46 protein-coding genes, 1 tRNA gene and 2 pseudogenes are annotated in these 50,521 nt (G+C 54.9%); 28 read left to right on the forward strand and 21 right to left on the reverse strand.

Annotated elements, in window-relative coordinates:
* Positions 1 to 202: 202 nt before the first annotated feature.
* Positions 203 to 709 carry a disulfide bond formation protein B gene (locus HMPREF2796_RS07700; protein WP_003822573.1) on the reverse strand — a complete coding sequence of 169 codons (507 nt, stop codon included), beginning with the start codon at positions 707 to 709 and terminating at the stop codon, positions 203 to 205.
* Between the two features lie 324 nt (positions 710 to 1,033).
* On the opposite strand from HMPREF2796_RS07700, the gene HMPREF2796_RS07705 reads away from it, so the two are divergent.
* Entirely contained in the window at positions 1,034 to 3,259 is a 2,226-nt protein-coding gene (locus HMPREF2796_RS07705) for a TonB-dependent siderophore receptor (RefSeq protein WP_070632619.1), read from the forward strand.
* Positions 3,260 to 3,358: 99 nt separating this feature from the next.
* Here HMPREF2796_RS07705 and HMPREF2796_RS07710 read toward each other — a convergent pair whose 3' ends face one another.
* Positions 3,359 to 3,604 carry a CsbD family protein gene (locus HMPREF2796_RS07710; protein WP_049258466.1) on the reverse strand — a complete coding sequence of 82 codons (246 nt, stop codon included), beginning with the start codon at positions 3,602 to 3,604 and terminating at the stop codon, positions 3,359 to 3,361.
* 125 nt (positions 3,605 to 3,729) lie between these two features.
* On the opposite strand from HMPREF2796_RS07710, the gene HMPREF2796_RS07715 reads away from it, so the two are divergent.
* The 7 genes from HMPREF2796_RS07715 to HMPREF2796_RS07745 all read left to right on the forward strand — a co-directional run bounded on the left by HMPREF2796_RS07715 (position 3,730) and on the right by HMPREF2796_RS07745 (position 10,931).
* The gene (locus HMPREF2796_RS07715; RefSeq protein WP_070632622.1) at positions 3,730 to 5,460 is read left to right on the forward strand and encodes an ABC transporter ATP-binding protein/permease; all 1,731 of its coding nucleotides are present in this window, start codon (positions 3,730 to 3,732) and stop codon (positions 5,458 to 5,460) included.
* Positions 5,461 to 5,936: 476 nt separating this feature from the next.
* On the forward strand, positions 5,937 to 6,812 hold the full coding sequence (gene dapA / locus HMPREF2796_RS07720; RefSeq protein ID WP_070632624.1) for a 4-hydroxy-tetrahydrodipicolinate synthase: 876 nt from the start codon (positions 5,937 to 5,939) through the stop codon (positions 6,810 to 6,812).
* Positions 6,813 to 6,854: 42 nt separating this feature from the next.
* Positions 6,855 to 7,982, forward strand: a complete 1,128-nt coding sequence (gene bamC, locus HMPREF2796_RS07725; protein WP_070541324.1) for an outer membrane protein assembly factor BamC — start codon at positions 6,855 to 6,857, stop codon at positions 7,980 to 7,982.
* 386 nt (positions 7,983 to 8,368) lie between these two features.
* On the forward strand, positions 8,369 to 8,641 hold the full coding sequence (locus tag HMPREF2796_RS07730) for an NGO_0222 family membrane protein (RefSeq protein WP_070632627.1): 273 nt from the start codon (positions 8,369 to 8,371) through the stop codon (positions 8,639 to 8,641).
* Entirely contained in the window at positions 8,638 to 9,231 is a 594-nt protein-coding gene (gene rdgB, locus HMPREF2796_RS07735) for an RdgB/HAM1 family non-canonical purine NTP pyrophosphatase (protein WP_070632630.1), read from the forward strand. Before HMPREF2796_RS07730 ends, rdgB begins: the two co-directional genes overlap by 4 nt.
* A 157-nt stretch (positions 9,232 to 9,388) precedes the next feature.
* Positions 9,389 to 9,904: a thermonuclease family protein gene (locus HMPREF2796_RS07740; protein WP_246826844.1), complete on the forward strand. Its 516-nt coding sequence runs from the start codon at positions 9,389 to 9,391 to the stop codon at positions 9,902 to 9,904.
* Between the two features lie 250 nt (positions 9,905 to 10,154).
* Positions 10,155 to 10,931, forward strand: coding sequence for a ferredoxin--NADP reductase (locus tag HMPREF2796_RS07745; RefSeq protein WP_064084861.1), 777 nt, complete (start codon positions 10,155 to 10,157; stop codon positions 10,929 to 10,931).
* Between the two features lie 2,580 nt (positions 10,932 to 13,511).
* On the opposite strand, the gene HMPREF2796_RS07760 is transcribed toward HMPREF2796_RS07745, so the two are convergent.
* The 4 genes from HMPREF2796_RS07760 to HMPREF2796_RS07775 form a co-directional block, all read right to left on the reverse strand.
* Positions 13,512 to 13,588: transfer RNA gene (locus HMPREF2796_RS07760), tRNA-Pro, on the reverse strand.
* A gap of 20 nt (positions 13,589 to 13,608) precedes the next feature.
* Positions 13,609 to 13,953, reverse strand: a complete 345-nt coding sequence (locus HMPREF2796_RS07765) for a hypothetical protein (RefSeq protein WP_070632641.1) — start codon at positions 13,951 to 13,953, stop codon at positions 13,609 to 13,611.
* Complete coding sequence (locus tag HMPREF2796_RS07770) at positions 13,937 to 14,239, reverse strand: integration host factor subunit alpha (RefSeq protein ID WP_003822587.1); 303 nt, start codon at positions 14,237 to 14,239, stop codon at positions 13,937 to 13,939. Before HMPREF2796_RS07770 ends, HMPREF2796_RS07765 begins: the two co-directional genes overlap by 17 nt.
* Positions 14,240 to 14,434: 195 nt before the next feature.
* Entirely contained in the window at positions 14,435 to 16,174 is a 1,740-nt protein-coding gene (locus HMPREF2796_RS07775) for a M61 family metallopeptidase (RefSeq protein ID WP_070632644.1), read from the reverse strand.
* A 262-nt stretch (positions 16,175 to 16,436) separates the two neighbouring features.
* Between HMPREF2796_RS07775 and ccoN the strand changes: the two genes are divergently transcribed.
* The 8 genes and pseudogenes from ccoN (at position 16,437) to HMPREF2796_RS11400 (ending at position 22,659) form a co-directional block, all read left to right on the forward strand.
* Positions 16,437 to 17,879 (forward strand): cytochrome-c oxidase, cbb3-type subunit I, encoded by a 1,443-nt coding sequence (gene ccoN, locus HMPREF2796_RS07780; RefSeq protein WP_070632647.1) that lies wholly within the window; start codon positions 16,437 to 16,439, stop codon positions 17,877 to 17,879.
* 39 nt (positions 17,880 to 17,918) lie between these two features.
* Complete coding sequence (ccoO, locus tag HMPREF2796_RS07785) at positions 17,919 to 18,542, forward strand: cytochrome-c oxidase, cbb3-type subunit II (RefSeq protein WP_064086770.1); 624 nt, start codon at positions 17,919 to 17,921, stop codon at positions 18,540 to 18,542.
* A 9-nt stretch (positions 18,543 to 18,551) separates the two neighbouring features.
* Positions 18,552 to 18,701, forward strand: a complete 150-nt coding sequence (locus HMPREF2796_RS11130; protein WP_003822591.1) for a hypothetical protein — start codon at positions 18,552 to 18,554, stop codon at positions 18,699 to 18,701.
* 41 nt (positions 18,702 to 18,742) lie between these two features.
* A pseudogene (ccoP, locus tag HMPREF2796_RS07790) lies at positions 18,743 to 19,753 on the forward strand (cytochrome-c oxidase, cbb3-type subunit III); the annotation flags it as partial.
* A 115-nt stretch (positions 19,754 to 19,868) separates the two neighbouring features.
* The gene (serS, locus tag HMPREF2796_RS07795; protein ID WP_070632650.1) at positions 19,869 to 21,161 is read left to right on the forward strand and encodes a serine--tRNA ligase; all 1,293 of its coding nucleotides are present in this window, start codon (positions 19,869 to 19,871) and stop codon (positions 21,159 to 21,161) included.
* Between the two features lie 71 nt (positions 21,162 to 21,232).
* Positions 21,233 to 22,066, forward strand: coding sequence for a PHP domain-containing protein (locus tag HMPREF2796_RS07800; protein WP_070632653.1), 834 nt, complete (start codon positions 21,233 to 21,235; stop codon positions 22,064 to 22,066).
* Positions 22,067 to 22,123: 57 nt separating this feature from the next.
* Complete coding sequence (locus HMPREF2796_RS07805; RefSeq protein WP_003822596.1) at positions 22,124 to 22,402, forward strand: hypothetical protein; 279 nt, start codon at positions 22,124 to 22,126, stop codon at positions 22,400 to 22,402.
* 89 nt (positions 22,403 to 22,491) lie between these two features.
* Complete coding sequence (locus HMPREF2796_RS11400) at positions 22,492 to 22,659, forward strand: hypothetical protein (protein WP_003822597.1); 168 nt, start codon at positions 22,492 to 22,494, stop codon at positions 22,657 to 22,659.
* A gap of 105 nt (positions 22,660 to 22,764) precedes the next feature.
* Here HMPREF2796_RS11400 and HMPREF2796_RS07810 read toward each other — a convergent pair whose 3' ends face one another.
* Positions 22,765 to 23,688 (reverse strand): tyrosine-type recombinase/integrase, encoded by a 924-nt coding sequence (locus HMPREF2796_RS07810; protein ID WP_070632655.1) that lies wholly within the window; start codon positions 23,686 to 23,688, stop codon positions 22,765 to 22,767.
* Positions 23,685 to 24,134 (reverse strand): acyl-CoA thioesterase, encoded by a 450-nt coding sequence (locus HMPREF2796_RS07815; protein ID WP_070632657.1) that lies wholly within the window; start codon positions 24,132 to 24,134, stop codon positions 23,685 to 23,687. Before HMPREF2796_RS07815 ends, HMPREF2796_RS07810 begins: the two co-directional genes overlap by 4 nt.
* Before the next feature lie 162 nt (positions 24,135 to 24,296).
* Between HMPREF2796_RS07815 and clpB the strand changes: the two genes are divergently transcribed.
* Together clpB and HMPREF2796_RS07825 are read left to right on the forward strand one after the other, a co-directional pair.
* Complete coding sequence (clpB, locus tag HMPREF2796_RS07820; RefSeq protein WP_070632658.1) at positions 24,297 to 26,870, forward strand: ATP-dependent chaperone ClpB; 2,574 nt, start codon at positions 24,297 to 24,299, stop codon at positions 26,868 to 26,870.
* Between the two features lie 141 nt (positions 26,871 to 27,011).
* Positions 27,012 to 27,650, forward strand: a complete 639-nt coding sequence (locus HMPREF2796_RS07825) for a tellurite resistance TerB family protein (RefSeq protein WP_070632660.1) — start codon at positions 27,012 to 27,014, stop codon at positions 27,648 to 27,650.
* A 78-nt stretch (positions 27,651 to 27,728) separates the two neighbouring features.
* Here the strand turns inward: HMPREF2796_RS07825 and HMPREF2796_RS07830 are convergent, their stop codons facing one another.
* The 5 genes from HMPREF2796_RS07830 to rluD all read right to left on the reverse strand — a co-directional run bounded on the left by HMPREF2796_RS07830 (position 27,729) and on the right by rluD (position 31,750).
* Positions 27,729 to 28,313, reverse strand: coding sequence for a Z-ring associated ZapG family protein (locus tag HMPREF2796_RS07830; RefSeq protein ID WP_070632662.1), 585 nt, complete (start codon positions 28,311 to 28,313; stop codon positions 27,729 to 27,731).
* 200 nt (positions 28,314 to 28,513) lie between these two features.
* Positions 28,514 to 28,999 carry a DUF4279 domain-containing protein gene (locus tag HMPREF2796_RS07835; protein WP_070632664.1) on the reverse strand — a complete coding sequence of 162 codons (486 nt, stop codon included), beginning with the start codon at positions 28,997 to 28,999 and terminating at the stop codon, positions 28,514 to 28,516.
* 10 nt (positions 29,000 to 29,009) lie between these two features.
* A complete protein-coding gene (locus HMPREF2796_RS07840; RefSeq protein ID WP_070632666.1) occupies positions 29,010 to 29,513 on the reverse strand; it encodes a phosphatidylglycerophosphatase A family protein in 504 nt (167 codons plus the stop codon).
* Complete coding sequence (gene thiL / locus HMPREF2796_RS07845; RefSeq protein ID WP_070632669.1) at positions 29,506 to 30,492, reverse strand: thiamine-phosphate kinase; 987 nt, start codon at positions 30,490 to 30,492, stop codon at positions 29,506 to 29,508. The genes HMPREF2796_RS07840 and thiL overlap by 8 nt, the downstream gene beginning before the upstream one ends.
* Before the next feature lie 139 nt (positions 30,493 to 30,631).
* On the reverse strand, positions 30,632 to 31,750 hold the full coding sequence (rluD, locus tag HMPREF2796_RS07850) for a 23S rRNA pseudouridine(1911/1915/1917) synthase RluD (RefSeq protein ID WP_070632670.1): 1,119 nt from the start codon (positions 31,748 to 31,750) through the stop codon (positions 30,632 to 30,634).
* On the opposite strand from rluD, the gene HMPREF2796_RS07855 reads away from it, so the two are divergent.
* The 4 genes from HMPREF2796_RS07855 (at position 31,749) to HMPREF2796_RS07870 (ending at position 34,846) form a co-directional block, all read left to right on the forward strand.
* Positions 31,749 to 32,558, forward strand: a complete 810-nt coding sequence (locus tag HMPREF2796_RS07855) for an outer membrane protein assembly factor BamD (RefSeq protein WP_070632672.1) — start codon at positions 31,749 to 31,751, stop codon at positions 32,556 to 32,558. The genes rluD and HMPREF2796_RS07855 overlap by 2 nt on opposite strands.
* A gap of 85 nt (positions 32,559 to 32,643) precedes the next feature.
* Positions 32,644 to 33,075, forward strand: a complete 432-nt coding sequence (locus tag HMPREF2796_RS07860) for a DUF4124 domain-containing protein (RefSeq protein ID WP_070632674.1) — start codon at positions 32,644 to 32,646, stop codon at positions 33,073 to 33,075.
* 149 nt (positions 33,076 to 33,224) lie between these two features.
* The gene (locus HMPREF2796_RS07865; RefSeq protein WP_070632676.1) at positions 33,225 to 34,067 is read left to right on the forward strand and encodes a J domain-containing protein; all 843 of its coding nucleotides are present in this window, start codon (positions 33,225 to 33,227) and stop codon (positions 34,065 to 34,067) included.
* A 2-nt stretch (positions 34,068 to 34,069) separates the two neighbouring features.
* A complete protein-coding gene (locus tag HMPREF2796_RS07870; RefSeq protein WP_070632678.1) occupies positions 34,070 to 34,846 on the forward strand; it encodes a ferredoxin--NADP reductase in 777 nt (258 codons plus the stop codon).
* A gap of 87 nt (positions 34,847 to 34,933) precedes the next feature.
* On the opposite strand, the pseudogene HMPREF2796_RS11540 reads toward HMPREF2796_RS07870, so the two are convergent.
* Positions 34,934 to 35,040 (reverse strand): annotated as a pseudogene (locus tag HMPREF2796_RS11540) (IS5/IS1182 family transposase); the annotation flags it as partial.
* 183 nt (positions 35,041 to 35,223) lie between these two features.
* Here HMPREF2796_RS11540 and aroG point away from each other — a divergent pair.
* From aroG to HMPREF2796_RS07885, 3 genes are all read left to right on the forward strand, one after another.
* On the forward strand, positions 35,224 to 36,276 hold the full coding sequence (gene aroG / locus HMPREF2796_RS07875) for a 3-deoxy-7-phosphoheptulonate synthase AroG (RefSeq protein WP_070632680.1): 1,053 nt from the start codon (positions 35,224 to 35,226) through the stop codon (positions 36,274 to 36,276).
* A gap of 202 nt (positions 36,277 to 36,478) precedes the next feature.
* The gene (locus tag HMPREF2796_RS07880; protein ID WP_070632682.1) at positions 36,479 to 37,036 is read left to right on the forward strand and encodes an RDD family protein; all 558 of its coding nucleotides are present in this window, start codon (positions 36,479 to 36,481) and stop codon (positions 37,034 to 37,036) included.
* 89 nt (positions 37,037 to 37,125) lie between these two features.
* Positions 37,126 to 37,698 (forward strand): RDD family protein, encoded by a 573-nt coding sequence (locus tag HMPREF2796_RS07885; RefSeq protein WP_070632683.1) that lies wholly within the window; start codon positions 37,126 to 37,128, stop codon positions 37,696 to 37,698.
* 86 nt (positions 37,699 to 37,784) lie between these two features.
* Here HMPREF2796_RS07885 and HMPREF2796_RS07890 read toward each other — a convergent pair whose 3' ends face one another.
* The 7 genes from HMPREF2796_RS07890 to mnmC all read right to left on the reverse strand — a co-directional run bounded on the left by HMPREF2796_RS07890 (position 37,785) and on the right by mnmC (position 45,440).
* Positions 37,785 to 38,639, reverse strand: coding sequence for a metal ABC transporter permease (locus tag HMPREF2796_RS07890; protein ID WP_070632685.1), 855 nt, complete (start codon positions 38,637 to 38,639; stop codon positions 37,785 to 37,787).
* Positions 38,632 to 39,507, reverse strand: coding sequence for a metal ABC transporter permease (locus tag HMPREF2796_RS07895; protein WP_023886494.1), 876 nt, complete (start codon positions 39,505 to 39,507; stop codon positions 38,632 to 38,634). Before HMPREF2796_RS07895 ends, HMPREF2796_RS07890 begins: the two co-directional genes overlap by 8 nt.
* Positions 39,501 to 40,427, reverse strand: coding sequence for an ATP-binding cassette domain-containing protein (locus HMPREF2796_RS07900; protein ID WP_049258498.1), 927 nt, complete (start codon positions 40,425 to 40,427; stop codon positions 39,501 to 39,503). Before HMPREF2796_RS07900 ends, HMPREF2796_RS07895 begins: the two co-directional genes overlap by 7 nt.
* Positions 40,427 to 41,308 carry a metal ABC transporter substrate-binding protein gene (locus HMPREF2796_RS07905; protein ID WP_070632687.1) on the reverse strand — a complete coding sequence of 294 codons (882 nt, stop codon included), beginning with the start codon at positions 41,306 to 41,308 and terminating at the stop codon, positions 40,427 to 40,429. Before HMPREF2796_RS07905 ends, HMPREF2796_RS07900 begins: the two co-directional genes overlap by 1 nt.
* Before the next feature lie 461 nt (positions 41,309 to 41,769).
* Entirely contained in the window at positions 41,770 to 43,221 is a 1,452-nt protein-coding gene (locus HMPREF2796_RS07910) for a phospholipase D-like domain-containing protein (protein WP_070632689.1), read from the reverse strand.
* Positions 43,222 to 43,291: 70 nt separating this feature from the next.
* Positions 43,292 to 43,765: an SMI1/KNR4 family protein gene (locus HMPREF2796_RS07915; protein WP_070632691.1), complete on the reverse strand. Its 474-nt coding sequence runs from the start codon at positions 43,763 to 43,765 to the stop codon at positions 43,292 to 43,294.
* A gap of 124 nt (positions 43,766 to 43,889) precedes the next feature.
* Positions 43,890 to 45,440: an FAD-dependent 5-carboxymethylaminomethyl-2-thiouridine(34) oxidoreductase MnmC1 gene (mnmC, locus tag HMPREF2796_RS07920; RefSeq protein ID WP_070632693.1), complete on the reverse strand. Its 1,551-nt coding sequence runs from the start codon at positions 45,438 to 45,440 to the stop codon at positions 43,890 to 43,892.
* A 279-nt stretch (positions 45,441 to 45,719) separates the two neighbouring features.
* Here mnmC and lon point away from each other — a divergent pair, with 279 nt between their 5' ends.
* The 3 genes from lon (at position 45,720) to HMPREF2796_RS07935 (ending at position 50,473) form a co-directional block, all read left to right on the forward strand.
* Positions 45,720 to 48,158 (forward strand): endopeptidase La, encoded by a 2,439-nt coding sequence (lon, locus tag HMPREF2796_RS07925; RefSeq protein WP_070632695.1) that lies wholly within the window; start codon positions 45,720 to 45,722, stop codon positions 48,156 to 48,158.
* A 160-nt stretch (positions 48,159 to 48,318) separates the two neighbouring features.
* The gene (locus tag HMPREF2796_RS07930; RefSeq protein ID WP_161802039.1) at positions 48,319 to 48,624 is read left to right on the forward strand and encodes an HU family DNA-binding protein; all 306 of its coding nucleotides are present in this window, start codon (positions 48,319 to 48,321) and stop codon (positions 48,622 to 48,624) included.
* A 307-nt stretch (positions 48,625 to 48,931) separates the two neighbouring features.
* On the forward strand, positions 48,932 to 50,473 hold the full coding sequence (locus HMPREF2796_RS07935; RefSeq protein ID WP_070632697.1) for a peptidylprolyl isomerase: 1,542 nt from the start codon (positions 48,932 to 48,934) through the stop codon (positions 50,471 to 50,473).
* The last annotated feature ends 48 nt before the right edge of the window (positions 50,474 to 50,521 follow it).

Genomic DNA, 50,521 nt, shown 5'->3' on the forward strand with positions numbered 1-50,521 from the left:
AGGCTACCTGAAATCTTTCAGGTAGCCTTTTTAGTATGTTTGTCACCAAGTCTTGCATAGATTGGATTGCAATGCCGGCATTCCGGCCAATAATTGGATTAGCACGCATTAAGGCTGCCTGGAATGTTCAGCCAACCTTCCATGCAATCAAGCCAAAAAATTTCAGGTAGCCCGTACGTTGAAACAGACTACCTGAAAACTTCTATTCCGCTATTTCATGATGGCGCATCACCCACCAGCCGCCCCACAGGCCGAGCAAGATAAACGCACAAGCCAGCAGTGACCACCAGGCAAACGGCACACTCAAGAAATATTCCACTGTGCCGCATTGGCCGTAGCCGCGGATAATCGGTTCATACCAATCAAACAGCGGCGCTCCCTGCAAACGGAAAGTCCATGGTGCCCCGCAGGAAGGCTGCTGCTCCAGGGGCAGGCTTTGCAGATGCAGCTGGCTGATGGCCGTCCAGCCGCCCCATAGCGCCGGAATGCTTACCAGCATTGCCGCTACCGTCCGCGCCCAACGGCGCTTCAGCGGCAACAGCATAGAGAGCAGCGAAAGCAGCCCCACGAAAATAATCGACACCCGCTGGATAATGCACATCACGCACGGATCCATGCCCCGCCCATACTGCATATACAACGACATCGCCGTACACACCGCCGCCACGGCAAAGATGCCCAACAGGATTTTTCGATAAGAACCAATCATGATCCGCTTTCATCTGGCTTGCAAAATTAAGGAATAACATTATAAACCCTCCGTCGGAGAGCGCCAAACGGCAAAGGCTACCTGAAAAATAAGCTTATCCGATACGCTGCTTTGAAGTGCACATTTTCAGGATGCTGCATCATTGTTATCCGGCAACGGCGAAGAGGGGAGTATCCGGCCAACCATCAAACTCTTTGCGTTGCATGTGGTATTTGCACACTATTGTTGTTAAAAATTATCAAATTCATTTGCATTATCTTGTAAAAGACTATAATCGCGCCTCGAAAATTTATCTATGTTTACTTTTTTTATCAAAGGGAAATCATGCAACACTCGTTCAAACCCACCCTTATCGCCGCCCTGCTGGCTGCTACCGCACCCGCATGGGCCGATAATGCTGCCGAAAATGAAGGCGGCAGCGCCGAATTGGAAAGTATCCAAATCACCGCCCGCAACCGCAGTACCCGCACTGAAAACCGAAACAGCTACACCACCTCCGCCATGCGTACCACCACGGGGCTTTCGCTGTCGCCCAAGGAAACGCCGCAGTCGGTGAGTGTGATTACCAAACGGCAGATGAGCGACCAAGGCATCACCAGCATGGAAGATGCGCTGAAAACCACGACGGGCATCAATGTTATCCGCGATACCGGCACGGCGCGCTTCCAGTCGCGTGGTTTCTTTATCGACCAGATTGAAGAAGACGGTATCAGCAGCGTGGTACCCGGCGCAGTAGCCAACCCGATGTACGATGCACAATCTGCTACTGATTTGGCGGTGTACGACCATATCGAAGTGGTGCGTGGCGCCACGGGGCTTACCCAAGCCAACGGCGAGCCGGGCGGTACGGTCAATGCCGTGCGCAAACGCCCGACCTCAGTGCGCCAAATACAAGGCGATGTTTTGTTTAACCGTTTCGGCACAGCCCGTACCACCGTTGATGTTTCCGGGCCGATGAATAAATCGCAAACCCTGCGCGGCCGAGTGGTGGGCGTGGCAAGCAGGGACAGCAGCTTCAAAGACAGCGCGGCGGGCAACACATTTACCTTATACGGCGTGATGGATGCACAGTTGGGCGAGAATACCAAGCTCACTTGGGGCGGGCTGTATCAGCGCAAAATATCTACCCCCGATGATTGGGGTATGCCAATGGGCGTGAACGGCAGCGATTCCGACCTGCCGCGCGACACCTTCCTCAGCTATGATTGGAGTCGTAACAGAGCCCGTAAAATCAATCTGTTTACTGAATTGGAGCACTATTTTTCCGATGATTGGAAACTGACCGGGACACTCAATTACAACAACAATCATTCTTTGAAACGCAACGGCGGCATTTACAGCGGCGCCACTTCTTATGCAGGCTGGACAACTGGCGGCGTTCTGCCTTCCGGCTGGCTTGGCCGGTATGACCGCAACGAAAAGCAGTTCACCATCAAAACCAATCTGAACGGCAAATACCGCCTGTTGGGGCAGGAACACGATGTGTTCTTCGGCTATACCTACAACCACAAAAGCGGCGGTGGTGAACGCCGCCAGTTCCGCCATCTTCGGTCTTACGACCCGTCTTCTTTCCGAGGCAACGAAGTGGCCGAGCCGGATTGGTATGCTGGCACTCCGTGGATGTTGTGGGACTACGACAACACCGAGCGCAGTTATTCCTTAATGGCCGGTACGCGCTTCAACCCCACCGAAAAGCTGCACATTTTGGCCGGCACGCGCTACACCAATATGACCACCAAATCTGTGGTGGACTATCACTACACCGGCGGCGCGGTTGATAATGACCCGGATAGTGTTACCGAGCGCAACCACCATCGTTTTATCCCGTATTTCGGCATCACTTACGACATCACGCCGCATCACAGCATATACGCCAGCTACACCAGCATCTTCAAGCCCAACGGCAGCAAAGACCGTTATGATCGTTATCTGCCGCCGGTATTGGGCAGTAACTACGAAATCGGCTGGAAGGGCGAATGGTATGAAGGCAAGCTGAATGCTTCCGTCGCCTTGTTCGACATCGAGCAGAAAAACCGCAGCGTGCAGGTGTACGATAATATCATGTCGCGCTGGTATAACGAGCCGGTGGGTCGTGTGCGCAGCCGCGGCGTGGATATGGAAATTTCCGGCAAGCTGACGGACGATTGGCAGCTGTTTGCAGGCTACACACTGAACAACAGCAAATATCTGGATGCCGAAAACCGCGGCGCGATTCCTGCGGGTACCAATTTCAGCAAACACACGCCGCGCCATATGTTCCGCCTCTACACCAGCTACCGCCTGCCCGGTGCGGCAAACAAATGGACGATTGGCGGCGGCGTAACGGCACAAAGCGAAACCTCCAGCCTGGCCAATGTGAAGCAGGGCGGTTATGCGCTGTTTAACGCCAATGTGCAATACAGCTTCAACGACAACCTGAAGCTTAGCCTGATTGGCAGCAACCTGACCGACCGGCGCGTGTATGAAAACCAGAAAACCCGGCAGAACGGCATCAACAACTATCTGATCGAACCGCGCAACATCATGCTGAAATTCGATTGGAAGCTGTAATCCCGCCGCGCGGGCAAAGAGAAAAGGCTACCTGAAAATTTTCAGGTAGCCTCTATTCGGCGGCGTGGGGCAGGGCGGTTTGCCGTGCCGTTTGCTCAGTTAGAACTTGCTTTTGATGTCGTTGATCAGGCCTTCGGCTTTGCCTTTGGCTTCGCTCATCAGCTCTTCAGCGGATTTTTTGCCTTTTTCCAGCACATCGGCCGCTTGTTTTTCCACGTCGGCAATGGCTTCTTTAGCTTTGCCAACGCCTTCTTGAATCAGGCCTTCGGCTTGCAGTTTGCTGCTGCCGATGGCATCGCCCACTTCTTTTTTCACTTTGCCTACGATATCGTCGAAATTGCTCATAAAAATACTCCTTGGTTGTGTGCTATTAAGGGTTGAAACTATAAACCTTTTTTGCTTTGAAAGTAAAACCGATTAACCTTGCTTTACCATCCAATATTATCCATATCCCATTTTCAGGTAGCCTCGTGAAAACCCTCCGCCGTTTCCTCCGTCTTGCCGCCCCGTTTTGGTTTGCCAAAAGCCAATGGCGCGAATGGCTGCTTTTGGCTGCCGTGGTCGGCTGTTCGCTCGCCATCGTGCGCGTTAGTGTGCTGATTACCGATTGGAACAAAACATTTTACGATGCGCTCGCCGCCTTCGACAGCGCTGCCATGCCCGCACTGGTTGGCGAATATCTGCTGTATATCACCTTGGTGACCGCCTTGGTCGCCTTCGGCAACTGGTTGCGCAAAATCCTGCTGTTCCGCTGGCGCAGCCACCTTACGCAGCAGTTTCAGCGGCAATGGCTTGGCCGCAGCCGCCACTACCGCCTGCAACTGCAACACGGCGACGGGCCGGACAATCCTGACCAGCGCATTGCCGAAGACATCTTCCTGCTCTCGGAAAAAAGCATCGATTTGTTCAAATATTTCATCATGAACGCTGCAAAACTCGGCGCATTCGTGGTGATTTTATGGCAGCTATCCGGTGTGCAAACCTTCAAAATCTTCGAGCAAAACATCACCGTGCACGGCTATCTGGTGTGGGTGGCGCTGGCCTATTCGGCAGCCTGCACGCTGCTTACTCATCTGATCGGCCGCAGGCTCCAGCCGCTCAACGTGGAACGCCAGCACCGCGAAGCCGACTACCGCACCACCCTCTTGCGCGTGCGCGACCATGCCGAGCAAATTGCCCTGTATCGCGGCGAAGCTGCCGAACAAAGCCGCCTGAACCGCCGCTTTGAAGCCGTACGCCGCAACTGGCGCGAGCTCATCGGCCGCGAACTGCGCCTGGAAACCTTTTCCGCCGCCTATCTGCGCCTCTCCATGTTTATTCCCATTATCGCCACCCTGCCCATGTATCTGGCGCATACCCTCACTTTCGGCGACATGATGAAGGCACGCAGCGCGTTTTCCAACGTGCAGGACGGCTTCGGCTGGTTTATGGATTACTACAAACGCATCATCGAATGGGCATCCGTGGTGGAACGTCTGGACGGTTTTCAGGTAGCCCTGAGCGCGCTGGACGACGTGCTGCAAAAGCAGCCCGCACATGATGGCGACGGTAAATCCGGCCAAACCGCCGCACTCAAAGCAGACAGCCTTACCCTCCGCACCGCAGACGGCCGTACCCTGTTGCAAGGCCTCTCGTTCTTCGCCCGCGCCCCCGAATGGCTGCTGCTCGAAGGCAGAAGCGGCATCGGCAAATCCACCCTGCTGCGCACGCTGGCCGGGCTGTGGCCGTATTACCAAGGCCGTTTCACCATCCAAGGCCGCAGCCTGTTTCTGCCGCAATGCCCCTACCTGCCGCACGACAGCCTGCGCAACGTGCTCGCCTACCCATACGCCGTTGTGCCCGACAACGCCGCCATCGCCCAAGTATTGAAGCAAACCGACCTGCCGCGTCTGGCCGCACTCGATCCCGATGCCGAACACGAGTGGCACAACATTCTCTCCGGCGGCGAACAGCAGCGCCTCAGCCTTGCCCGAGCCTTGCTGCATCGCCCCGACGTATTATTTCTGGATGAAGCCACCAACCAGCTGGACGATACTTCCGCCGCCGAATTGATGCGAATATTGCGACAAGCCCTGCCAGATGCCTTGTGCATCGGTATCAGCCATCAGGCACGGATTCAGGAGCTGTTTGATCGGAGGGTAGATTTGGCAGGATTTATGACAGGGGAAATGGTGGTTTGCGAGGCAGAGGGCACAGTTTGAAACAAAAGCTACCTGAAATTCCAGGTAGCCTTTCTATTGCTGTGGTTCGGCATTGTTGTAACGATATTTGGTTTTGCCGATTTCTTTTTTAAAGTCCGGAGAGCTCTACTATTACGCCTGTTGTAACCGAGTTGGAATCTTGCTTCTGGCTAGCTTTCCAGCGAATGGTTGCTGGTTTACTAAGAGCAAGAATATAGTCGGTTGCCCGAATTTTCTCTGTGATGACTGCCTATCGGAGGCTAGCTGAAAATTATTCGGCTATATTTTCAGGTAGCCTTATTGTATGCCGCAAAGGCTACCTGAAAGCAGTTAATACCTTCGTTTATTATGCTTAATTTGTTTGCTAAATCCATATTGCCGGCACTTGGGAGATAATTCCGGCAAGCAAGTTTTAATCTATGCAATATTTCGCACAAGCCGGCAAAATAGGCTACAATCGCCCCGTTTTCGACCACCCTCCAAATAAAGGTTGAGCCATGCTAACCGGTAGTCTTGTCGCCATCATCACTCCGATGCGTGAAGATGGCAGTGTCCACTACGAACAATTCCAACGCCTGATTGATTGGCATGTTGCCAACGGCACCGATGCCATTGTCGCCGTTGGTACCACCGGCGAGAGCACCACGCTCAGCGTGCCGGAAAAGATTGAAGTGATCGAGGCAGCCATCCGCTTTGCCGACGGCCGCATTCCGGTGATTGCCGGTACCGGTGTGAACAGCACCAGCGAAGCCATCGAGCTGTCTCGTGCGGTAGTTGGCTCCGGCGCGTATGCCACGCTGTCTGTGGTGCCGTACTACAACAAACCGCCGCAGGAAGGCATCTACCGCCACTTCGCTGCTATTGCCGAAGCGGCGGATATTCCGATGATTGTGTACAACGTGCCCGGCCGCACTGTGGTCAACATGAACAACGATACCGTGTTGCGCCTGGCCGAAATCCCCAACATCATCGGCATCAAAGAAGCCAGTGGCGACATTGGCCGCATGGTGGATCTGATTAACCGCGTGCCCGAAGATTTTGCCATCTATTCCGGCGATGACCCCACCGGCATGGCTGCCATGCTGTGCGGCGCACACGGTGTGATTACTGTAGCCGGTAATGTGGCGCCCAAGCTGTTTGCCGATATGTGCCGTGCCGCATTGGCCGGTAATCTGGCTGAAGCTCGTGCGCTGAACGCCAAACTGGTGCCGCTGTATCAAGAAATGTTTTGCGAGCCCAGCCCGGCCGCGCCGAAATGGGCGCTGGAAAAACTGGGCTTGTGCAGCCGTGCTGTACGCCTGCCGATGGTCAGCCTGAGCGAAACTGGTCAGGCACGAGTGAGCGCTGCATTGCAAAAACTGCAACTGATTTAATTGGATTTAATTACAAGTTTCAACCTTGAAGGACATAGCTGCATGAACGTATTCAAACTGCCCGCCGCCTTGTTGATGGCCAGCCTGGTGGCTGGTTGCGCTACTAAAACCGAAACGCCCAAGCTGGACTACCAAACTGAAAACCGCAAAGTGGTGAGCTTGGAAGTGCCGCCCGATTTAGACAACCCTTCGCAAGGCAATGTATATAACCTGCCAGCCGGCGGATCGGTGCGAGCCAGCGATGTTGCCCGCAGCCAGCAGGCTGCTGCCAATAAAGCGGGTTCGCCGGTGTTGGCTGAGGTGAAAAACATCACCATGCAGCGAGAAGGTGGTGAGCGTTGGCTGAACATTGCCAACAAAAACCCGGCCGAAGTGTGGCCACTCTTGCACGCTTTCTGGCAAGAGCAGGGCTTCGTGATTGCCCGTGAAGAGCCGGGTATCGGTCTGATGGAAACCGATTGGGCGGAAAACCGCGCCAAACTGCCGCAAGACGGCCTGCGCCGCCTGTTTGAACGCGTTGGCCTGGGCGGTGTATATTCCACCGGCGAGCGCGACAAATTTACCATCCGCCTCGAGCGCAACAGCAAAGGTGGTACCGATGTATTCTTCACCCATCGTGGCATGAAGGAAACCTACGCCGACCGCAACAAAGACACCACCATGTGGCAGCCCTCGCAGCGTGATACCGCTTTGGAAGCCGCCTTGCTTGGCCGTTTCATGCAGTATTTGGGTGCGGATGAACAGCAGATTGAACAGGCGCTGAAACAGCAGCAATCTGCCGCTCCGCGCAGTGGAGATTTAGCCACATTGGAAAACGGCCATCTGATTTTGCGTGGCGACCAAGCCCGTAATTGGCGCCGCGTCGGCCTCGCGCTTGACCGTATTGGTCTGAGTGTTACTGCCCAAAACACCCAGCGCCAAGCCTATTTGGTTCAGGTAGCTCCTGCCGAAGGCGAAGCCGTGCGTACTGAGCAACCCGGTTTCTTCGGTCGTCTGTTTGGCCGCAGCAGCAAACCTGCTGAGCCGCAGGCACGGCCCGAATTTGTAGTGACCGTACAGCCGCGGGGCAACAATGCCAGCCAATTAGTGTTGTCTAACAAAGATGGCAGCCCTTACCAAGGCGCAGATGCACAAACCTGGCTGAGCCGCCTGTATAACGAGCTACGCTAATAACACAATGAGAAAGCAGCCTTTAATGCAGATTAAAGGCTGCTTCTGTGCTTATTGGTTAAGGCAGGTAGGGAAAAGAAGCCGCTAGCAAAATGATATTTCAGGTAGCCTTATCGTGTGCAATTAGGCTACCTGAAAATATAAGAGTCAGCGGAGTTAGAGTAGGACGATCAGTTTGGTTGTGCTCCGTAACCGAAAATTAACTAAACATAGCCGAAACGTTCGTGTTGCCCGCTGTTTACCCTGTTGGTGGCATACACGCCTTAGCAGGTATCTCAAAACTTTAATATTGTTTGAATGTAAGCGATAGTTTGTATTCCCTTTTTATCTATAGAACTTCCAATATTTTAGGCACTCCTCCCTAGCTTCTTATCACTCATATCACTATGAATAAAACCAGACGCTACCTGAAACTTACCGCTCTATTCACCATCTTGTTTATTCTGTTGCTGCTTGCCGGCAATGTTTTGTTTATTCTGAAGCACTCCATTGCTGCCGTGGCTTGCTTCCTGGCCGCCTTTTTGTGTGTAGCCGGGCAGATGGCGTCGCTAGCCAAGTTTTTGCGCGAAAAGCAGCTGATTGCCGCCCAACAAATGCAGCAGGCTACTTCTCAGCTGCCGGAAAGCGAAGCTCAAGCGGTCGACAAGGAGGTTTCGTGAAAGAATTGGTATTAGCCAGCGGCAATGCTGGGAAATTGCGTGAATTCAATGCTCTGTTTGCCGATCTTGGCTGGAAGGTGCGGCCACAGTCGGATTTTGCCGTGCCCGAATGCCCGGAGCCACATGTGAGTTTTGTGGAAAACGCGCTGGCCAAGGCGCGACATGCCAGCCGACATAGCGGCCTGCCCGCGCTGGCCGACGATAGCGGCATTTGCGCCCCCGCCCTAAACGGCGCGCCGGGGGTGCTCTCCGCACGCTATGCCGGAGCGGAACCGCGTTCTGATGCAGCCAACAATGCCAAACTAAGCGCCGATTTAGCGATGCAGGCCAACCGTGCCGTGTATTACGTTTGCGTGCTGGTTTTGGTGCGCCACGCTGATGATCCGCAGCCGCTGATTGCCGAAGGTGTATGGCACGGGCAATGGCAGGAACAGGCGGCCGGGAGCAACGGCTTTGGTTACGACCCGCATTTCTACCTGCCCGATTTGCAGCAAACCGCTGCCCAGCTCGCGCCGGACACCAAAAACCAACTCAGCCACCGTGCCCAAGCTTTGCGGCAACTGGCCGCAAAAATACGTGCCGGGTTTTAACGCGATGAAATGTCAGTTATCCCTTTCGCTGGCCAAAGGCTACCTGAAAACGAACGTAGTGAGTTTCGCTAAAACAAACGCTGTGAGTTTCGCTAAAACGAAGGCAGTGAGTTTCTGTGGAGCTAAAACGAGCGAAGCAAATTCTGCCAAAATCGGTATGATTGGCTGTGCCATGCTGCTGGCCGCCTGTTCTACCTTGCCTGCCAGTGCCGAATCGGCCCGGAGCAACACCATCAACGGTGAAGTGGTGCGCGTGTGGGACGGTGATACGCTGCATCTGCAAGATGGCTCTGGCTACCGACATAAAATCCGCCTTGCCGGCATCGATGCGCCGGAACTGGAGCAAGCCCAGGGTAAAGCCTGCCGCGACCGTTTGGCCGAACGAGTGCTGCATCGGCGAGTGCAGGCCGCAATCGTAGATACCGACCGCTACGGTCGCAAAGTGGCACAAATTCGCCTGAACGGCCATGACATCAACCAGCAGCTGGTGGCTGATGGTTGTGCCTGGCACTACCGCCGCTACGCTCGCGAATGGCAGAGCGAGGCCGAATATGCCGCCTATGCCGAAGCTGAAGCTCAAGCCAAAAACCATCGGCTTGGCTTGTGGCGGCAAGCTGCTCCGCAGGCGCCTTGGCGGTTTCGTTACCAACAGCCACAACAGTATCGGCATTGAAAGGCTACCTGAAAAAGAACGTAGTGAGTTTCGCTAAAACGAACGCAGTGAGTTTCGCTAAAGCGTAAGCCTCAACGAAGCTAAAACGAGGTTGCAGCAAAGTAAAAAATGAAAGGGATGGGTTTGGCCAAAACTAGATAGTTGCTTAATTAAAATCGTTCGCAATAAAACTCCTATCCCTGCCAACACAATGCTATAATTCGCAAATTTTTCCGCCACCGTGCGGGTTCACTTTATTCAGAAAGACAATATGGCAGCCTTCAACACACAAAAAGTCCTGTCCGTACACCACTGGACCGACGCCTATTTCACCTTCACCTGCACCCGCGACGACAGCCTGCGTTTTGAAAACGGCCAATTCGTCATGGTCGGTTTGATGGTGGACGGCAAACCTCTGATGCGCGCCTACAGCGTGGCTTCAGCCAACTGGGAAGAGCATCTCGAATTTTTCAGTATTAAAGTGCCGGATGGTCCGCTTACCAGCCGCCTGCAGCACCTCAAGGTCGGCGACGAAGTGCTTATCAGCAAAAAGCCCACCGGCACCCTGATTTGTGGCGATTTAAACCCCGGCAAACACCTCTATCTGCTCTCAACCGGTACCGGTATCGCGCCGTTCTTGAGCATCACCAAAGATCCAGAAGTGTATGAGCAATTTGAAAAAGTGATTCTCGTGCATGGCGTGCGCTACAAAAAAGACCTCGCCTACTACGACCGCTTCACCCAAGAGCTGCCTAACCATGAATACCTGGGCGAAATGATTCGCGAGAAACTGATTTACTACCCCATTGTTTCCAGAGAGGAGTTCGAACACCAAGGCCGTCTTACCGATTTGATGCGGAGCGGCAAACTGTTCGAGGATATCGGCCTGCCGCCGATTAATCCGCAAGACGACCGCGCCATGTTGTGCGGCAGCCCGGCCATGCTCAAAGATACCAGCGATGTGCTCAACAGCTTCGGCTTAACCGTGTCGCCCAAAATGGGGCAGCGCGGCGATTATTTGATTGAACGCGCGTTTGTGGACCAATAAGGTTTAACTGTTTGATATGCAGAAAAAGGCTACCTGAAGTTTCAGGTAGCCTTTTTGGTGTGGAATGGCTTTGCTGCTTTGCGATGAGAGTAGGATTCAGCTATCAAACAAATCGCTCCTTTAATCGCTGTTTGCTCCCAGAAAATGCAGGGACAATATTGTTTTCTGGTACATCGGTAATATAACCATTGATTCTATCTTATTCCAATATGGAATTTAAAACAGGTAGAGTAGTGCTGTAAATTCGACGTGTGTGATTAAGTTGGCGGTGATGCGTATATGCTGGACTGGGGCGTACAGAGATAGATCAGCTCTCGTTTGATTTTTCGGCATGGTTTTGGTCCAGCAGTATTTCAAAGTAAGAGAGACTTAAATCTGGCTGCACAGCTACAACCCTGAGTACCTGGACATCTACCTCCTGGTCGAAGAAATTGAAGTCGTCGGACGCGTGTTCTGGGTCTCGGCGATGCTCTAAAAGAAAACACCTCCTGAATTGGGGGTGTTTTGTTATGGGGTTATAAGAAAGGTTCCAAGCAGGAGAAACCAGAAAATACGGCTCCGGGTTTATTGAGGCAACTGGAATCTGGTACAACCAGCGCCCACGATATGTCATCAGGTGTCGCTGGCGTTCACGGAGTTTGCGGTAAGTTCTTCATGGGGAGGGTTCTGATAACTTGCAACGCACAAGTTCCGCATCAAAACCTGCAGTATGGTGGTTGCCAAAGATTTGCAACCGCCCATTAGGCAGCAGCCTCATCTGCATAAAGGAGGGAGTCGCTATTCCTTCATAAGTTTCGACACCCCAAGCCAAAAAGGTACCGTCCGGCAATAGTTGGGAGCGTGTAATAACTGCCATCCCATAGTCCACATCATGCGTAAACCCATTAGCATCTATGGCAGCATACACGTCCTCGTGGGTCTCTTGGCAACGTGAAGTCTTACCCCAGTACCCGTGGAACTGTGGGGGAACCAACCACTCCGGTGCCGGGGTTTTAAACGTGCCAGTGTAGCTCTGGTGCTGCGACACAGAACACCGATTGTCCGGTGTGATTTTCAAAGTATCCGCCGTGGGGAAATCCACATACAAACGACAAGGGTTCCGGTTGGGCTCCTCGTCGTGCTCACTAAAGAAAGGTGAAAAAAGTATCTGAGAACTCCCGACAGGTAAGTTTGCAGGGCTCACAGCCGAATACGTCTCCGTATCTCTCCCCAATGGGTCCGTAAGTTGCAATCGGTATTCCCCACCTTGCTGTTCCCACTTAGTTAGTACAGCTCTTTGGTTATCTTTCTCGTAAGTACCTAAAGAGATGGGGGCAGCAAGAGTTAGAGTGGAAGCCAGCAGAAGGAGAAGGGTTAAAAAGCGCTTCATCTTCGGGCTCCGTCACTTAATACCCAAGTCCAAGGGTAGGCGAGCATATCTCTCGCTACTTGGCAGGTTTGTGGATTTAGGTCCATCGTGGTGCCATCGTCCAGACGCATACCATACTTCCTTGAAAAAGCAGAAAGGGTCTGTTCCAGAATTGCCTCTTCCTCGTTTTTGGAGATTACCCGGTTACAACCATTAGTTCGATAAACTTCCCTTGCCACACCACTCTCATGACTGGGGTTTTGGCAATGCTTCTCCAGCCGGAAATGGAAAACCATATTTCGCAACTGTTGGGCACATTCGCTCCTAGTACCCTCCGCCTCAACAGGAGAAACCAAAAGCAACGTAATACATAATATGAAAATATATTTCATCTCAATGTACTCCTATTGCACCCCACCAATTAAGGAGTGTCTCTCTATATCTCTAACCATACTGCAAGCCTGTGGGGAAAGAAAGAAAGGTGACTCAGCACTCATCGTCTCTGAACCGTAAAATGCGAAAAGTCTCTCGGTCTCTGACTTCATAACAGCCTCCCGCTCCGAATCATTCAAAAAATCGTCACAACTCTTTGTGTGGTAAACAGACAGTACATTAAGGCTATATGCGTCGGGTAGATGGCAACGGCGTTCAAGACCTCCAACCATAGTAAACGTCCGCAGCAAACCTTCGCAAACGTGTTTGGGGCCATCAGCTAAAGAAAATGGAGAGTAGAAGGCAGACGACGCTTCATAGATAATTAACCCCGTCAGAAATGTTAAGACGGGGTTAATTATATGCGCCGGGACGTTAATTGTTAAGCAGTTCCAGCACCTTTTTGCGGAACTCAGCATCGGAAAGAGTAGGGGGGAGCGGAGTTGGGAGAGCAATTTACGTCCCCCTACGTCTTGGTTTGCTCACTCTTCAACTTTCCTTCACGAGCTCCAGCCGCATACTTTGAGCAGTCATCAGTAGAACGTAAGAGGTTGCTCATAGTTAGTACTCGCTCTTAAGCAACCATGTGATTTCAGATATACCTATTCTACTAGCTAAAGAAATTAGGTAGCTGGTCGAGCATGGAGATGGTACAAAAATATGCTCACTTGAACGTTGAACATCTGAAAAAATTCGCTGATAACGCGTCCCACTTTGGCACCAGTGTGGCACCAGTTGAAAACCAAGCGATACAAAAGAAAAAACAGCCAGCGTAACTGACTGTTTTTGCGTATCCAAATTGGTCGGAGTGAAAGGATTCGAACCTTCGACCCCTTGCACCCCATGCAAGTGCGCTACCAGACTGCGCCACACTCCGACTTCCAAAAGAAAGCAATTCTAAGCTGTTTTTTGCGGCTTGGCAAGGGCTGCTTCGATTTTTTCTAAAACAACCTGCAAATCCTGCCGAACTTCTTCAGCGGTGGCCGCGGGGCGGTTTAGGCTGTCGTGGCCGTTTAGGTTGAAACGGTCAATGTAGGTGGGGAAGCTGCCGCTTAATTTGCGGATTTTCACCACATCTTGCCGGGTGTATTGGTTGCCGCCGTGACCGATCACTACGCCGATATCTTGCTGCCATTGGAAGAATTGTTCGGGCTGGATGTCGGCCAGATAACACAATTCTTCCAGGCTGAAATAGCGTTTAACCGGAATGGGCGGCAGGGCGCGTTCAGTTTTGTTTGCCATAGTGGTGTTCCACCATGCCTTTAAGTTTTTGGCTGGCGTGGAAGGTTACCACCCGACGGGCGGTAATCGGCACTTCTTTGCCGGTTTTGGGGTTGCGGCCGGGGCGCTGCGGTTTGTCACGCAGTTGGAAGTTGCCGAAGCCGGAAATTTTGATTTCTTCGCCGCGTTCTAAAGTGGCGCGAATTTCTTCGAAGAACAGTTCAACGATTTCTTTTGCATCGTTCTTGCTGATATTGCTGACTTTTTCTACCAGAATATCGGCTAATTCTGCTTTGGTGAGTGTCATTGGGTTTACCTCTGAGTTGCTAAGCTGCGGATTATCGCTAATTACTTTTTAGAAATCAAGCGAATGCTGGGGTATATGGCAAAATCTGTAGAGCAGGGCGGCAGATTGTGTGGCAATCTGCGCATTATGCCTATCCACGGTTGGTTTCGCTGTGAGCTTCTATAGCACGCAGGCTACCTGAAAAATGGCTATGCTTTATATTTGCAGCCAGGCTTGCAGTGCAGCCGGATTTTCGATGGTGATCCAGGCGGTATTGGCTTCGGCGGGCTGTACGGTGGCGCTAGTGTGGTGCAATACGCCGTGCCGGAAGTAGTGTAGCTCGGTTTGGCTGCCGGTTTTTTGTTGCTGCCATTGGGTGGCAAAGTTGTTGGCGGCATAGCCGTTGATGGCGACGATGCGGTCGCCGGGGGCGAGGCCGGCTTGTTCGGCGCTGCCGCCGTTGAGTACGTGGCTGAGGGTGATGTCGCTGCCGTTTTGCTGGAAGCGGGCGCCGAAGTCGTTAGCAGGCGGAACAGCTGGCAATGGGTCGCAGCCGCCGTTGTGCGATGGCGGCAGGGGCAGCCAGTGCAGGCGGAGGCCGGCGTGGGCGAGGGCGGTTTCGAGCGGCAGTGGCCGGGTGCTGCGGATGAGTTGGTTGAACAGGCTGCGCAAGTCGAGGCCGGTGATGGCTTGGGCAAGCCTTTCCCATTCGGTTTCATGCAACGGTTGTTTTCTGGTCAGCCAGTCTTGATAGAGGGCTTGCATGATGCTGTCGAGGCTGTGCCGGCTTTGTTGACGGATGTAGAGGTCGAGGCAGAGGGCGGCGAGGGCGCCTTGCTGGTAGTAGCTGGTGATGGCGTTGGGGCTGTTTTCGTTTTGTTTGTAGTATTTGTCCCAGGCGTGGAAGCTGGATTGGGCGAGGGTTTGCCGGTGGTGGCCGGGGTTGCGGTGCACTCGGGTGATGGTTTTGGCCAATATTTCGAGATAGGCGATAGGGCTGATGCGGCCGCTGCGTACGAGGAATAGGTCGTCATAATAGGAGGTGATGCCTTCGAATGCCCATAAAAGTTCGGTGTAGGCCTCTTGGTTGAGATCGGATTGGGCGAGGGCGGCGGGTTTGATGGATTTGACGTTCCAGGCGTGGAAGTATTCGTGGGAAATCAGGCCGAGCAGCTGGGTGTAGTTGTCGGAGGCTTCGGCAAGGTTGTTTTCAGGTAGCCAGCTGCGGTCGGCGAGCAGGGCGGTGGATGATGTGTGCTCGAGGCCACCGTAGACGTGGTCGCCCAGGTGCAGCAGGAAGGTGTAGTGCGCAAAGGGGGCGGGGTTGGGGAAGAATTGGAGTTGGGCGGTGCAGATAGCTTGGGTGTCGGCCAGCAGGCGTTGGCGATCGAACTCGGGGTAGTGGCCGCTGAGGATGATGCGGTGCGGAATGCCTTCGGCGGTGAATTCGAGAATTTCAAGGGTGCCGGCTTCCAGCGGGCAGTCGATGAGGTGGCGGTAGTTGTCTGCCTGGTAGAGGTGCTTATCCAATTTGGGCAGGGCGGTGGCAGTTTGCCATTGGCCGGGGAAACGGAGTTTGACTTGGTGCGGCTCTTCGCTGAGTGAGGCTACCTGAAAAAACAGGGCGGCGCCGTCGAAGAAGGCGCGTTCGCCGTCTAAATAGCAGCCGCGCACGGAAAGGTCGAAGGCATAAACGTCGTATTCGATGAGCCAGTCGCCGGGTGTATTTTCTTCGGCCTGCCAGATGTTTTTGCTCAGGGCTTGTAAGTTGGCGGCTTGGCCGTTGCAGCTGGCTTCGATGCGGACGATGTGCCGGGCAAACTCGCGGATCATATAGCTGCCGGGCACCCAGTTGGGCAGGCTGAGGCGGACAGGTTGGCTGCCGTGGTGGCTGAAGCGCAGGCAAACGCGGAAGAGATGTTGTTCGGGTAGTGGGGTAATGGTGTAGTGAGGCATTGGTTTATTTTGTTTTGATTGAAAGGGATATGGTGTTTTCAGGTAGCCTAGTTTGCGAAAAATGAAAAGATGTGTGTATTTTTGTGGTTATAGTGTGTGTTTTGCTTTAAAATATACCGCTTAAACTGCGCGCAGTCTATCGCTGTATGGTTTGCGGTGGTTTCTTTCTATATAAATTAAGAAAATCGGATGTGCCGGCCTGCATGGGTTTGGCTGAACCGGTGTTGAAGAAGAGTACAGCCATCTTTAATGGAGGTTTTTCATGGAAACACAAACCTATAACTACAAAGTAGTACGGCAGTTTGCCGTGATGACAGTGGTTTGGGGTGTGGTTGGGATGTTGGTTGGGGTAATCGTGGCGGCACAGCTCTATTTCCCACAACTGAATCTGTCTGAGGTGGGACCATGGTTCCATTTCGGTCGTTTGCGCCCGCTGCACACCAATGCCGTTATTTTTGCATTCGGCGGCTGCGGCCTAATCGCCACATCTTATTACGTGGTGCAGCGCACTTGTAATGCCCGCTTGTATGGCGGCTGGCTCCCAGCCTTTACCTTTTGGGGCTGGCAGCTGGTAATTGTGCTGGCGGCGGTTACTCTGCCAATGGGCTATACACAAGGCAAAGAATATGCCGAATTGGCTTGGCCAATTGATATTTTGATTACTCTGGTTTGGGTGGCTTATGCCATTGTGTTTTTTGGCACTCTTGCTAAACGTAAAGTAAAACATATTTATGTGGCCAACTGGTTTTATGGCGCATTCATTCTGGCTGTGGCACTGTTGCATGTTGTTAACAGCTTGGCTGTGCCTGCCGGCTGGTTTGATTTGACCTCCTATCCCATCTATGCCGGTGCGATTGATGCTATGGTGCAATGGTGGTATGGCCACAACGCCGTGGGCTTCTTCCTCACCGCCGGCTTCTTGGGCATGATGTATTACTTCGTGCCTAAACAAGCAGGTCGCCCTGTGTACTCATACCGCTTGTCTGTGGTGCACTTTTGGGCGCTGATTTTCACCTATATGTGGGCCGGCCCTCACCATCTGCACTACACTGCGCTGCCAGATTGGACGCAGTCTTTGGGTATGGTGTTGTCGCTGATTCTGTTTGTGCCCTCTTGGGGTGGCATGATCAACGGCATCATGACCCTTTCTGGAGCGTGGGATAAACTGCGTACCGATCCAATTCTTAAATTCCTCGTGGTTTCTCTTTCCTTCTATGGTATGTCTACCTTTGAAGGCCCGATGATGTCGATTAAAACCGTAAATGCCTTGAGCCACTACACCGACTGGACGGTGGGCCATGTGCACGCCGGAGCTTTGGGCTGGGTGGGTTTTGTTACCATGGGCTCGATTTACTATTTGATCCCTCGCCTGTTCGGTCAGAAGGAAATGTACAGCGCCAAAATGGTGGAAGCGCATTTCTGGATCGGCACAGTGGGTATTGTGCTGTATATCGCCTCCATGTGGATTGCCGGTGTGATGCAGGGTTTGATGTGGGGCGCGCTGAACGAAGACGGTACGCTTACCAATCCTGATTTCGTTGCCTCGGTTCGTGAAAGCATGCGCTTTTATCTGATCCGCTTATCCGGTGGTCTGTTGTATCTGGTGGGTATGGTATTGATGGCATACAACGTTTACCGCACTGCAGTAGCAGGCAAGCCGGTGGATGCTGCTATTCCTGCTCTCACACAGAACCAACAGCACTAAAGCTATAAAATCAATAGAAATCAAGAACAGGCTACCAAAATGCAACTGCAAAAACTTGCCGAAGAAAAAGTAGGCTACCTGATTGTGTTTACCTTTCTGCTGATCAGCGTTGGGTTGTTTGTTGAGGTTGTACCGTTGTTTTTCAGCCCAACCGTCACTCAGCCAATCCCCGGCGTGAAGCCTTATACTGCGCTTCAGGTGGCTGGCCGAGATATTTATATCCGTGAAGGCTGCTACAACTGCCACTCCCAAATGATCCGACCCTTCCGTGCTGAAACCGAGCGCTATGGCCATTATTCTGTGGCTGGTGAATCGGTGTACGATCACCCGTTCCAGTGGGGTTCCAAGCGCACCGGTCCTGATTTGGCTCGCGTGGGTGGCCGCTATTCCGATGAATGGCACCGCCGTCACCTGATTAATCCGCGCCAAGTAGTGGCAGATTCCAATATGCCCGCTTTCCCATGGTTGGCACGAAACCGTGTGGATGGAGAAACTGTGGCCAGCCATATGCGTGCCCTGCGCAGGGTAGGTGTGCCTTATAGCGATGAGGAAATCGCCGCTGCTCCGGCGCAGGTGGAAGGCAAATCCGAGATGGAAGCGGTCATCGCTTATCTGCAAGGCTTGGGTTTGGCACTGAAAAATACCCATGAAGTAAGAAAATAAGGCAGTTTCATGAGCGAAGTGAATCTGGTTCGGGTTATGTACACCGTCATCTGCTTCTTGTTTTTTATGGTGGTGCTTGGTATTGCCTATTATGGCAAATTCAAAGCGCACTATGATGAAGAGGGACGGCGCATCATTGATGATGATGATTCGGTATAACAATAACCAGATTCCTTAGACCGTGAACACGGAGCACAATAATGAATACATCCCACTTTACTAGCAATTTCTGGAACTACTACATCGCCGGCATCGTCGTGATCAGCTTTATTGGGCTGATATGGCTGATTTTGTCGCAAAATAAGGTTAAGCTACCGGCCAAAGGCGAAGATGTAAAAACCACTGGCCACAGTTGGGACGGCATCGAGGAATATAATAATCCGCTGCCTCGCTGGTGGTTTTATCTCTATATTCTGATTTGGCTGTTCTCCATCGGCTACCTGTATGTTTATCCTGGTTTGGGTGACTACAAAGGCTCATTTGGCTGGACCAGCAGCAACCAGTATGAGAAAGAGATGGAGACTGCCAATGCTCAGTTTGCACCTGTATATGGCAAATTTGCCGATATGCCGGTGGAGCAAGTAGCAGCAGACCCGCAGGCGCAACGCTTCGGTAAAAACCTGTTCGATACCTACTGTATCCAATGCCACGGCTCAGATGCCAAAGGTCAAACCGGTTTCCCCAACCTCACCGACAACGACTGGTTGTGGGGCGGCTCACCTGAGCAAATCCGGCAAACCATCGCCAAAGGCCGTGTTGGCATTATGGCGCCTTGGGGTCCTGCCTTGGGTGAAGAAGGCGTGAAAAATGCTGCTCATTATGTACTGTCTCTTTCCGGCGCATCACATGATGAAGAGCGTGCCAAACGTGGCGATGCCATCTTCCACGGTCCTCCCGCCAACTGCTTCGTTTGCCACGGCGATAAAGGCCAAGGTGTGCAGGGAGCCGGCCCGAACCTGACTGATAAAGTTTGGTTGTGGGGTGGCAGCGAAAGAGCCATTGTGGAAACCATTACTAACGGTCGCCACAGCCAAATGCCGGCATGGGAAGGCTTCTTGGATGATAACAAAATCCATATCTTGACTGCCTATGTGTGGGGTAAAGCCAATCCGAACGGTGCTGCCAAACCCACAGCGGCAACAGCATCCGCTCCCGCACCAGCTGCTGCTTCCTCAGCCAGTGCAGCTTCTGCCGCCTCGCAGCCTGCGGCTAAGTAAGAGAGCGTCCATTCGAAGGCTACCTGAAAAAGCCAAGGCATTTTTCAGGTAGCCTTTCCTATACACCGCGTTTACAATATAGCCAAATTCTCTTTACAGGACATAAGTCATGCTAGATATCCAACTTCTCCGTACCGATGCCGCCGCTGTAGCCGCCAAACTGGCACAACGCGGGTTTGTTTTTGATTCTGCCGCCTTCGACGCATTGGAAGCTCAGCGTAAGGCTCTGCAAATGCGTACCGAAGAGCTGCAATCCCGACGCAACAGTGTGTCCAAACAAATCGGTGCACTCAAAGGGCAGGGCAAACATGCCGAAGCCGAAGCAGCTATGGCCGAAGTAGCACAAATCAAAACCGATTTGGAACAGGCTGATACCGACTACCAAGCCGTACAGGCACAAATCGATGCCTTGCTGCTCAGTATCCCGAATTTGCCGCACGAGAGCGTGCCGGCCGGCAAAGATGAAACTGAAAACGTGGAAGTGCGCCGCGTAGGTACTCCGCGTCAATTTGATTTTGAAATCAAAGACCATGTGGATTTGGGCGAAAAGCTCGGCCTCGATTTTGAAACCGCTGCTGCGCTTTCCGGTGCCCGCTTCAGCCTGATGAAAGGCCAGGTTGCCCGCCTACACCGTGCCTTGGCGCAATTTATGCTCGACACCCACACCCAACAGCACGGCTACACCGAGTGCTACACCCCTTATATCGTCAGCGATAGCACCCTTATCGGTACTGGCCAGCTGCCCAAATTTGGTGAAGATTTGTTCCATGTTATCCGCGGTGGTGACGAGAGCAAAACCAAGCAGTACCTCATTCCCACAGCCGAAGTAACTCTGACCAACACCGTTCGTGAGCGTATCCTGCCTGCCGATGCCTTGCCTATCAAACTCACCGCCCATTCGCCCTGCTTCCGTAGCGAAGCCGGCTCGCACGGCAAAGACACGCGCGGCCTTATCCGCCAGCACCAATTTGACAAGGTAGAAATGGTGCAAATTGCTCACCCCGACCACTCCTACGCCGCACTGGAAGAAATGGTCGGCCACGCCGAGCGAATCTTGCAACTGCTCGAACTGCCTTACCGCGTTATTACTCTGTGTACTGGCGATATGGGCTTCGGTGCCGCCAAAACCTACGATTTGGAAGTGTGGGTGCCCGCGCAAAACACCTACCGCGAAATCTCCAGCTGCTCCAACTGCGAAGATTTCCAAGCCCGCCGCATGAAAGCCCGCTTCAAAGATGAAGATGGTAAAAATCGCCTGGTGCATACCTTGAACGGTTCCGGCTTGGCAGTAGGCCGTACCTTAGTGGCGGTGCTGGAAAACCACCAAAACGCCGATGGCAGCATCAGCATCCCTGCTGCCTTGCGCCCCTATTTGGGCGGCGTGGACAAACTCGTCCCCTAAGCCCAAAGGCTACCTGAAAACCTATTTTGGTTTTTCAGGTAGCCTTCATGTCATACCAATTAGCTGATTAGATGATAGATTTACACTGCCATTCCAATGTTTCAGATGGTGCTCTGCCACCACGCGAAGTGGTGAAACTGGCACACGCCAATGGTTGCACCTTGCTCGCGCTTACCGACCACGACCATACCGGCGGCCTAGCCGAAGCACGTCAGGAAGCGCAAGCCTTGGGCATTCGGCTGATAAACGGCGTGGAAATCTCCGTGAGTTGGCGCAAACGTACCATTCATATTGTCGGTCTCAATTTCGATGAAACCGATACCGTGCTACAAAACCTGTTGGCTAGGCTGCGCCGCGGTCGGTTGGAGCGTTTTCTGCGTATGGCGGAAAAGCTTGAGAAGAAAGGCCTCTCCGGTGCCTGTGAGGGTGCACTCGCGCTGGTGCCAAACCGTGAAATGGCCAGCCGCACCCATCTGGCGCAATGGCTGATGGAACAAGGCCATGTACGCAACAAACAGCAGGCTTTTAAAAAATATTTGGGTGATGGCAAGCCCGGTTATGTGAGGCATGAATGGGCTACGCTCGAAGAAGCTGTGGCTGCCATTTTGGGCGCAGGTGGCATTGCAGTTGTCGCTCACCCCATTCGCTATGGTCTCTCCGCCACCGCGCAACGTAATTTATTCACTGAATTTAAAGCGCTGGGTGGGCAGGCTATTGAGGTACACAGCAGCACGACCGACTTGAACGACCGCCTCAACTATGCCCGCCTCGCTGAGCAACATGGCTTTCTGGCCAGCGCTGGTAGCGATTTCCATCGCGTAGGCGACTTCGGCAGCGGCCGTCTCGGCGCCTGCCCGCCACTGCCCGAGCGCTGTCGGCCGGTTTGGCAAGAATTTTGCTTGTAGGACTTCATTCACGCACTAATACTTTGTGCACGGGAAAACGATATAAGGAAATGAACCATGATTAAACAGTTTGAAATCAACAACTATGTGAGAAAGCAGCTGCAAGACTACCTCACGGAGAAAAAACTCACGCTGGAGCAGGCCATGGCCGAAGAAACCAGCAACAACGAAATTGCTGCTATCGTACATGCCGGACTGCCTGGCATGGTACGCAGGATTTATTCCTTGGGCAAAATGCAAACCTTTTTTTGGGAAAAGCGCGAGCTGATCCAAGGCTTTATTGCCGACCGTCTGCAAGGCGGCGACGATAGCAAAAAGGCAAAAAAAGCCAAATAAGGTAAACTGCCGAAAAGCGTCAGGCAGTATTTCTGAGTGTGCAGAAATAACTGCCTAGATATTTGAGAACTTTTAGAGGAGTGGTGAGTATGTTTTTGGTTTTACTGGCCCTGATTTTGGCCGGCGTGGTGGCTTTCTTCTTTTTCCGCAACCGTCGTATCGAGCAAGAAATCGAGCGTCAGCGCCGCGAAGAGGAAATCGAGCGTATTCTAGAGCGCAAAAAGCAGGAAATTGAGCAGAACAGAACACTGGGCTGATTGTTTGCTGGAGTGCGACTCTGCCATTGGCTAAACTTCAGAAAAGGCTACCTGAAAATTTTCAGGTAGCCTTTCGTTATATTACACGCCGGCCGACTAGCAACACTATTTCTCTATTTTGTCTTCGTTATCCTGTCCTTGCACTGTTTCAGCTTTACCTTGTCGACGTTTGGCGCGCGGGTGGGCATCGTCGTATACGCTGGCGAGATGGTCGAAATCCAGCTTGGTGTAGTGCTGGGTAGTGGCAAGTTGGCTGTGGCCGAGCAGCTCTTGCACAGCGCGGATGTCGCGGGCGTTTTGCAGCAGATGGCTGGCGTAGCTGTGGCGCAGCATATGGGGGCTGAGGTGTCGGCTGCCATGGTGGGCGGCGAATTGCTGTAGGCGTTTCTGGATTTGGCGAGCGCCGAGGCGGCGGCCGGTGCGGCCGGTGAACAGGGCGGTTTCGTCGGGCGCGGCGGTACGGGTTTTTAGGTAGCCTGCGAGGGCACGGATGCTTTGGGCAGTAAGGGGTAGGTGGCGTTGTTTGCGGCCTTTACCGGTGACGGCTATCCAACCGCTTTGCAGGTTGAGGTCGTCCAAATTGAGGGCACAGGCTTCGGCCAAGCGCAGGCCACTGCCGTAGAGTAGCTCGAAGATGGCGAGGTCGCGGCTGTCGAGTGGGTTTTCCGGGGCTTGGTCGAGGAGTTGGTTGAGTGGCTCGGCGGGTACGGCTTTAGGCAGGCGCTCAGGAGCTTTCGGGGCTTTTAGGCCATGGGTCGGGTCGGCTTTCAGGTAGCCTGTTTGCACCAGCCAGCGGCAAAACTGCCTCCAAGCGCTGAGCCGGCGGGCGATGCTGCGGGGGTGTTGGTTTTGTTGGCCCAACTGGCGCAGGGCGGCGGTGAATAAGGGGCGGGCAAGTTTGCTTTGCGGCTGAAAATCGGCCAGCCAGGTAAGGTCACGGCGGTAGGCGGCCAGGGTGTGGGGGGAGTGGTTTTGTTGTTGCAGGCTGTGCAGCCAGGCTTCGATTTGTGCTGTCCAACCGATGCTCATTGCGCTGCTCCGTAGCTGGCAAAATGGGTGCGGAAGGTGTCGGGGGTGCGTTCGATACGCTGGGAGGCGTAGTTGAAAAACACCATGCCGCATTGCACACGGGCGATTTCGGCCTGGTCGTAGAGGCGGGTGAGTTTGGCGAAAAACGGGAAGCCGACCTTGCTAATTTCGCCTAAGGCTACCTGAACCAACAGCTCCTCGCCATGAAAGGCTTGGGTGCGATATTGCACGGCAGCATCAGCCATAATCAGGCCAGCGCCAAAGGCGTCGATTTCGGTGCAGCCGTGTGCAGCAAGAAAGCGCAGACGGGCTTCGTGGGCGATACGCAAAACGGCATCGTTGGCGAGGTGGTTGCCATAATTGAGATGACCGACTTCTACCGTGATGCGGGTTGAAAAACAGAAGTGCTCGGGCAGGTTGATTTGGATGCGTTGGGCGGCGGGCATATTGGGAGCCTGCTGATTAAAAACGGGGCTATCTTAGCATTTGTTGCCTGATGATTGAACGTATTGCAACAACATTTCATAAAATTGTTTTGCAAAGGTCTTGACAAAATCTGCTCTAAACCCATATGCCTGGCAAGAAAATAATATGTAAAGGAAAAAATTATGCGATATGACAAATTAACCGCCAAATTCCAACAAGCCCTTGCAGAAGCTCAGAGTTTGGCGTTGGCTGCGGACAGCAGCTATCTGGAAGCAGGCTTCGTGTTGAAAGCCCTGCTTGACGACCAAAACAGCGGAGCCGCCGCGCTCTTGGCTCATGCGGGCGTGAATGTGCCGCAGGTGAAACAGCGTTTGCAGCAGTATTTAAACAGCCTGCCGAAAGTGTCCGGCCAGGGCGGCGATATTCTGCCCAGCCGCGAATTGCAGGCGGTGTTGAACCTGATGGACAAAGCGGCAACCAAACGCGGCGATGCCTATATTGCCAGCGAACTTTTCCTGCTCGCTTTGGTGCAGCAGAACGATGCGACCGGCAACATCCTGAAAGAAGCCGGTGCGACCGAACAAAACATCAACGCCGCGATTGACGCGGTACGAGGAGGACAAAACGTGAACGATGCCAATGCCGAAGACCAACGCGACGCTCTGAAAAAATACACGCTCGACCTGACCCAGCGTGCCCGCGACGGCAAACTTGACCCCGTTATCGGCCGCGACGACGAAATCCGCCGCGCCATTCAGGTATTGCAACGCCGCACCAAAAACAACCCCGTGCTGATTGGCGAGCCTGGCGTGGGTAAAACCGCCATCGTCGAAGGCTTGGCGCAGCGTATTGTCAATGGCGAAGTGCCTGAATCCCTGCGCAACAAACGCCTGCTGGTTTTAGATTTGGCGGCGTTGATTGCCGGTGCGAAATACCGCGGCGAGTTTGAAGAACGCTTGAAAGGCGTGTTGAACGATTTGGCGAAAGACGACGGCAAAACCCTGATTTTCATCGATGAAATCCATACTTTGGTCGGCGCGGGCAAAACTGACGGCGCGATGGACGCGGGTAATATGTTGAAACCGGCTTTAGCGCGCGGTGAACTGCACTGCATCGGCGCGACCACCTTGGACGAATACCGCCAATACATCGAAAAAGACGCGGCACTCGAACGCCGTTTCCAAAAAGTATTGGTTGGCGAACCCAGTGTGGAAGACACCATCGCCATCTTGCGCGGTTTGCAGGAACGTTACGAAATCCACCACGGCATTGACATTACCGACCCCGCCATCGTTGCCGCCGCGGAATTGAGCGACCGCTACATCACCGATCGCTTCCTGCCCGACAAAGCGATTGATTTGATTGACGAAGCCGCCAGCCGCATCAAAATGGAGTTGGACAGCAAACCCGAGCAGATGGACAAACTCGACCGCCGCATCATCCAGCTCAAAATGGAAAAAATGCACGTTGCCAAAGAAAGCGACGACGCCAGCAAAAAACGTTTGGAGCTGATAGACGAAGAGATCGACGGCCTGCAAAAAGAATACGCCGATTTGGACGAAATCTGGAAAGCCGAAAAAGCCGCGTCTTCCAGCACCGCCGACATCAAGAAACAGATGGATGACATCAAAGTCAAAATCGAGCAGGCCAAACGCCAAGGCGACTTCGCCCGCGCGTCTGAACTCGAATATGGTGAGTTGCCGAAATTGGGCGCACAGTTGCAGGCGGCGGAAAGCAACGCCGACGGCAAAAAACAAAACAAACTCTTCCGCACCGAAGTAGGTGCGGACGAAGTGGCCGAAATCGTATCGCGCATGACCGGCATCCCCGTGTCCAAAATGATGGAAGGTGAACGCGACAAACTATTGAAAATGGAAGAAGTATTGCACCGCCGCGTGGTCGGTCAAGACGAAGCCGTGCGCGCTGTGTCCGACTCCATCCGCCGCAGCCGCTCCGGCCTTGCCGATCCGAACAAACCCTACGGCAGCTTCCTGTTCCTAGGCCCGACAGGTGTGGGTAAAACCGAGTTGTGCAAAGCCTTGGCAGGTTTTCTGTTCGACAGCGAAGACCACCTCATCCGCATCGATATGTCCGAATACATGGAAAAACACGCCGTTGCCCGCCTCATCGGCGCGCCTCCGGGCTATGTTGGCTACGAAGAGGGCGGCTACCTTACTGAACAAGTTCGCCGCAAACCGTATAGCGTGATTCTTTTAGACGAAGTGGAAAAAGCCCATCCCGACGTGTTCAACATCCTGCTACAAGTATTGGATGACGGTCGCCTGACCGACGGACAGGGCCGCACTGTGAACTTCAAAAACACCGTTATTGTCATGACTTCCAACATCGGCAGCCAGCACATTCAACAAATGGGTACGCAGGATTACGAAGCAGTGAAAGAAGCGGTGATGGACGAAGTGAAAGCCTACTTCCGCCCCGAAATGATCAACCGTATTGATGAAGTGGTCGTGTTCCACGGCTTGGATCAGGAGAATATCCGCAGCATCGCGAAAATCCAGCTCAAAGGCTTGGAAAAACGTTTGGAAGCGCAGCACCTGCACTTGAAAGTGGACGATGCCGCCTTGGATTTGATTGCCGAAGCCGGTTTCGACCCTGTGTACGGCGCCCGCCCGCTCAAACGCGCCATCCAGTCGGAAATCGAAAACCCGCTGGCCAAGGCCCTGCTCGAAGGCAAATACGCGCCCGACAGCACGATTCATGTGAAAGAAGAAGGCGGCAGATTAGTGTTTGCCTGATTTGGAGGCTTGAATATTTGAGACAGCAGGCTACCTGAAAATGGTTGAACCGTGTTTTCAGGTAGCCTGCTTTACAGCTCACAGAAAATACACGATACGGAAACCGCAATAAACTCAAACCTCACGCAAAAAGGAAGCACTATGAATTTCAATAATCTGCTCAACCAAGTATTGGGTGCCGTGCAGCAAAGCGGCAACAAAGTGATGTCTGATAACAATCCGCTCAACTCGTTCGGTGGCGGGGCGTTAATCGGCGGGCTGGCTGCGATGCTGCTGAAAAAAGGCGGCACCAAATCATTGCTGAAGGCCGGCTCGGCCGCAGCTTTGGGGATGATGGCCTATCAGGCTTACCAAAACTGGCAGGGAGGCCGGCAAAACAGCACGAGCACGGTGGCTGCTTTGCCCGAAGCGGCTTTTGCAGCGCAGGGGCAGTTGGCTGAAGAGCGCAGCCGCGTGATTTTGCGCACCATGATTGCAGCCGCTGCTTCAGACGGCTTGATTGATGAAACGGAAAAACAGCTGATTGCCCAAGAGGGCGGTGCCGATGCCGAAGTGCGGCAGTGGCTGGTCAACGAATATGCCCGCCCGGCTTCTATTAACGAGCTGGCCGAGGCGGTGGGCGGCGATCAGGCGATGGCTGCCGAAGCTTATTTGGCTGCACGAGCGGTTTGCGGCGATTTGGTGCGCGGTGAAATTGCCTTTTTGTCCCGGCTGTCGCAGGCATTGGGGCTGGATGACGGTTTGGTGGAGCAGTTGGAGCGGCAGCTAGAGTTGGCGTAATAAAGCATCGGCCGTGGGCATAACACAAAAGGCTACCTGAAAGATTCAGGTAGCCTTTAATCCGTTCTAGCCGAAGCATTACTCCGCAGGCAGGGTTTCTTTGGCGGGTTCGGCGGCCTCATCTGCCGGGGCGGGAGCAGCCGGCTCGGCGGCAGATGCGGGTTCTTGTTCCGGGCTGGCGGCCGGGGCGGATTCGGTGGCGTTGGTGGGGTTGAACACGGTGGCATCGGCAGCGGAGTCAGCTTCGCCTAAGTCGTTTTGCGGCGGCACGGGCGCGTCGTGTGGTACGAGCTGGATGCGTTGCTCAGCATTGCCGGCGGTTTCATGGGTTTGCTCGGCCAGGTAGGAGAGGGTAACGCTTTGGCCGCTGCGCTGTTCGAGCTGGTTGCGGTAGGCTTCGGGTGTCATCAATTCTTCAGCGCCACGGCTCAACTGGGCAAATACGTTTTGGTAGCTGCGGGTGAGCTCGTCCACCGCTTCGGCAGTGTCGATGAAGTGGTGGTTTACGGCTTCGCGGTAGTCTTGCAGGGCTTTTTTGGCTTCTTCCAATTCGGCTTGCTGTTTGCTGTTGCCACGTTTGAACAGCAGGGTGATGAGCATGCCGATAAGGAAGCCGCCGAGGCCGGTGAGGATAAATTGGGTAATGAGGGGCAGGTTGTTCATGGGATTTTCCTTTGTGGTAGACGGGCGGTATTGCTATTGTATAGCAATTTAGGCGGTTTGTTGCCTTGTGTAAAAGCTATAGTGAATTAAATTTAAGCCGGTACCGCGTTGGCTTGCCTTGCCGTACCTGCGTACTGTCTGCGGCTCGCCGCCTTGTCCCGGTTTAAATGAAATCCACTACGCCTGAAAAGTTTGCAGCGTTAATGCAGCACTCGCTGCGGATTATCTGCACTGTAGCAGGCCTCCTCTTCTTCATGCAGGCCTTGGTAGATATCGAATTCGATGCTGGCGCCCACGGCGTGACAGAAGCTGATTACTCGGGGCGAAAAGCCGATGGCCGGGGTGGAGTCGCGCTCGTCGGTGCTCACGGTGAGCACAACCATCAAATAGGCTTCGAGCCGGTGGGCTTTAGCTAACTCGGCAATTTTGTCTTGTACCGGCAGTAAGGCGGCGATGAGTTCGTCGGCGATTTCGTTTAGGCGGAACACGTCATCGCCGCGCAGCACGGGTGTGCCGTATTGCCAGCTTGAATGGCCTAATATCCTGCCGCCCATGCCTATGCTGCTGCCCTCATACACCGCGCGGGTGGGGGCAAGATTGAGGGCGGCGCTGACGGCATCGGGGTCGAAACCGTGGCCGGTGAGGGCGAAGTAGAGATAGCATTCGTTGAGGTTGGGCGTATCCATTGGCTTATTTTCATTGGATTAAATAGACGGTAAGGCGGATCAGGAGCAGGCTCATCAGCGCGGCGATGATGTCGTCCAGCATCACGCCGAAGCCGCCGCTTACTTGGCGGTCGAACCAGCGGATGGGCGGCGGTTTTACCGCATCGAAGAAGCGGAAGGCGGCAAAGGCAGCCAACCACCAAGCCCAAGTATTCGGTGTGAAGGCGAGCACCAGCAGCATGGCCACGATTTCGTCCCACACGATGCCGCCGTAGTCGTGGACACCGAGGGCGGCTTCGGTTTGGTTGCAAATCCAGATGCCGACGGCAAACAAGGGTAGACACAACAGGGCGAGCAGCCAGCCGTCGATACCCAGCGTCATCAGTGCGGCGGCGAGGGGCAGGGCGGGCAGGGTGCCGAAAGTGCCGGGGGCAACTGGGGCGAGGCCGCTGCCGAAGCCGAATCCGAGGAAACAGGCGGGGCGTCGCAGCAGCCAGGCGAAAGTTGGTTGGAAGGCGGGTTTCTGTTTAGCCAAAGTGGTCGAATCCTAACTGGGAAAGGTGCAGTTCGCTGCCGTTGTCGAGCAGCAGTTTCAGGCAGCCTGTGTCGTTGATGCGGCCGATACGGGCTACGGGCGTGCGGCTGCTGTCGGCTGCGGCGAGCACGGCTTGGCGCGCCTGGGGCGGGGCGGTGAACAATAATTCGTAGTCGTCGCCGCCGGCAAGGGTGAGCTCATATACAGTTTGCGCAGGCAGGCATTGGCGCAGCTCGGGCACGGTAGGCACCAGGTCGGCGTATAGCTCCGCGCCAACGTTGGAGGCGCGCAAAATGTGGCCGAGGTCTTGAGCCAGGCCGTCGGAAATATCTTGCGCCGCCGTGGCAACCGGCAGCAAGGCTTGGCCGAGCGCTACGCGCGGAGTGGGGCGCAGGCGGGCGGCTTCGCATTGGGCAAACAGGTTTTCAGGTAGCCTGATGTTCTGCCAGATATGGTGCAGGGCGGCGGCAGCCAGGCCGATTTGGCCGGATACCCAGATATCGTCGCCGTTTTGCGCGCCGCTGCGGCGCAGGCCAAGGCCCGCGGGCAGCTCGCCGGTGATACTCACGTTGAAAACGAGGTCGCCTTTGGTGGTGTCGCCGCCGATGAGGGTGATGCCGTATTGGCGCAGCATGGCGAACAGGCTACCTGAAAATGCTTCCAGCCAGCTTGGGTTGAGTTCGGGTAGGGCGGCGCTGAGCATCACCCAGCGCGGCCGTGCGCCCATGGCGGCCATATCGGAAATGTTCACGGCCAAGATCTTGTGCGCGAGGTCGGCAGGGGCAACGTCGGGGAAGAAATGGCGGCCGGCCAGCAGCATATCGCTGCTGAAACATAAATCATGGCCGGGGCGCGGGCGGATGATGGCGGCATCATCGCCGATGCCGAGCAGGAGCTCGGGGTCGGCAGGCTGTTCGGCAGCGAGGTAGCGGCGGATGAAGTCGAATTCGCCGAGGGCTTTGGGGGTGGTGTTGGGCATGGCGGGTGGTGTTTGGTTAATGGGAAGGCTACCTGAAACCATAGCTTGCATTATGTTTTCGCTTCGTTGAAGCGGCTGCTTTCAGGTAGCCTTTGGTTGGCATTTTTGCTTCGTTGTAACTGATATTTTCAGGTAGCCTCTAATCGCGCACGTAGATGGTTTCCACGTCGTAATCGTCTTCATCCCAATCGTCTTCGTCATCGGGCTCGGCGGGGGGCAGGGTGTGGCTGAGGGCGGAATTCATACCGCATTCCCAGCGTAATACGGAGAGCAGGTGGTGGATGTCTTCGGGCAGCGGGGCTTCGAATTGTACGGTTTCGCCGCTTTCGGGGTGAACGAAGCTGAGGCGGTAGGCGTGCAGGGCTTGGCGGGCAAGTTGGTGTACGGCTTCTTTCACGGCATCGGAGCAAGGATGGCGCGGGTTGCCATACACGGGATCGGCAGCAAGCGGGTGTTTGGCTTCGCGCATGTGCACGCGGATTTGGTGGGTGCGGCCGGTTTCGAGGGCGCATTCGATGTAGCTGTGGCTTTGGTAGCGTTCGAGCACTTTGATGTGGGTCACGGCTTTTTTGCCGCCGAAGCCGACCACGGCCATTTTGAGGCGGTTGTGCGGGTCGCGGCCGATGAGGGTGTCGATTTTGCCGTCGAACGGCACGGTGCCATCGGCCACGGCGCGGTAGATGCGCTTCACGCTGCGCTCTTGCAGCTGCTGCACCAGGCTGTTTTGCGCGGCCGGGGTTTTGGCCACTACCATCAGGCCGCTGGTGTCTTTGTCGAGGCGGTGCACGATGCCGGCGCGGGGGATTTCGGCCAATGCCGGGCAGTGGGCAAGCAGGCCGTTGAGCAGGGTGCCGCTCCAGTTGCCGGCGGCGGGGTGGACAACGAGGCCGGCAGGTTTGTTCAACACAATCACGCTGTCGTCTTCAAATACAATATCCAGCGGTATGGGCTCGGGCGTAAAGGCGGCGGTTTCGTGGCTGTGTTGGATATGCACTTCCAAGGTTTCGCCGCCGATGAGCCGCTCTTTGGGGCGGGCAACCTGGCCGTTGAGCAATACGTTGCCGTCTTTAATCCAGCTACTCAGGCGGCTGCGGGAATAATCGGGCAGCAGTTTGGCCAGCGCGGCATCGAGTCTTTGGCCGGCCAAATCGGTGGGCACGGTTAAATTTATACAATTTTCCGCGTCTGCCCCTGCCGAAAAGTCGAAATCATCGTTATAATCGGTGTCATTGTTGGTATAGGAAGAAATGTTCTGCATGAAAAAGATTCTTTTAGTTACCGGCCTGGCAGTAATGCTGTCGGCCTGCTCCAGCACTTCAACCACCGCTGTGAGCCAAGATGCCCAGATTACGCAGGATTGGTCGGTAGACAAGCTGTATGCCGAAGCGCACGATGAAATGGAGAGCCGCAATTATAGCCGTTCGGTGCGTTTATATGAAATTTTGCGGGCGCGTTTCCCCAACACCCGCCAAGCGGTGCAGTCGCGGCTGGATACGGCTTATGTGTATTATAAAGACGAACAGCAGCCGCAGGCCTTGGCGCATGTGGAGCAGTTTTTGAAGCTGTATCCCAACCATCCGAACACCGATTACGCGCTGTATCTGAAGGGCTTGATTGTGCTCAATCAAGACAAATCCATCTTCAACAAGCTGGCCTCGCAGGATTGGTCCGACCGCGACCCGAAAGCAAACCGCGAAGCCTATCAGGTGTTTAACGAGCTCATCACCCGCTTCCCAAATAGCAAATACGCCAACGACGCGCGTGAGAAAATGACGCGCTTGGTGGATGCCTTGGGCGGCAACGAAATGGCCATCGCCCGCTACTATATGCAGCGCGGCGCTTACTTGGCTGCCGCCAACCGTGCGCAGGGGATTGTGAGCCGCTATCAGAATACGCGCTATGTGGAAGAGGCGCTGGCGATTATGATGACCGCCTACGCCCGTTTGGAAAAACCGGAACTGAGCAACGACACCCGCCGCGTGTTGGCGCAAAACTTTCCGCAGAGCCCCTATTTGCAGAAAGAATGGCAGCCGGACGATATTCCGTGGTGGCGCTATTGGAAGTAGTATAGATTTTGGAGGCTACCTGAAAGCGGTTTTTCAGGTAGCCTTTATCAGCTAGAACGTCTTACTTCAAAATAAGGATATAAACATGAAAAAATTATCCCCTCTCTTTGCCGCCTGCCTGCTGGGCGTCTGCGCCGTAGCCAGCGCCACCACCTACGAATGTACCGACCGCCAAGGCCGCCGCACCTACACCGCCAGCCCCGGCCCCAACTGCCGCGCCGTCAACCTCGGCCGTATGACCACCTATCCCGCTCCCGTGAGCACCGCGCCCAGCTATCCGAGCTACAGCAGCCCCGCCACGCCCGAGCCTGCGGCCCCCGCTGCCCAGCCTGCCGTTAGCGAAAGCCAGCGCCAAGCTGCCAACGAACGCCTGCGCCAAGCCCAGCAGAATCTGGAAGAAGGCCGCAAAGTGCGCTACGGCAACGAGCGCAACTACGCCCGCTATCTGGAACGCATCGGCAAGCTGGAAGAGGAAGTGAACAAAGCCCAGCAGGAAGTGAATAACCTGAATAAATAAATCCGGTTGTGCTTGAATTTCTTGCAGTGATGTTTTCAGGTAGCCTTGGGTGTGATACAGGCTACCTGAAAACGAATCAACCGAATTTTGCCCGCTTAACATCCCAACTGATTTAACCTCGTTGAAGCTTCAGTTTTCAGGTAGCCCTTATGCCCGCCATCCCCACGCACTACCGCAACCTGCGCGTGTCCGAAACCGCTTCGGATAAGGAGATACGCGAGGCCTACCGCCGCCTGTCGAAACGCTATCATCCCGATTTCAATCCCGACAACCCCGAAGCCCTGCGCATCATGCAGATGGTAAACAAGGCCTACGCCGTGTTGTCCGACCCCGAACAGCGCAAACGGCACGATGCCTGGATTGCCGCCCAACGCCAGGCTAAAGCCACCAATCCCTTGCTGCAACAAGCCGCCGCGCGGCAGCAGGCCAAGCTGACGCCTTGGCTGCAGAAGCTGAAAGCGCAGTGGCAACGGCTGCGTGCGAATAAAGCATTTTGGCTGGTGTTCGGCACCGGCCTGTTGTTCGGGCTGCTGGTGTTGCAGCTTTGGTGGTGGCTGGATAAAACCCCGTCGGTGCCTCAAGATACGTCTTCCGCCGTGAGCCAGCTGGCCGCCCAAGGCAGCGCCTACCAACGCCCGACCAAAGCCCCCAACGGCAATATCTGGCCGTATTTTTCCGACTACATCGCCGGCTACCCCGTGGCCGCGCAAAACGGCATGTCTATCGCCAGCATCGCCAACCACGGCGCCGATCGCATGGTAGAACTACAAATGCAGCAAGACGGCATTTGGCAAAATATCCGCACTTTCTACATGCCAGAGAAGGGTTTCTTTACCCTCTACGAACTTGGCGCCGGCCAATACCGACTGCTCTATCTCGACTTAGACAGCGGCCGCCACACCCAAACCGATGTTTGGCAAATAGAAAAACAAAATGATGCGCCGGTATACCCCGATGCCAGCATCACCCTCCCGCCCACACAGCAAGGATAATCATGAGCGCCTCTCCCGCCGCTAAATACACAGAAGAAACCGTACTTTGGGTAAAACGCCACACACCCAAGCTGATGAGTTTTGCCATCAGCCGCCCCGAAGAATACCGCTTTGCCGCCGGCCAGTTTTCCCGCCTCGGCTTTCCCGAAGGTAGCGGCTTTATCTGGCGCGCCTATTCCGTGGTTTCCGCCGAATACGACGACACCCTCGAATACTTCGCCGTGCTCATCGAAGACGGCCCCATGTCGGCCCGATTCGAACAACTGGAAGCCGGCAATACCATCCTGCTCGATAAAACCGCCACCGGCTTCTTGTTGCCCGAACGCTTCCCCGATGGCAGCGACCTTATCATGCTCAGCACCGGCTCCGGCATCACCCCCTTTCTCTCCATCTTGCAGCAGCCGCAAATTTGGCAGCGCTTCGACCATCTTGCCCTGGCTCATTCCGTTTCCCACGCCAACGAAGCCGTGTTCAACCAGCGCATCCGCGACTTGGCCGAACACCCGCTGGTGGGCGAGTATTACGACAAACTGCGCTTCGTTTCCGTGCTCACCCGCGAGCAGCAGCCCGGCAGCCTCAATCAGCGCCTGCCGCAACTGTTGGAAAATGGCAGCCTCAGCCAAGCCTTCGGCCTGCCGTTCACCACCGAACGCAGCCGCTTCATGCTGTGCGGCAACCCGGCTATGGTGAAAGACACCTTCCAAGCCCTGCTCAAGCTCGGCTTTGCCATGCATCGCAACCGCATCCCCGGCCACATCATGATGGAAAATGGTTTTTAAAGCTTGAAGTTGCCAAGCAGCGTGCTGCTCATGTTTTCAGGTAGCCTCTAGCAATAGGCTACCTGAAACCGATTTTTAGCCTGCAAAATATAGTGAATTAAATTTAAACCAGTACAGCGTTGGCTCGCCTTGCCGTAACGTGTGTACTGTCTGCGGCTCGCCGCCTTGTCCTGATTTAAATGTAATCCACTATAACAAGCTGGGCAAAACTCCTCAAAGTTAGCGAGACGCAGACAGCTTGCAGGCGTGTATCAGGCGCCCAGCCATTTTCAGGTAGCCTCACAAGCCTATTTGAGGCTACCTGAACATTAAGCCCTTGCCAGCCGCCGCCGCCCAGTCCACAATAAGCCCCTTCCCACGAACAGCAAAACACAGCCATGAGCCACTCCCAAGCCTTCAGCCGTACCGACGACGTACGCATCCGCAGCATCAGCGAGCTGCTGCCACCCATCGCCCACCTCTACGAACTGCCCATCAGCGAAGCCGCTGCCGATTTGGTGGAAACCACCCGCCACCAGATTGCTGATTTGGTGCACGGCCGCGACCAGCGCCTGCTCGTCATCATCGGCCCTTGTTCCATCCACGACCCCAAAGCTGCCCTTGAATACGCCCAGCGCCTGCTGCCCTTGCGCAAAAAATATGAAAAAGAGCTGCTGATTGTGATGCGCGTTTATTTTGAAAAACCGCGCACCACCGTGGGCTGGAAAGGGCTCATCAACGACCCCCACCTCAACGGTACCTTCGATATCAACTTCGGCCTGCGCCAAGCCCGTCGCCTGCTGTTGGATTTAAACAACCTCGGCATGCCCGCTTCCACCGAATTTCTCGACATGATCACCCCGCAGTATTACGCCGATCTCATCTCCTGGGGTGCCATCGGCGCGCGCACTACCGAAAGCCAGGTGCACCGCGAGCTTGCCAGCGGCCTGTCCTGCCCAGTCGGCTTCAAAAACGGCACCGACGGTAACCTCAAAATCGCCATCGATGCCATTGGCGCCGCCTCCCACCCGCACCACTTTCTTTCCGTAACCAAAGCCGGCCATTCCGCTATCGTCCACACTGCCGGCAACCCCGACTGCCACGCCATCCTGCGCGGCGGCAAAGAGCCGAACTACAGCGCGGAACATGTTAAAGCCGCCGCCGAACAGCTGGACAAAGCCGGTGTAACGCCTAGATTAATGGTGGATTTCAGCCACGCCAACAGCCGCAAAGACTACTCCCGCCAAATGGAAGTGGCGCGCGATGTGACCGCGCAGCTGCAAAATGGAGAGCAAAACATCATGGGCATCATGGTAGAAAGCCACTTGGTGGAAGGCCGCCAAGACAAGCCTGAAACCTACGGCCAAAGCATCACCGACGCCTGCATCGGCTGGGACACCACCGAAGAGCTGCTCGCCTTGATGGCAGAAGCCAATCGCGGCAGGGTATGAACAAAGCGGCTTGTGCCGCTTTTTTGCACAGTGCAGAGTCTTCGATACATTTCAGGTAGCCTGATGCAACAAAAGGCTACCTGAAAAGCGGTAAATATTTACAAACCACACCAAACTGTTAAAATCTGCAACTTTCCAACAACGTCTATATTAACAACAGGGTAGGCACAAATGTTTGCAGCCGCCCGAGGGAGATACACTCATGCAAGATTTCCGCGAAAACCCAAATGAAAATTTCCGCCAAGCCTATGCCTCCACCGCATTGGAAAACGATTTATTCGATGACAATGAAATGGAAGTAGAGCTGGCCAGCCCGTGGCAGCGGATGGGCGCCAGAATTATGGACGGCCTCCCCTTTGCCGGTATCGGTATTTTGGCAGCCGTTTTAGTAGCCTTCATGGGCGGTAGAGATGGTAAGGCAGCGATGGTTGTATTTACTATTGCCCTTGTGGCAGCTATCGGCTTGCTGATTTACAACTTAGTTATCATGGTGCGAGATGGCCAAAGTATCGGCAAAAAAATCGTAGGTATCCGAGTGATTACTGAGGATGGCGACAATCCCGGCTTTGTTAAATATGTGCTGGTACGTGAATTTGGCTATAACTTTATTTTCACCCTGATTAGCGTATTCAGTGAAGACTTGGGTAATCTGCTAGCCATCGTTGCCGGTATCGCCTGTGTCGTGATGCTGTTTATGGAAAACCGCAACCGCCAAACCTTGCAGGATTTGCTGGCGAAGACATTGGTTATCAAAAACTAAGTCGTCCGTTATTCATGCGTAAGGCTACCTGAAATCATTTTCCCGTTTTCAGGTAGCCTTATTTATCTGGCCTAATTTGAGGACAAACCATGCAAAATTTCCGCCAAGCCTATCGCCCTCCTGAATCAGCAGCCGAGCCGCAGGCAGCGGAGCGGATGAAGGAGGTGGAGTTGGCTAAGCCGTGGCAACGCTTGCTGGCCGGTGCTATCGACCGCATTCTGCCCATTATGCTGTTGGTTATGTTTTTATTAAGGATTGAGTACACTAGGTCCTATGTGCAAGCTGAAATGCCTTGGTTGCTGCTGCTTTTGCCGCTGGGGCTGGTGGCGGGGTTGCTGCTGGGGGTGGTGGCGGGGTTGCTGCTGGGGGTGGCGCAGGTGTTTATGATGAGCTGCAGCGGGCAAAGCATTGGCCAGAAAATTCGTATCCGTGTGATTACGGACACCGGCGCGAATCCGGGCTTCGCCAAATATGTGCTGGCGCGTGAGGTGTTTTTCTTTGCCACCTTGCTTGCGCTGTGCGGGTTGCTCAGCGGCCTGGGGTTGGATCGTATTGTTTATTGCACGGTGCAATTGCTGTACCTGATTATGCTGTGCCGCAAGCGTGGCAATTATCAAACGCCGCAGGATTTGATGTTGCAGACTTTGGTGGTGAAGGTGTGAGCGCCGGCATCACAAAAGGCTACCTGAAGCATTCAGGTAGCCTTTTCATTATGGCGGATGAATGTGCAACTTGTTGCTGCCATGTTTCAGCTAGCTGCTGCTGCCTTTTCTTGGCCAAACGCCTGTCGCAGTTTGTTCCAGATGAGGGCGAGCAGGAAAAGAATGGCCTGCAAAATCACGATGCTGGGGCCGGTGGCGGAGTTGAGGTGGTAGCTGAGCAGGGTGCCAGCGAGGCTGGTGAATACGGAAGCCGCCACGACAATGATCATCATGCGTTCAAAGCGCTTGGTGAGCAGGAAGGCGGTGATGCCGGGGGAAATGAGCATGGCCACTACCAGCACCACACCGGCCACCTGCATGGCGGTGATGATGGTCAGCGCGAGCAGGGTGAGCAGGCTGTAGTGCAAGAACTGCGGGGAGAGGCCGGCAATGCGGGCTTGGGCGGGGTCGAAGCAGTAGAGCATGAAGTCGCGCCGTTTGAGCAGCACGGCCAAGGCCACGGCGGTACAGATGGCGAAGGTTTGCAGCAGCTCTTCGCTGCTCACGCCCAGCACGTTACCGAACAGGATGTGGGTGAGGTGTTGGTCGGTTTCCACTTTAGTAAACAACACGAGGCCGAGCGCAAACATACCGGAGAACACGATGCCCATCACGGTGTCTTCTTTGAGACGGCTGTTGTTTTTCAGGTAGCCTACGCCCACGGAGCAGAGCAGGCCGGAAGCGAATGCACCGATTTGCAGCGGAATGCCGAACACGAAGGCCAGCACGATGCCGGGCAGCACCGCGTGCGACACTGCGTCGCCCATCAGCGACCAGCCTTTGAGCACCAGATAGCAGGAAAGCAGCCCGCAGGTAATGGACACAATCAGCGCGGTGAGCAGGGCGTTCTGCATGAAAGGAAAGGCGAGCGGCTCGGCAAACCAGTTGATCAGCTCAGACATGGCCGGCCTCCGTTTCTTCCACTGCCTGTGGTGCGGCGCCGAATTTTTGCCGCAACAGGCCGTATTTAGGCGCAAACACGAAGGCGAGCAGGAACAGCAGGCTTTGCAGGCATACAATCACGCCGCCGGTGGCGCCGTCGAGGAAAAAGCTGATGTAGGCGCCTAAGGCGCAGGTAATGATGCCGAGCGCCACCGCAATCAGCACCAGCTTGCCGAAGCGGTCGGTAAGCAGATAGGCGGTGGCGCCGGGAGTAACCACCATGGCGATCACCAAAATCGCGCCCACGGTTTGCAGCGCGGCCACCACGCAGGCGCTGAGCAGGCAGAAAAACAAAATTTTATAGCGCAACGGCGAGAGGCCGACGGCCACGGCCTGGGTTTCGTCAAAAAACACCAAGAGCAGGTTTTTCCAAGTGAGCAGCATAAACAGCAGGCACACGCCGATGATGATGGCTACCTGAAAAATATCTTCGTCGGCAATGCCTAAAATATTGCCCAACACGATTTCCTGCACGTTGACCGCAGTCGGGTTCACCGACACGATAAACAGGCCGATGGCAAAGAAGGTGGTGAAGATAAAGCCGATTACCGCATCTTCTTTCAGCTGCGTGATGGCGCGTATCCATAAAATCGACAGTGCCGCCAAAATGCCGGATACAAACGCACCGGCGGAATAGGGCAGGCCGAGCGCATAGGTAACCGCCACGCCGGGTACCACCGAGTGCGACAGCGCGTCGCCAATCAGCGACCAGCCTTTGAGCATTAAATAAGACGACAAAAATGCACACATGCCGCCCACCGCCGCACTCAGCACGATGGCCTTCACCATGTATTCATAGGCAAACGGCTCCAGCAGCATGTCTAACATGAGCCGTCTCCTTCACTGCCGTTTTCCTGCTCCGCACAGCTGCCTTGGGCATCGCTGCAACAGGGCACAGCGGGCGGATCGTTTTTGGCTTGGCCGTAGAACACGGCGGGGCGTTCGTCGTCGGTGAGTACGGTGAGCACTCGGCTGTCTTCGTCGTCGTGCAAATCGCTGCCAGAGAGGCGGAAATGGCGCAGCACGCCGCCGAAGGCCAATTCGAGGTTGTGTTGGTTAAAAGTGTGTTCGGTGCGGCCGGCGGCCAGCACGGTACGGTTGATCATCACCACTTGGTCGCAGAAATCGGGCACCATGCCGAGGTTGTGGGTCGATACCAAAATCAGATGCCCCTGCGCGCGCAGCTGGCCGAGCAAATCCACAATCGCATCTTCGGTTTTCACATCAACGCCGGTAAACGGCTCATCCAGTAGGATAATCTTGCTCTGCTGCGCCAGTGCGCGCGCCAGGAATACGCGTTTTTTCTGCCCGCCGGATAGCTCGCCGATTTGCCGCTGCGCCAAATGGGCAATGCCTACCCGTTCCATGGCTTCCTGAACTTTGCGTTTGTCTTCGGCTTTGGGCAGGCGCAGGAAATTCAGGTAGCCGTAGCGCCCCTGCATCACCACGTCGTACACCGACACGGGAAACTGCCAATCCACTTCCTCGCTCTGCGGCACATAGGCCACCAGGTTGCGCTTGAGCGCCTGCGGCACGGGCAGACCGCACAGGCGGATGCTGCCCGATTTCGGCTTAATCTGCCCCATCAGGCTTTTAAACAGGGTAGATTTGCCGCTGCCGTTTACGCCCACCAGCGCGCAGGTGGTGCCGCCTTGCAGCGTGAAGCTCACGTCGCGGATGGCCGTGTGGCCGTTGCTGTAGCGAACCGTTACCGATTCAACGCTGATGGAGGCGGCTTGTTCAGACATTATTTTCCAAATCCTCTAACAATGGTGGAAACCGTGGTATTGAGCAGGTCGAGGTAGGTGGGCACCGGGCCGTTTTTGGCGGAAAGCGAATCCACATACAATACGCCGCCGTATTTGGCGCCGGTTTCGCGCGATACTTGCCGCATCGGGCGCGGCGATACGGTGCTCTCGCTGAACACTACCGGAATATGGTTTTGCCGCACGGTGTTGATTACGCGGCGCACCTGTTGCGGCGTGCCTTGCTGCTCGGCATTAATTGGCCATAGATACACTTCTTTAAAGCCGTAGTCGCGTGCCAGATAGCTGAACGCGCCTTCGCTGGTCACCAAGAAACGCTGGTTTTGCGGCACCCGCGCCAGTTTTTCGCGCAAGGGGCGGTCTAGGTTGCGGATGCGCTGGGCATAGGCGGAAGCATTACGGGTGTAGATGGCTGCGTTTTGCGGGTCGTACTTAATCAGCGCATTTTTGATGTTTTCCACATAGATTAAAGCATTGCGGGTAGACATCCAAGCGTGCGGATTGGGCTGGCCGCGATAGGGGCCTTCATGAATCGACATCGGGGTAATGCCTTGCGTAACCACCACTGCCGGTTTGTTGCGTACGTTTTGGAAGAAACGTTCAAACCAGCGTTCCAGGTTCAGCCCGTTCCACAGCACCAAATCGGCAGATTGCGCTTTGGCAATGTCTTGCGGCGTGGGCTGGTAATCGTGGATTTCTGCACCCGGCTTGGTAATCGATTCCACCACCGCGGCATCCCCCGCCACGTTTTGGGCAATATCCTGGATCACGGTGAAGGTGGTGACTACTTTGAATTTGGCATAAGCCGGTGCGGCCAAGCCTAGAGCGGCCAGCAGGCAGAATGCGGATAATAATCGGCGCATTGTTTTCTCCTAATTTGATTTGGTTGAATGGGTGGCAAAGCGAAGCAGTTGCCTATTTACATACTAGCATAAATAGAAATTACTATCAATTATTTTATAGTAGTTTTTATGTCACCACAGAAAAATCAGCAGAAACAATAAGCCTATATCGCATACGGGATTATTTTATGCGTATTTTGCCTTGCTATGCCAGCAATCATTGCTATAGGCAATAGCCTCTTTGACAATTTAAATCAGGCAAAACCGATTGGGTTGGCAGGCAGGAGCGGGTGTTTATACCTTGCGTTTTGTTATTTTGTGTTAATTTATGCTGAATAGGTTACCTGAAGATTGAGCAATAGGTCTTGGCTTGGTGGAACATCGTTTCAGGTAGCCTTTGTAGCAGCAACAGAGGCTACCTGAAAACTGAAGAAAGGGGGCAAAAATAACTACTCCTACTCAGTTTCAGGTAGCCTTGACCTTCAGCCGGATTGATCCGTTTTGCCCGAACGTTTGCGGCGCCGGAAGCGCCACAGCTGGCGCACGGCGTGGACGGTGGTGGAAAGCCCGCCGGCCAGTAGCAGAAATATCAACGGTACCACCAACAGATAGGGCGCGAACCATAGCAGCAGCGCCAGCGCCAGCATACCGATGCCCAGGCTCAGATAGGATTTGGCTTCGTTTTCATCCACCGTGCGCGTGCCGTAGAAGTTGCCGCGAAACATGCTGGAAAGCTGCAGCAGCTGGCGGGCGGCGGCTTGGGCGCGCTGGCGGCTGTGCCGCTTGGAGAGCATTTGGTGGCGTCGGCGTAGGGCGGCACGGCGTTCGCTGCTGTTGAGCACGATTTCGGTGGCATTGGCGAGGTCTTGCAGAAACATCTGCTCCAGCTGGTGCACCACCACCGCATCTTCGATCACCACGTCTAATTCGCGGTTGAGATACCAGCTGGCGAAATTGAGATTGGTCGAACCCACGCGCGCCCATTGTCCGTCGGCAATGGCGCTTTTGGCGTGAATCATCGGCCCGTCCCATTCAAATACGCGCACACCGGCTTCCAACAGGCTGCGGTAGCGGGTGCGCGACACGCGGCCTATCCAGCGGATATCGGAAGTGCGCGGCACGAGGATGCGCACGTCCACGCCGTCGTTGGCAGCATTGATAAGGGCCTGGGTGTAGAGGCGGGTGGGCATGAAATAGGCGTCGGTGAGCCACAGGTTGCGCCGTGCCAGCGCCAGCGCGTTCAAATCCAGCCGCATCATATTGTTGTTGCTGGGCGTGGTGGCCACTACGCCGGCGCGCACCGTGCCGGCAGCCGTGCCGTCATAAGGGGTGATGTTTCCAGGTAGCCTTTCGCCTTGCGAGCGCAGCGTGTCGGATAAAGCCTGCACCACTTCGGCCACCACCGGCCCCTGCAGTTTCAGCCCGGTATCGCGCCACGGCGCTACGCCTGTGGCCGGATTGCCTTCCCAGGCGGAAGACACACACAATCCGCTCACGAAGGCGGTGTGGCCGTCTATCACGAAGGATTTGCGGTGGTTGCGCGAGAGCAGGCCAATACCGCTGGCAAAACCGGGCGGGTTGTAGGCCACCACTTGCGCGCCGGCCTGCTTGAGCGGCTCAAAAAAGCGGCACACCGACGGCCACAGGCTGCCGATCCAGTCGTACACCAGCACCACACTCACGTCCTGGCGGCATTTTTCCACCAGCAAATCGCGTAGCCGCACGCCGAAATCGTTGGCGGCGAAAATATACATTTCAATCAGCACATAATGCTCGGCTGCAGCCACTGCTTCCAGCCAGGCGGGAAAGTTTTCGTGGCTGTCCTGCAAGAGCTGCACGCTGTTGCCGCCGTGCATTTCGCTGCTGCTGGAACGCGCATGCAGCTGATCAAGCAGCGGCTGCGGGTGGTCGAGGAGGAGGGTGCGGTTGGACATGGTGTGTTTTCGTGTGGATTGGGTTGGTTTGAGGTTTCAGGTAGCCTGTTGCGCTGGATTGGATTGCTATTCAGTAATCCAATTCTTGAGCCAGCACGGCGGCAAGACTGCTGCCAACAGGAACACCCAGGTCATCCGAGCCTGAGTCCTTCAGCACAATTAAAGGGCCGGGCTGCCCGAAATCGTAACAATAGAACACGCCGCCGCCATCGAATGCAATCGGCAGTAAATTGGGCGCGTAATACCAGAACTGATAGCCAAAATAATAAGATACAGTTTCTGCCGGTGAGAAGTAGCCAAAATCCTGCCCATTGCCCGTGATGCCGCCGTGCACGGAATATTGCCAAAGCTGCATCAGTTCGTTGGGGATATAAAAGTGGGGCGGTAGGCAATATCCGGTGGCGCTGAGCTGTGTTGCGTAGGAGTCTAGATAGTTTAATGCATTGGTGCGTTCGGCTTCGGGCAAAGGGGCACGGAATGCGGCAATGTCGTCCGGTGTGGCAGGAGGGTGTTGGTCGTAAAATTCAAATGATTGATACCACATTGCTTTATTCCTTCAATGAAAAAGGCTTTACAGACGCTCCAGCTAGCCATATGGGGCAAATCAAGCCGGTAGCGCAACGAAAGACTATTCTGCCGCTTTTACATTTTCAGGTAGCCTGCAGCCTTTAAGTTTGCCGATGGATAATGCGGCGGATTAACAAGCGGTTTGGGGCGAGGGCAGCGGCCACTTCGGGCTCGGCGGGCAGGGGCTGGCCGAGTATTTGCGCGGCGATGAGTTCGCCGCACAGCGGGGCGGTGGCGAGGCCGCGGCTGCCGTGCCCGCTGTTCACAAACAGGCCGGGCAGGTGGGGGCATGGTAGGTCGGGCAGGCGGTAGTTTTTATCGTGGGCGAGTTTGGCGTATTGCACGCGCATCGCCGCCCAGTCGCCCAGTGCGCCCACGGCGGGCAGATGGTCGTAGCAGTCGGCGCGCACGGCGGCATGGCCGGAATGGTAAGCAGGTAGGGCGGCGGCGAGTTCGGGCGAGAGTTGCGCCAGTTTGGCGTGGTTGCCGTCGTCTTCTGCGGCACGCAACTCGCTGCTTTGCTCGTTGGGCACGAAGCTGGCGCCGAAACAGTGCTGATGGCGATACTCCGGCGAAATATAGGCATCGGCGCTCAGGGCACAGCGCAGCCGGCGGCTGAAGGGCGAGGCATCGGCCAGGCTGGTTTGGCCGCGGATGAATTGCAGCGGCAGGGCTTCGGGCAGGATATCGGCCAATTGCTCGGCGCCGCAGCAGAACACGATGTGGCTACCTGAAAAAGTCTGCATGCCTTGCGGCGTATCCACAGCAAGCTGCCATTCGCTGCCGTGGCGTTGCAGATTGGTGAGTCGATGCTGCGTGAGCACGCGGATGCGGGGTGATTCGAGCAGGGCGGCGGCGAAGGATGGTGGGTTGAGCCACGCCCCCTGCGGCCAAAACAGGCCGCTCTGCCCACTCAGCGGGATGCCGGAAAGTGCTTCGGGCTCGGCGGGGCTGACGGCGTAATAAAGATGGCGGTTGGCGCGTTGCTCGGCCAGTTCGCGGTTGCGGCGGGTTTCGCTCTGATTGTGGTTGAGGTGCAGCACGCCGCAAGCTTGCCAATCCGGGCTGTTGGGCAGAAGGTGTTCGAGCAGTCGGCGGCTGTAGCCGTAGCTGCCGAGCAAAAGGCGGGTTTGCAGGGTGGGGTGGGCGGAGATTTTGGCGTAGAGCAGGCCTTGCCGGTTGCCGGAGGCGGCACGGGCGGGCTGGTCGTTTTGTTCGAGGATCAGGCTGCTGATGCCGCGTCGGGCGAGGGCGTGGGCGGTGGCTGCGCCGGCAATGCCGCCGCCGATAATCAGTACGCGTTCCACAGGGATGGGCGGCGGTGCGATTTGCCAGGGTTTGCTCGAGCCCGGTTGTTGCGGCACTGGCGGGCTGTTTTGCCAAACCGGTTCGCCGAAGCCGTATTGTGCCAACTCGGCGGCCGCGGCGGCGGGCAGCAGATAAATATTACGTTGCAGCGGGTTGGCATCGGCAGGGATAAAGTTGGCGGCGGAGGCTGCGCAACTTTTCAGGTAGCCTTTATCGGGCTCATGGAGGCTACCTGAAAAATCGTCGCTGAGAAAAATGCAGGCGGCGCGGGGATGCCGGGAGATGGCGGCGGCAAGCTCTTGTTCGGCAGGGATGCCTTGCCAGATGAGGGTAGGGGTAGTCATGGCGTTTGCCGGCTGGTATGGGCGGGAATGGGAGATGGGAGGCAGTATAGACAGAAGCAGCTGGCGGCGGCAACTTTGGCTTGGCATGTTTCGACGGCATCGGGCAAAAGGCTACCTAAAAGCATAGTGCCAACAAAATTCAAACCGCTGCCGGCTTTCAGGTAGCCTTTTACAAACTAAACTCCGCCGAATGCTTGAAATGCGCTTGCCTGCCCCCAATTTGCCGGGCAATGAGGCTTTAGCCATCCTATTCAACTGAAAACAATAACCGAGAAGATAATGACCCAATCCCAGCATAATCCCGCTGAAACCCGCACCCTGCCGATGTTGCCGCTGCGTGACGTGGTGGTGTATCCGCATATGGTGCTGCCTCTGTTTGTCGGCCGCCCCAAATCCATTGCCGCGCTGGATGCCGCTATCGAGCAAGACGGGCCGGTGTTCCTTTTGGCGCAGAAAAATCCGGCCAACGAAGACCCCGGCACAGACGATTTGCACACCATCGGCACGCTGGCCAACATCCTGCAAGTGCTGAAATTGCCCGACGGCACGGTGAAGGTGCTGGTAGAAGGCATGCAGCGCGCCCGCGCATTGGCCGTGAACGACAGCGGCGATTATTTCCAAGCCGAAATTGAAGTGCTGGCTGCCAAAGAAAACACCGACGGCCACGACTACGAAGCCCTGCGCCGCACGCTTTTGGCGCAGTTCGACCAGTTCATCAAGCTCAACAAGAAAATCCCCGGCGAAGTGGCCAGCACCATTCACAGTATCACCGACCACAGCCGCTTGGTGGACACCATTGCCGCCCACTTGCAGCTCAAGCTGGAGCAGCGGCAGGAGATTTTGGAAATCACCGATGTGGCCGAGCGCATGGAACATCTGCTTGGCCAACTGGAAGCCGAGCTGGATATTTTGCAGGTGGAAAAACGCATCCGTGGCCGGGTGAAACGGCAGATGGAAAAATCCCAGCGCGACTATTATCTGAACGAGCAGGTAAAGGCGATTCAGAAAGAGTTGGGTGAGGGCGATGAGCGCGAAGAGCTCGACCAACTTGAACAGCAGGTGCGTGAAGCCGGCATGAGTAAGGAAGCGGAAGAAAAAGCGCTGGGCGAAATGAAAAAGCTGCGCATGATGCCGCCGATGTCGGCCGAGTCTTCCGTGGTGCGCAACTATATCGAAACGCTGGTAGACATTCCGTGGAAGAAGAAAAGCAAGGTTAGCAAAGATATTGTGCAGGCCGATTTGGTACTCAATGCCGACCACTATGGCTTGGAAAAGGTGAAAGAGCGCATTTTGGAATACTTGGCGGTGCAAAAACGCATGAACAAGCTCAAAGGCCCGATTCTGTGCCTGGTGGGCCCGCCCGGCGTGGGCAAAACCTCGCTTGGCCAATCTATTGCCAAGGCCACCGGCCGTAAATACGTGCGCATGGCTTTGGGTGGCATCCATGACGAGAGCGAAATCCGCGGTCACCGCCGTACCTACATCGGCTCAATGCCGGGCAAAATCATCCAAAACATGATTAAAGCCGGTGTGAATAACCCGCTGTTCCTGCTGGACGAAATCGACAAGCTTGGCCGCGATTTCCGTGGCGATCCGGCCAGTGCGCTTTTGGAAGTGCTCGATCCGGAACAAAACCACTCCTTTGCCGACCACTATGTGGAAGTGGATTTCGACCTGAGCAACGTGATGTTCCTCGCCACTTCCAACAGCATGGACATCCCGCCCGCGCTGCTCGACCGTATGGAAATTATCCGGCTCTCCGGCTACACCGAAGACGAGAAGGTAAATATTGCCATGCAATATCTCGTGCCCAAGCAAATTGAGCGCAACGGGGTGAAAAAAGGCGAAATCGATATTCAAGAAAGCGCGGTACGCGACATCATCCGCTACTACACCCGCGAAGCCGGCGTGCGCTCGCTCGACCGCGAAATCGCCAAAATCTGCCGTAAGGTGGTGATGAAGCAGGTATTGGAGCAAGATAAAAAAGCCGGTGCCAAACGCGCTGCCGCGCCGCAAATCGTGGTGGTGGATGCCGCCAACCTGCACGACTATCTCGGCGTGCGCCGTTTCGACTACGGCGTGGCCGAAAATGAAAATCGTGTCGGCCAGGTTACCGGTCTGGCATGGACGGAAGTGGGTGGTGAGCTGCTCACCATCGAAGCCGTCGCGCTCAAAGGCAAAGGCAATATCCTGCGCACCGGTAAGCTGGGTGATGTGATGCAGGAATCTATTTCTGCCGCTTGGAGCGTGGTGCGCTCGCGTGCCGAAGTATTGGGCATTGCACCGGATTTCTACGAGAAAACCGATATCCATGTGCACGTTCCCGAAGGTGCCACACCTAAAGACGGCCCCAGCGCCGGCATTGGTATGACGCTGGCCATCGTGTCCTCACTCACCGGTATTCCCGTGCGTGCCGACGTGGCCATGACCGGCGAAATCACACTGCGCGGCGAAGTGCTGCCTATCGGCGGTTTGAAGGAAAAACTGTTGGCTGCCCTGCGCGGCGGCATCAAGCATGTGCTGATTCCGCAGGAAAACGTAAAAGATTTGGAAGAAATTCCGCAAAACGTGAAAGAAGGGCTGGAAATCCATCCGGTGCGCTGGATTGACGAAGTACTCTCCTTCGGCTTGGAATACCAGCCGCAACCTTGGCAGGACGTGCCCGCAGCTAAGCCTAAAACCCCGGCAAAATCCGGCGGCCGCGCCACCAAGCATTAAGGCGAAAAGCGGCAGGCTGTGTTGTGTGAAAGGCGCAAACCTGCCGCTTTGGCTGAAAATAGCTGCTTTCCAGCCGTTTATTTGCTTGACCGATGATTTTGAACTTGCTATAAAGCAGCCTGTTGCAGACAAACGCATTGGTGCCGACCACAATCGGCCGATTCTTCATTACTCCTCAACTAGAAAGGGACTTAACGTGAACAAGTCTGAATTGATTGAAGCGATTGCTAAGGAAGCTGACATTTCCAAGGCTGCTGCCGGCAAGGCACTGGATGGTTTTACCAAGGCTGTTACCACCGCTCTGAAAAAAGGCGACACCGTAACTCTGGTTGGCTTCGGCACTTTCTACGTGGGCGAACGCGCCGAACGCAAAGGCCGCAACCCGCAAACCGGTAAAGAACTGATTATTCCGGCTGCCAAATCTCCGAAATTCCGTGCAGGTAAAGCGTTGAAAGATGCGCTGTAAACCGCACCTTCTTGCATAAATGAAAAAAGACAGGCTTTTCTGCCTGTCTTTTTTCTTGCCTATGTTTTCAGGTAGCCTCTTATGCTTGGCGGTGCAGCGGAGGATTCTGGCATTAAATAAACTGTTTGGAGTTATATCGCGGATTAAATTTGCTTTCGATACAAGGCAGCGAACCACAGATGATATTCACAGTACAGTAAAGTCAGCCAAGGCTATCGAGAAAGTTAAGTTAATTCGCTATAGCCCGCCACCCGCAGAACCGTTACAATACCGCATTTAATTTTCAACACGTTTCCTGTTTATTTTTATGTTTGCCATCGTCGAAAAACACCGCCGCCTGTCCCAAGTGCTCCTAGGGCTGATTACTGTTACCTTTGTGGGATTCGGTGCCCAAACCCTTACTTCGGGTATGCACAGCAGCTACATCAGCAAAATCGGCAACACCCACATCACTGCCGAGCAAGTGCAGGAACTGCTGAGGGAAGCGCCGCGCCATAGCGACCAACCCATCAGCAAAGACGACGTTTATCAATCACTGGTGCAGCAAGCTTATTTTGAGCAGGGTGCGGCAGAGCTGGGCGTTGGCGAGCTTTCTCTTGAGCAAATCAAGGGCGTGATTACGCGTGATCCTTCATTCCAAGTCAACGGCCAATTCAGCCCCGATCAGTTTCAATCCTATCTGCGCCAAAGGGGCATCACCGAAGACAGGTTGATTGACGAAATGCGCAGGCAATACCGCCGCCAAACCCTGATCAGCCTGTTGAGCAACGGCAATATCGTCAGCGACAGCCAGGTCAACCAGATCCTTGCCCTTACCGGCAGCGAACGCGAGCTGCGTACGGCGCCCTTTAATGCCGCTGATTTTGCCAGCAAAGTACAGCCCACCGATGCCGCCTTACGCAGCTATTTTGAAGCCAACAAAGCCAAATATGCCTTGCCTTTGGCCGTGAAGCTTGAGTTTGTTGATTTGAACGTGGAAGAGCTGGCCAAACAGCAAACCGTTAGTGCGCAGGAGTTGCAAGAGGCCTACCGCAATCTGCCCACCACTGCCAGCGAAGCCAAACCGCCGTTTGAGAGCGTGAAGACCCAGCTGGAAGAGAGCGTGCGTCAGCGCAAAGCCGCCCAAGCCTTGGGCAATGCACGCGAACAGTTGGCACAACTGGCCTTCGACCACCCGGACAGCCTGCAAAAAGTAGCGCAGGAAATGAAGCTGCCGCTGCAAAAGCACGAAGAATGGCTCAGCCAGCCCGAAGCTGCCGCCGACAAGCTGCCGCAAGCCGTGCAGGAAGCCATGTTCAGCGCCGAGGTGATCGAGCGCCGCCACAATTCCGAAGTATTGGATATGGGCAACGGCGTATTGCGCGTGCTGCGTGCCACCGATGTGAGCAAAGCCCGTAATCAGAGCTTTGAAGAAGCCAAGGAAGCGGTGCGCAAAGATTATGTGGCTGTGGAAAGCGCCAAGCTGGCACAAGCTGCTGCCGCCCAAGCTCTGAGCAATCTGCAAGCCGGTAAGGCAGTGGATAACCTGCAATGGAGTAATCCGGAAAAAGCCAGTGCCACCCAGCTGCAACAAGCTGTCGGCTTGCAAAACTTTGCTGCCATTGTGAAAGCCCATCCGCAAAACGGCAAACCCGGCTATGCAGTGATTACCCTGCCCAACGGCAACGCCGCCGTGGTGGAAGTACGCGCCATCAGCCTGCCGGAAAACAGCAAACAGCAGTTGCCGGAGCTGCGCCAACAAGTTGCCGGGCGCAATACTGAAGCGTTCTACCGCCAATATTTGCAAGTGCTGCAACGCAAATACCCAATACAGCACGGCTCGCAGAAATTAGATCGGGATGAAAACTGATTGATTTTGCCACTTGAAAAGGCTACCTGAAACTTTCAGGTAGCCTTT

The sequence above is a fragment of the Eikenella sp. HMSC071B05 genome, from assembly GCF_001811325.1.
Taxonomy (GTDB): Bacteria; Pseudomonadota; Gammaproteobacteria; order Burkholderiales; family Neisseriaceae; genus Eikenella; species Eikenella corrodens.

Excerpts from the sequence above, each read along its gene's own strand:
- HMPREF2796_RS07855 (WP_070632672.1), top strand. The coding sequence starts at position 31,749 with ATGAAAAAGATTCTTTTAGTTACCGGCCTGGCAGTAATGCTGTCGGCC.
- HMPREF2796_RS07805 (WP_003822596.1), top strand. The coding sequence starts at position 22,124 with ATGATTAAACAGTTTGAAATCAACAACTATGTGAGAAAGCAGCTGCAA.
- HMPREF2796_RS07700 (WP_003822573.1), bottom strand. The coding sequence starts at position 709 with ATGATTGGTTCTTATCGAAAAATCCTGTTGGGCATCTTTGCCGTGGCG.
- HMPREF2796_RS07770 (WP_003822587.1), bottom strand. The coding sequence starts at position 14,239 with ATGACACTCACCAAAGCAGAATTAGCCGATATTCTGGTAGAAAAAGTC.
- ccoO (WP_064086770.1), top strand. The coding sequence starts at position 17,919 with ATGCAACTGCAAAAACTTGCCGAAGAAAAAGTAGGCTACCTGATTGTG.
- serS (WP_070632650.1), top strand. The coding sequence starts at position 19,869 with ATGCTAGATATCCAACTTCTCCGTACCGATGCCGCCGCTGTAGCCGCC.
- HMPREF2796_RS07910 (WP_070632689.1), bottom strand. The coding sequence starts at position 43,221 with ATGTCCAACCGCACCCTCCTCCTCGACCACCCGCAGCCGCTGCTTGAT.
- HMPREF2796_RS07775 (WP_070632644.1), bottom strand. The coding sequence starts at position 16,174 with ATGCCTCACTACACCATTACCCCACTACCCGAACAACATCTCTTCCGC.
- HMPREF2796_RS07815 (WP_070632657.1), bottom strand. The coding sequence starts at position 24,134 with ATGCCCGCCGCCCAACGCATCCAAATCAACCTGCCCGAGCACTTCTGT.
- HMPREF2796_RS07830 (WP_070632662.1), bottom strand. The coding sequence starts at position 28,313 with ATGAACAACCTGCCCCTCATTACCCAATTTATCCTCACCGGCCTCGGC.
- bamC (WP_070541324.1), top strand. The coding sequence starts at position 6,855 with ATGAACGTATTCAAACTGCCCGCCGCCTTGTTGATGGCCAGCCTGGTG.
- HMPREF2796_RS07810 (WP_070632655.1), bottom strand. The coding sequence starts at position 23,688 with ATGAGCATCGGTTGGACAGCACAAATCGAAGCCTGGCTGCACAGCCTG.
- clpB (WP_070632658.1), top strand. The coding sequence starts at position 24,297 with ATGCGATATGACAAATTAACCGCCAAATTCCAACAAGCCCTTGCAGAA.
- ccoN (WP_070632647.1), top strand. The coding sequence starts at position 16,437 with ATGGAAACACAAACCTATAACTACAAAGTAGTACGGCAGTTTGCCGTG.
- HMPREF2796_RS07860 (WP_070632674.1), top strand. The coding sequence starts at position 32,644 with ATGAAAAAATTATCCCCTCTCTTTGCCGCCTGCCTGCTGGGCGTCTGC.
- aroG (WP_070632680.1), top strand. The coding sequence starts at position 35,224 with ATGAGCCACTCCCAAGCCTTCAGCCGTACCGACGACGTACGCATCCGC.
- HMPREF2796_RS07745 (WP_064084861.1), top strand. The coding sequence starts at position 10,155 with ATGGCAGCCTTCAACACACAAAAAGTCCTGTCCGTACACCACTGGACC.
- HMPREF2796_RS07710 (WP_049258466.1), bottom strand. The coding sequence starts at position 3,604 with ATGAGCAATTTCGACGATATCGTAGGCAAAGTGAAAAAAGAAGTGGGC.
- lon (WP_070632695.1), top strand. The coding sequence starts at position 45,720 with ATGACCCAATCCCAGCATAATCCCGCTGAAACCCGCACCCTGCCGATG.
- HMPREF2796_RS07915 (WP_070632691.1), bottom strand. The coding sequence starts at position 43,765 with ATGTGGTATCAATCATTTGAATTTTACGACCAACACCCTCCTGCCACA.
- thiL (WP_070632669.1), bottom strand. The coding sequence starts at position 30,492 with ATGCCCAACACCACCCCCAAAGCCCTCGGCGAATTCGACTTCATCCGC.
- HMPREF2796_RS07900 (WP_049258498.1), bottom strand. The coding sequence starts at position 40,427 with ATGTCTGAACAAGCCGCCTCCATCAGCGTTGAATCGGTAACGGTTCGC.
- HMPREF2796_RS07835 (WP_070632664.1), bottom strand. The coding sequence starts at position 28,999 with ATGGATACGCCCAACCTCAACGAATGCTATCTCTACTTCGCCCTCACC.
- HMPREF2796_RS07705 (WP_070632619.1), top strand. The coding sequence starts at position 1,034 with ATGCAACACTCGTTCAAACCCACCCTTATCGCCGCCCTGCTGGCTGCT.
- HMPREF2796_RS07825 (WP_070632660.1), top strand. The coding sequence starts at position 27,012 with ATGAATTTCAATAATCTGCTCAACCAAGTATTGGGTGCCGTGCAGCAA.
- HMPREF2796_RS07895 (WP_023886494.1), bottom strand. The coding sequence starts at position 39,507 with ATGTTAGACATGCTGCTGGAGCCGTTTGCCTATGAATACATGGTGAAG.
- mnmC (WP_070632693.1), bottom strand. The coding sequence starts at position 45,440 with ATGACTACCCCTACCCTCATCTGGCAAGGCATCCCTGCCGAACAAGAG.
- HMPREF2796_RS11400 (WP_003822597.1), top strand. The coding sequence starts at position 22,492 with ATGTTTTTGGTTTTACTGGCCCTGATTTTGGCCGGCGTGGTGGCTTTC.
- HMPREF2796_RS07800 (WP_070632653.1), top strand. The coding sequence starts at position 21,233 with ATGATAGATTTACACTGCCATTCCAATGTTTCAGATGGTGCTCTGCCA.
- HMPREF2796_RS07880 (WP_070632682.1), top strand. The coding sequence starts at position 36,479 with ATGCAAGATTTCCGCGAAAACCCAAATGAAAATTTCCGCCAAGCCTAT.
- HMPREF2796_RS11130 (WP_003822591.1), top strand. The coding sequence starts at position 18,552 with ATGAGCGAAGTGAATCTGGTTCGGGTTATGTACACCGTCATCTGCTTC.
- HMPREF2796_RS07935 (WP_070632697.1), top strand. The coding sequence starts at position 48,932 with ATGTTTGCCATCGTCGAAAAACACCGCCGCCTGTCCCAAGTGCTCCTA.
- HMPREF2796_RS07890 (WP_070632685.1), bottom strand. The coding sequence starts at position 38,639 with ATGTCTGAGCTGATCAACTGGTTTGCCGAGCCGCTCGCCTTTCCTTTC.
- HMPREF2796_RS07870 (WP_070632678.1), top strand. The coding sequence starts at position 34,070 with ATGAGCGCCTCTCCCGCCGCTAAATACACAGAAGAAACCGTACTTTGG.
- HMPREF2796_RS07885 (WP_070632683.1), top strand. The coding sequence starts at position 37,126 with ATGCAAAATTTCCGCCAAGCCTATCGCCCTCCTGAATCAGCAGCCGAG.
- HMPREF2796_RS07730 (WP_070632627.1), top strand. The coding sequence starts at position 8,369 with ATGAATAAAACCAGACGCTACCTGAAACTTACCGCTCTATTCACCATC.
- HMPREF2796_RS07765 (WP_070632641.1), bottom strand. The coding sequence starts at position 13,953 with ATGGCAAACAAAACTGAACGCGCCCTGCCGCCCATTCCGGTTAAACGC.
- rluD (WP_070632670.1), bottom strand. The coding sequence starts at position 31,750 with ATGCAGAACATTTCTTCCTATACCAACAATGACACCGATTATAACGAT.
- HMPREF2796_RS07865 (WP_070632676.1), top strand. The coding sequence starts at position 33,225 with ATGCCCGCCATCCCCACGCACTACCGCAACCTGCGCGTGTCCGAAACC.
- HMPREF2796_RS07905 (WP_070632687.1), bottom strand. The coding sequence starts at position 41,308 with ATGCGCCGATTATTATCCGCATTCTGCCTGCTGGCCGCTCTAGGCTTG.
- HMPREF2796_RS07740 (WP_246826844.1), top strand. The coding sequence starts at position 9,389 with ATGATTGGCTGTGCCATGCTGCTGGCCGCCTGTTCTACCTTGCCTGCC.
- dapA (WP_070632624.1), top strand. The coding sequence starts at position 5,937 with ATGCTAACCGGTAGTCTTGTCGCCATCATCACTCCGATGCGTGAAGAT.